Consider the following 57,671-nt stretch of genomic DNA (forward strand, 5'->3'; position numbering starts at 1 on the left):
TCAATCAGTGCCTTAGAGGCCAGCATCAAGCTGTTTAATCGTTTTAGGTGAAGTTCTGGGCAGTATTGGTGTAAAGAATGTTGTAGGATATTGGCTTCGCGCATCTTGTTGTCCAAGTGTAGTTTTTGGCGAAACCATTTGATCATGCAACAAGATGCGCTTCCACCCTAATTTGATGATTTATTTGTAAATCATCAGGGGATTCTTCAGTGCTGAGCATTAAGTAAGGTATATGAAAATTTTTCACATAATTCCTCCCAGTGTTTAGGTGAATTTTTATACTTTATGAACTCATTTTTTATGATGGAATTTTCGTTAAAAAGATATTCTTGAGTGTTTTCATTTGTGTGTGTGTGACTTACTGCTAACTTAGCAAAATCTTGAAAGTTTGCTATGGAACCTTCGTCACCTTCGAACTTTTTATAGATACCTTGGTCAATAAAGATGTGATAACAACTCGTATTTAAATAATTCATTTCAATTCTACTCTAATCTGTTGGTTGGTATTTTTTAATTAATTTTATAAATAGTATTTAATAATGTTTTTATGGTGACATCAAAATAATGAGAGTTTTATTAGAAGTTTTAGCTCTTTTCATACTCCAACCTCGCTTTTACTTAGGCATCTTTGGGCGACTTGGTAGATGATGGAGTCGACTTGTTGCTGGGTAAGATCTTGGGTTTTCAGTTTCGGGATCGTTCCGACTAATTGTTTGTGGTTAAGGATTGGGAACGGTGGTTTCGATTGACTTGTGACATACCAGCCGGGGAATACTAGGGCTGGGGTGGCAGCGACGGGGGAGCCTGTGGCTTTGGTTAACCATTGGCTTACCCATTGGGCTTGGCGCTGCGCTTGTTCGATTGGTTTGGTTTCTGTCCACGAGGGGAAGTTTAAGCGCCCGTCTTTGTAAAATACTTCATAGCCTTTTTTGCCATTGCCATTGCCATTGGTTTGGCGTAGGTCTTTATTGCGCTTATGGCGGCCTTTGGTTTCAATCGCGAATACGCCATTTTTGCCGATCACAAGGTGGTCGATATTAAAGCCGTCGGCTTGCACATCGTGAAATACTTGATAACCCAAGGCTTGTAGGCCGATTAGTTCATTGGCGGTAGCGATTTCTGCCGTATGCCCTAGGCGTAATTTGGTAAGTTTGGAAAAGTTTTTCCACGTTTTAAAGCTGCAATAGCTTAAGCCCATTAACGCTGAAATACTTAACATCCAAGGGAATTTACCTGCTGCAATATGTGCTTGAATGCTGTTAAGTGCAAAGGGGAAGCAAAAGATCATGGCTCCCATCATCATGTAACCCATTAAATCTAATTGCAGATCTTGGATTTGCTTTTGTAAGCCGTAGGCAGGAATGCGGGTTAGCTGCTCACGATCAACGGGTAGGGTTAGCGTTGCATCGCGGTAGCGAAGAAATACATGCAACACTCCTGCACCGACAAACAGGCTGGATAGAATAATTACAACGGATAATAGGTTGCTGCCGAAATCTGCCATTTACATCCTTGAAGTAAAAAGGTTTTTTATTCCATAACGCACATATAACGAATGTGCTTTATACCTTGGTGACAGAGGTGGCTGTTAAGAGGGGAGTCAGATAATTGATTGGCTGCTTCATCCCTAAATAGCGTGCTCGATATGGGTGTTCGAGTGTGGCTCTGCATTTCCCTTAGTGGTCACACTTTAACCTGCGTTATGTGGTGTAATCAATGCGTTTTATCACAAATACTTATTTTAAATAACAACTTGTGAATATTTGGGGTGATGAATTGGGGGGAGTTTTGGGGTTATGCAGGGTAAATAAAAACGGCCAATTGAATTGGCCGTTGTTATTTTCCGTTAGCAGTGGCTGCTTAACGGTAAAATGCTTCTACTGTGCCTTTGATGGTTAACAGCAGAGGTTGACCGCGACGGTCTAAAGATTTGCTTGGTACTTTAACCCAGCCTTCGCTGATGCAGTATTCTTCAACATCGAAACGTTCTTTACCGTTCACGCGGATACCCACATCGTATTGGAAGACTTCAGCCACATGGTGGCGGCTGCGCGGGTTAACCGAAAGACGATCCGGTAATGCGGGTTGTGAAGTTGTGTCAGTCATGGTCGTTATCTGTAGTGAACAAAAAGTGCGTTATTGTAGGCAATCCCGCCGCCTTGCTCAAGGACTGTTGTTGTCAGTCTGTGACGCCTAAGCCGCTATCTTGGGCGAGCGGCACTTAGTGTGTGTGGTTGCATAAGCCTGTATCGTCTTTTGTTCGCACGCGGCGCGGGGTAAACTCTGGCGGCGTTGGCTTAAGGCATCGCGCATAAGGCTTCGCGCTTAACGTTTACGACTTAGTTCGACCCGTTATTCACCCATATTAGACCCAAGGCACAATAGTTAACTTGCCATGCATGAAGATATCAGTATTCCCTTGCCATCACTTATCCATCGTATCGGCCGCGAGGCGGCAAAGCGGGCGCAGGCAATGGCGCTAAAGCACGGCTGCGAGCTTAAGCGGGTGCGCCGCTCCCGTAATTGGAGTATCACGGGGCAAGCTATCGCCATTCAAAGCTACTGCGCCGAGTTAACTGCCCAGAGTGATGCTGCCGAATTTGCCTTTCTGATCAAAAAGATCGATACCGCTTTATTACAACACGCCGATAAGCTTGAACCACTCAGCGCAAAATTGGTTCGCCTGATCAACCAAAACCCCGCCATCACCTTGGGCGAACTGATGCAGCAAACCCAATGCAGCATCAGCGAGGCGCGCCTTGCCCGCTTCGATGCCGAACTCTAGCGCTTTGCTTGTGGGAGTGAGCCGCCTTTGATTTGCATCAACACAGGCGCCTGTTAAAGCGGTCACTATATTAGCCAAATTTTATGAATGGCGGCGTAAACCATGACGGATGCTAGGCTGATCACCCTCTTAAAAATCTGTATTAGCATAGGGCTATGCCTGATTGCGCTTGGGATTTATCTGCATAACTTTAATGTGACCGTTGAAGCCATGGGCATAAAAGGCATTATTATCAGCGCCGTATGCGTTGCCGTTGGCATGGCGTTATCCCTGCCGACCAAGATGTATCTCACCTTTTTACTGGTTAAGCGCGAGGCGGATAAGCAAGGCGACGCTGAGCATTAACCCTTAGCCAAACCACAGTCAATGCCGCAATAAATCCCACTGTTCTACTTGCTGCTCACTGCATAAAACTCCCGCTGGTGTTTTTTTAACATAATTAACCCAAGACTAATGGTCGAAAAACACCGATAATTCCCCCCAGATGATAGCGCCCAAGGGCAATGCTGTGCGGTAACGGATGCGATTACCGCGTTTGAGCATATTGAGTGGAAAAATTCTAATGGAAATCAAAGTTAATTTTCTCGACAACCTGAGACTCGAAGCCAAGTTCGACGATTTTACGGTAACGGCCGATCAGCCCATTCGTTATAAGGGCGACGGCTCGGCGCCGAGTCCCTTCGACTACTTCTTAGCTTCTTCGGCGCTGTGTGCGGCCTACTTTGTGAAGGTATATTGTAAATCCCGCGATATTCCGACGGACAATATCCGCCTGTCGCAAAACAATATTGTCGACCCAGAAGATCGCTATAACCAGATTTTCCAGATCAATGTCGAATTGCCCGATGATATTTCGGATAAAGACCGCGAAGGTATTCTGCGCTCTATCGACCGCTGCACAGTGAAAAAAGTAGTGCAGACTGGCCCAGAATTTAGAATCGAAACCGTTGAAAACCTCGATGCCGATGCCAATGCCATGTTGATGGGTCATCCCGCGGGAGAGAGCAGCACCTATATTTTGGGCAAAGATTTACCGCTGGAGCAGACCATTGCCAATATGACGGCGATGCTCGCCGATTTGGGGATGAAGATTGAGATCTCCTCATGGCGCAACATTGTGCCCAATGTGTGGTCGCTGCATATCCGCGATGCCGCATCGCCCATGTGTTTTACCAATGGTAAAGGCGCAACCAAAGAGAGCGCACTGTGCTCGGCCCTCGGCGAGTTTATTGAGCGGTTAAACAATAACTTCTTCTATAACGATCAATTCTTTGGGGTTGAGATCGCCAATAGCGAGTTTGTGCATTACCCGAATGAAAAATGGTTTGCTTTAGAAGAGGACGATTCGCTGCCAGCAGGCCTGTTAGATGACTACTGCCTCGAGATTTACAATCCCGACGAGGAGCTGTGTGGCTCGCATCTTATCGACACTAACTCGGGCAATCGTGAGCGCGGTATTTGTGCGATTCCTTATACCCGTAAATCCGATGGCGAGACTGTGTACTTCCCATCAAACCTGATTGAAAACCTGTTCTTAAGTAATGGCATGAGCGCGGGTAACAACATCAAAGAAGCCGAAGTCCAGTGTCTCTCTGAAATCTTCGAGCGCGCGGTGAAACGCCAAATTATCGAGCAAGAAATCGTTCTGCCAGATGTGCCAATGTCGGTGTTAGAAAAATACCCAAGCATTCTTGCGGGCATTAAGGGCTTAGAAGAACAAGGCTTCCCTGTGGTGGTGAAAGACGCCTCATTAGGCGGCCAATTCCCAGTCATGTGCGTGACGCTGATGAACCCGAAAACCGGCGGGGTATTCGCCTCCTTCGGCGCCCATCCAAGCTTTGAAGTGGCATTGGAGCGCAGCCTGACCGAATTACTCCAAGGTCGCAGTTTTGAAGGCCTAAACGATGTGCCAAAACCGACCTTTAATAGCATGGCGGTGAGCGAGCCTGAAAACTTTGTTGAGCACTTTATCGACTCAACAGGGGTTATCTCATGGCGCTTCTTTAGCAGTAAGCATGACTATGAGTTTTGCGAATGGGATTTCTCCGGCACCAATGAAGAGGAAGCGGACCGCTTATTCGGCATTTTAGAAGACCTCGGTAAAGAGGTGTATGTTGCCGAATTTACCGAATTAGGTGCATCGGCTTGCCGTATTTTAGTGCCTGATTACTCTGAGGTTTATCCAGTAGAAGACCTGATTTGGGATAACACCAACAAGGCGCTGGATTACCGTGAAGATATTCTGAATCTGCATTCTCTAAGCACTAAGCAATTGGTTAACCTAGTCAATCGCTTAGAAGAAAGTCAGCTCGATAACTACACCGATATTCGTACCCTGATTGGTATCGTCTTCGATGAAAATACCGTCTGGGGTAAGTTGACGATTATCGAGCTTAAGATCCTGATTTATCTCGCACTCGGCGCGCATGAAGAGGCGCTGGAATTAGTCGGTGAGTTTTTGCAATTTAACGACAACACCGTGAAGCGCAATCTGTTTTACCAAGCAATGAGCGCGGTACTGGAAGTGACGCTGGATGAAGACCTTGAACTCGAAGACTTTAGCCATAACTTTACCCGCATGTTTGGCGCGGAAGTCATGGAACAAGTGGTTGGTAGCGTCACAGGTAAAATCCGCTTTAGCGGTTTAACTAAGACCAGCATGCAACTCGAAGGGATTGAGCCGCATTTACGCTTAATCGAAAGCTATAAAAAACTGCACGCCGCCCGCAAGGCCAAAGCGGCGAACTAATAGCTATAGCTAAGAAGTTGATGTGTAGAAAAAGCGAACCTAGGTTCGCTTTTTTAATGGCCGTTTGCCATGGATATACAGCCTTAAGCACTATTGGCGATAACGCGATTTTTGCCATCCCGCTTGGCTTGATAGAGCGCGGCATCGGCGCGTTTCAGGGTATCTTCATAGGATTTATCGTCTGCCTCTATGGTGGCGACGCCTATGCTGACGGTGGCAAAGAGTCCATTTACGGCGTGTTTTTGTAGTGCTTTGAAGCAGCAATCGCAGAGAAATTCTGCAAACACTATGGCTTGATCGTATTCAACGCCGGGTAGGGCGATGACAAACTCATCCCCACCAAAACGGTAGGCACTGTCGGTTTTGCGGAATTGCTGCTTGCAGGTATCGGCGACGGTCACAATGACATTGTCCCCCGCATGGTGGCCAAGCTGATCATTGATCTGTTTTAGATGATCGAGATCCAGCATTAAGATGGAGGCAGGCACATGGTAGCGACTATAGGTATCGAATAGGAGGTTTAAGTCACGCTCTAATCGGCGACGGTTAAATAGTCCTGTGAGTTGGTCTGTATCGCTTAATTGCCGTAGCTGGACTTCAAGCTGATGGCGTTTGGACATATTACTTGCAACCCAAAGGACGACAGGCTCGTTATCAACAAGAAAATCCAGCGCTTGAACGCGTCCCTCAAACCAGATGGGTTCTGATGGACCTTGATCGGATAAGCCTTTGACATCCTTATTACTGAGCTCATATTCTTCAATCTGCAATTTACGGCTGATTAATGCTTGTTCAATAATGCTGAGGTAATAATTGGCTTTTTCTTCGTTTAATACGTCACTGATATATAGGCCGACTAATCCACTACCATCATGGTAATAACGATCATCTTTACCGCCAAACACCGCAATATAACGACCACTTTGGGAAAGGATAAACGCTGGATCGGGTAGGGCGTCCAGCACTAAAGCGATTTGCTCAACATTGATCATCAAATCTACTCCCTGACACATTTTATGTGTTCATTATCCTTGCTACTGCAAATGTCATTATTGGCAGTCATTTGGTTTTGAATTTAGCTTTTTTTTGTGGATATTCAAACCTTAAACTTGGGTTCAGCATTGTTAACAATATGATGAATAGTCGACTAGCTTTATCAGTTTAGGTGGTTTTTGTGGTCAAATCCTCGATCTGCAAACAATTAGGGTTAATCCCATTTAGGTGAGAGTGTAAACTTTGGCGCATTAACATTTAAAACGAGGAAATGCCATGCACACGGCAGATGATTTTATTCAGTATTTAGCGCTTGAGCAGCATGTAGAAGGCGGATATTACCGTTCGTCTTATCGCTCCGATTCGGCCTTCGATCCGAGTCGTCAGCTGTGGAGCAGTATTTATTTCTTACTGCGAACGGGTGAAGTGTCGCATTTTCATCGACTTACGGCCGATGAGATGTGGTATTTCCATGCGGGGCAATCATTGACGATTTATATGATTTCCCCCGAAGGCGAGCTGACCACGGCGCAGTTAGGGCTTGATTTAGCTGCGGGCGAAAGACCACAGTTTTTAGTGCCTAAGGGCTGCATTTTTGGCTCGGCGATGAATCAAGATGGATTCTCGCTGGTGGGCTGTATGGTATCACCCGGTTTTACCTTTGATGACTTTGAGTTGTTTAACCAAGAAGCTTTGCTGGCGATGTATCCGCAGCATAAAGAAGTGATCTACAAGCTGAGTCGACCAGAGGCGAAATAGCGCCGTTAGATCATTGCGTTATCATGCAATAGGTTATTCGTTGACTGGATTCGATCGCCGCATGGCTTTTATCTCGACATGCGGCTTACTGAGGTTAAGTGCGAATAATGTGGGTTATCTGCACCATGGCATCACGTGCCGATTGGCTGACGCCAGCGAGTTGGAAGAAGCCGTGGATCACCCCTAAATAGCGGCGGCAATGGGCATCGACGCCTGCATCTAATAGGTTACGGAATAGCTGCTCGCCCTCATCTAACAGTGGATCGAACTCGGCGGTAATAATGTGAGTTTCGGGTAAACCTGCTAAATCCTGGCTACGCAGTGGGCTGGCTTCAACATCGGTTCTGGGATGCCAGTCGAGGTACATATCAAAGCCCGTGAGCAGCGTGTCGCGGGTGATAATGTACTTGTCGCCATTGTCGATATAACTCTGGCTCTTGGCGGTCGCATCCAACATCGGATAGATAAGCACTTGTTTTTTAGGTAACCATTCCCCCTTTGCCTTTAACCGCAGGCAAGTGACTAAGGCTAAATGGCCGCCGGCACTGTCGCCCATCAAGGTGATATTAGTGTTGTCACCGCCCCATTGCTGGCAATGTTGCTGCACGAGATTGGCCGCATTGAAGGCATCGTCATGGGCTGCTGGGTACACATGCTCAGGGGCGAGACGATAGCTAACCGCCACCACTAATGCGCCGGAATCATTGGCAATTTTACGCAGTTGCTGATTATGAGTAGCGATGCCGCCACTAACAAAACAACCACCGTGATAGTAAATAACCACGGGTAAATTGTTATCCGCCGAGGGCTTAAACAGGGTTAATTCTATACCCTCAAGGGATAAGGTTTTGACCTCAAACACAGCCTCCGGCTCGCCAGCCAATACCGTGCTGGCAATATAACCTTGGCGACGTTCCTCAAGGCTTTGCTCGCGCACCGAAGGGCAACCTGCGGCGATAAACTCGCTCACCAATTGTTTAATTCCGTCTTCTAAATAGCGTTGGCTCATGTGCAGTTTCCCTGAATATATTCGGCGAGCGTTTATCGCCCATTGTGGTCGGCAAAGTGTATCGACTCAATCTAGAAAAGGGTAGTGTGTCATGGGGGATTTGCAATTAACGCCATCTATTTCAGTTGATTAGCAGTTATTGATTAACGCTTATTGATTTGTCATTGCTGATGTATTGCGACTCCTATGTATTGAGCTTCGCCCGATGAATACGGTTGCAGGGGCAGGTTTTAGGTTTGATGAAGGATTGAGCACAATCTAAAAATGTAAGAAAATTACCGCTCGCCAGCCTTGGCGTGTTATTGCTATTTCACTTGTCTTCCAGCGGTAAGGATCGGACGTGGCCACATCAGCTAAAACCCTGCAACAACGCATGGGCATTGTCGCCCTCACTTGGCCGATTTTTATCGAAACCTTGCTGCAATCCTTACTCGGGATCAGCGATATTTTTATGCTGAGCCAGTATTCCGACAATGCCGTCGCCGCGGTGGGACTCACCACTCAATTGATGTTTTTTATGATGGTGATGTCGATGATGGTCAGCACGGGTGCCAGCATTCTGATCAGTCAAAATAATGGTGCGGGGCGAACCCAACAGGCGACTGATATTGGTGTCGCCAGCGTGGCCTTAAGTTTAGGTTTAGCAGTGGTGATGGGCGCATCGATGTTTTTCGGTGCCCACGGCATTATCGGTTTATTTGCGCTAGAGCCTAAGGTTGCGGGCTATGGTTACGATTATCTGCTGATCTGCGGCAGTTTGAGTATCGGGCTGGTGATGAACATTGCCTTTGCCGCCATCTTACGTAGTTACGGTTTTACCCGCTCGGCTATGTTGGTCACATTGAGTACGGGATTGATGAATGTGCTCGGTAACTATATTGCCCTCTATTCTCCCTTTGGTTTGCCGGTTTATGGGGTAACTGGGGTGGCGATTTCAACAGTGACCAGCCAGATGATTGGAGCCTTGATTATGCTGGCAGTGATCCGCAGTAAGCATATTCCGTTGCCAATGCAACGACTTAAGTTATTGCCGCGCAGTACCTATTGGAGCGTGATGCGCATAGGTTTGCTTAATGCAGGCGAAATGCTGTCCTACAATGTGGCGCAGATGACCATCATCTATTTTATTAGCCAGATGGGCACGCTCTCGCTGACGGCTTATACCTATGGCTTGAATATCAGCCGTTTTATTTACTGTTTTGCGGTGGCGCTAGGGCAGGCGGCGCAAATTCAAACCGGTTACTACGTCGGTAAACAATGGTTTGATGAGATCACTGTGCGGGTGCAAAAGTATTGCTTAGTAGGCTTTATCGTCTCCCTTGCCATAGTGTTAACCTTTTATTGGCAGCGTTTTACCATTGTGGGTTGGTTGAGTGAAAATCCTGAAGTGATTGAACTTACTGCACTTCTGCTATTGGGCTCTATCGCGCTGGAAACCGGCCGAGTCTTTAATCTGGTGATTATTTCGGCATTAAAAGGCGCGGGGGATGTGGCGTTTCCTGTGCGCGTGGGCCTGTTTAGCATGTGGGGCATTGGCGTACTGTTAGCTTGGTTCTTTGGGCTGCATTTAGGTTATGGCGTACTTGCCGCTTGGCTTGCCGTTGCGGCCGACGAGTGGGTGCGAGGCTTGATTATGGTACACCGTTGGCGCTCGGGTCGCTGGCAGCGTTTTACGCGTATTCCGCCAGCAACCTCAGCTTAAATCGTTCTGATAATAAAAGGTCAACCCTTATTGGTTGCCCCATTTACCCGATTTCAGCAGTTCATTTTTAAATTGTAGATACCTTGGGTGCCCTGCATCGGTTTCGATTTCCATGGTGCTGTAGGGGGCAAAAAGCGCACCGGGAATTTGGTATCCTTGCGCCAACACATCCTCTAATGAGGGCATAAAACATTCTTTAATCGGGTCAAAATGGATTTTATAACTGGCATAGCCGCGCTTAATAAATCTATCGGTTATGTTTTTGAATAGCTGTCCAAATGGGGTATCGAGTGTCTCCGGCGTGGAGTAATAAAAGCCTTGTCCGTACCAGTAGAGCAATAAGGCGGTACCCGCATCACAGAGTGGATGTTCGATAATTGCCCTCACCATATCGGGATCATGGTCATCCCAATTCAGGTTGCCCGCGACAAAATGCAATTCCTCCATACTTTGTAAGTCACTGATACAGATGATTTGTGTCGCCACTTTACCAAAGTAGACGCTGTATTCATGTAAAGCGTCATAATCGGGATCGGCGAGCAATTGGGCGAGTCGTTGTTGATTGGCAATACAACCTAATTCGGCGCATTCATAGGCGCGAATAAATTGTTCTTGGGTTAATAACTTGGCCACAGGCGTCCTTGGGAGTGTTGAAATAAGCACACTCGCCAGCTCTGCGAGAGCTGGCGAGGAATTGGAGAGTCTTAGGCGTTAAGCTTGCTGTTGCAGCAGGGTACGGCACAGCTTGATAAAGTCAGAAGAAGTCACAATCCCCAATACTTTCTTATCGTTATCGACTACGGGTAAGCAACCGAGTTTATTATCGATAAAGTATTCTACCACCACGGTTAAGGGTTCATCCGCAGTTAACTGCTGGCAGTCTTTGTCCATCACAGTCGCTATGGGGGTATAGCGTTCTTTGCGATCGAGCGCGCCTTGGCCGTATTTATTCAACATAGACAATACGCTGGCGATCATCTTTTTGTGGGTAAGAATACCGACTAATGTCCCGTCGGTTTCAGAAATCACTGGCAAATGGCGTACGCCACGGGTTTGCATTAAATGGTGAGCATCTTTAAGGCTTGCACCATCGCTGATGCAGATGACCTCAGTGCTCATAATATCGCTGACTTTCATCCTAAATTCCTTTTTTAACAATGCCCTGAATTTGGTCCTGATTAGGCCAAACGCTGAGCGATTTGCCACTGATCCGATGTTAGCAGCTTAATCATAGCTTGTGCCAGTGCTGTACAAATAAAGTACGTCATCCAGTATAAGCTTATGAATTAAAAGAAATCATAAAAGGCTGACAAAGATGTCACAAATGTGTAACAGTGATGTCTCACAATCGGGGCCTTATTAGACCTCATACCAGTGAACACCTAACAAAGGAATAATAATAATGAAGCGAACCGTGACTCGTCGTGATTTTTTAGCCATGTCAGCCAAAGGTATTGGTGCCGCAGTGATTTCCTACGGCCTAATGGGGTGTAGTGACAGTAATGATGATAACTCTGTGCCCGCACAGTTTTTACATGGGGTTGCCAGTGGTGACCCAGCGCAGGATGCGGTGATCCTTTGGACCCGCGTGACGCCGGATTCTGCTGGGGATGTAAAAGTCAGCTGGCAAGTCGCCAGTGATGCAGCATTCTCTCAATTAGTGACCACAGGGGAGATGGTCACTAATGCTAATCGTGATTACACCGTTAAAGTTGATGCCCGTGGTTTACGTGCGGGACAAACCTATTTCTACCGCTTTATGACGGCTGATAAAACCTCTGTCGTGGGCAAAACCCGCACTTTACCCGAGGGAGAGGTGAGTTCAGTCAAGTTAGCCGTGATGTCCTGCGCTAACTTTCCTGCGGGTTATTTTAACGTGTATGAATTGGCAGCGGCACAGGATGATCTCGATGCCGTGGTGCATCTTGGGGATTATATTTACGAATATGCCCGTGGTGGTTATGCCAGCGAACATGCGGCAGAGCTTGGCCGAGAAGTGTTACCCGCCAATGAGCTACTAACACTTAGCGATTATCGTACCCGTTACGCCCAATACCATACCGATGCCAGCCTGCAAAAACTGCATGCTAAAGTGCCTTTTATTACGGTATGGGACGACCACGAAGTAGCAAACGATACTTGGCGTGATGGCGCTGAGAATCATAACGAAGGTGAAGGGACTTTTGCGGCACGCAAAGAAGCGGCGTTGCAAGCTTACTTCGAGTGGCTGCCGATTCGTCCATGGCGCGAGGGCAACCATGAGGAGATTTACCGTAGCTTTAGTTACGGCAATCTGGTTGATTTGCATATGCTCGATACGCGTGTGTTAGCCCGTGATAAGCAGCTCGACTATGCCGACTATATGGATGCCAGCACGGGTACCTTCGATGGCGAGCGTTTCCGCGCTGATGTAACTTCGACCTCGCGCACTATGTTGGGTTTAACCCAGTTGCTCTGGTTACAGGGCACCTTATTGCAAGCCACGGGTACTTGGCAGGTGTTGGGTCAGCAGATCCTCATGGGCAAAATGTCTCTACCTGCCGCGATTGCCACCCAGCAAATGAGCATTCCACAATACGCCATGCTTGGTGCGCTGGCGAAGTTAGCGGCCCGCGCAGCGGCAAATGATCCAACCTTAACGGCGGCCGAATTACAGTACTTACAGGCCAATCAAGCCCTGTTAACGCCAGAGGTGATTGCCCTGCTGCAACTGCCATCTATTCCTTATAATTTGGATGCATGGGACGGTTATGCCTATGAAAGAGAAGTGATTTTAGGCACGGCTAAATCGAAAAATCACAACCTAGTGGTGATCGCGGGTGACACCCATAACGCCTGGGCGAATGAGCTTAAAGACGTCAACGGTAATAGTGTTGGGGTGGAGTTTGCCACAAGCTCAGTATCATCCCCTGGATTGGAATACTATTTAAATCTGCCTGTGGAGCAGATCCCCGCAACCGAGGCGGCAATTGTCGAGTTGGTGCCGGATCTGAAATACACCAACCTCAAAGATCGCGGTTTTATGACCTTAACCTTCACTAAGGAAGCGGTGCGTAGCGACTGGCATTATGTCAGCACGATTCTGGCGAAGGAGTTTGAAGAGTCGACCAGCCGTAGCTACAGCGCCATGACTAAGGTCGGTGAACATATTATCAACCCAGTGAGCTAACTTAAGCTCCATCCTTTGCGTTGAGCTTGTACTCGTTCCTTGTTGGCCACCTTTGGGTGGCCTTTTTTTGCGCGTTTTTGTTAGTTCTGTCCTAAAAATGCAAAATAAACCGCAGTTAATCTACAACTTATTACTATTACTGCAGCACGGTGGTTTTTTTTGGTATAAAATTCGCTCCCAAAATTCGGCGGCTGCCTACACTTGCTAGGACTCTTATAAAGAGAATGCTGTTCTCGTGTTTTGGACGCCGAACAGACCTTACTAGGTAAAAAGCTACGCTTTGCCGCCTAAAATCAATAATTAAGATGGGGATCGGTGTCATGTCAGAAAAATATTTCGTTACCGCACAGCAACTGCTCGAAGATTCATTTCTGTTAGCTTCACAGGTTTATGAGAGTGGATTCCGTCCGCAGTTTATCGTGGGTATTTGGCGTGGTGGTGCTCCAATCGGGATCGCGGTACAAGAGTTTTTCGACTTTAAGAAGGTTGAAACCGACCATATCGCTGTGCGTACCTCGTCTTACTACGGTATTGGTACCGACAAGCAAAGCAAAGAAATCAAAGTACATGGTCTGCATTACATTGTTGAAAATGCCAATGCTAGCGATAGCTTACTGATTGTGGACGATGTGTTTGACTCTGGCCGTAGCATCCACGCGCTGAAGGAAAAGTTAAGCCAACTGATGCGCTTAAATATGCCGCAGGATATTCGTATCGCTTGCCCTTATTACAAGCCAAAGAATACCGCTGTGCCTTTAAAGCCAGATTACTATATTCATGCCTCTGAAGACTGGTTAGTGTTCCCACATGAAGTGACGGGTTTAACGCCGGAAGAAATTGCCGAAGGTAAGGGCGATTTAAAAAATATTCAGCATCTTTTTAAATAAAAAGAATCTGTTAATAAAAAGCGTTAGCAGTTTTTGCTAACGCTTTTTTGCTTCTCGGTTTTGAAATAGCGCCTATTTATTGGGTCTATAAATCCATGCAGTTGGCATAGTAAGTCACAGTCGCTGGCCAGTCCGAAAACACGCCAATCACGCCCACATCTTTAGCTAATACATCGAGTAGTTCGTAGGTATCGCCCTCATTATCAATGGCATCGGTAATACTTTGATAATAAAAGCCGCCACCATTTTTTAATAAACCAGAACGTTCCAGCGACCATGTGATGATCTTAAGTCCCGAGGCTTTAGCAGCCTTAGCGTATTCCGATGGAATGATTTTTTTATCCGCATCTAAAGCGACTAAAACCCAGAGTGGTGGCGCGATAATTTCGACGCCTTGGGTCTTTAAATCCGCCATTGAGGGTGACCAAGTCGCTGAATTTTGCGGATCGAAGGCGTTGTTATAATCGTACCTGTCATCGAGAAATACTGCCTGTTTAGCAAATTCAGGCGCGTTGGCGACCCAATATTTAATGTCATCCAAAATAAAGGATTGAGGAAAGACCTGTGAGGCATCGACGCCTGCTGCGGTATATTCATCGAGCATCTTCTGGGCGTACTGCTGCTGAGTAAAACCATCGAAGGGCATAGCTACGCTCGCGGCTTTTAGCTCGGGTGTCATTTTTACACCGGCCTTTTTAAACATCTCAATGCTTTCGGCGTGGGTCATTAGGGTGCCATTGCCAGCATATAAATCCGTGCGCCACTTAGGCGTACCATTCATAAACTCCTCGACAGTGGTGGCCTTGGGATTCTCGCCCTCCATCTTACCCTTTAAGGTTTTAAACTCGGCAAGGGTGATATCACTGGTACAGCAGGTTGCTGTGGCGGCAATGCCATTGGCCGGATCGGCGGGCGTAAAAGGCACAGAGCATTTATTGGCTAGTTCGGGAATGGCCAAAATATTGGTCGTGCTGGCGAGATCGCACTGAGAGTGGCGGCAGACTAAGGCTTTATCGGCGGTAAAGGTCACATCACACTCGACGATACCCGCGCCGGAATCAATAGCCGCTTGGTAGGATTCTTTGGTGTGTTCAGGAAACTGCATCGCCGCGCCGCGATGACCGATGGAAAACTCACTGCGATAAAAATGATCAGTGGTGCATTGTTCTAAGCGGGTTTTAAGTGTGCTGTCTTGCATCTGGCGCACCAGAAACAGCGGCCGCTCACCCACTTGGGCTGCAACCATTTGAGTGGTGGGTGCTGTGGTCTCGTTATCTTTAGTATCACTGTTGCAGCCAGCAAGCAGAGCTGTTGTGGCAAATAGCATGTAGCGTGTTATTGGAGAGGTTTTCATCATCTTTCCTAGATTGAGTTTTTGTGAATGGATTCACCTCAAACTCTAAAATGGCTAGATGACTAAATATTCAGTTTTATGATCAAAACAAGAAAAGTTACCGTTTGCCCGCCGCTTTTACGCTAGCTTGATATTGAGCTTAGGACTAAGATTAGGGCGAAAAATCATCTAGCATGTCGCGTTACTTTTGGGATTATTACGGCTATTTGAAAGTGCTAAGCATGAAAATTTTCTCGCAAGCGATCTTTCTGTGCCGAAATCAAGTAAACTGCGCTCCTTTTGTTTTATGATGGCGTTTGTATCGCTTGATAAGACAAACGTGGCAAGCATCATTTAGGAAATAGAGCAGAATGAGCAAGGGTAAAAAATACGATTTTCGCGTCACTCAAGCTGAAAATGGTTGGAAGACGGAAATCACCCGTCGTATGACGTCGACTAAGACGGTTGTGTCGAAAAGCCATGATGGTTTTGCGACTGAGGCCGAGGCACAAGCTTGGGGTCAAGCCGAGCTGCAAGTGTTTTTAGGCACACTGGTTGAGCGTAATAAGCGTCGCTCAGAGAAACAAGCTAAGGCTAAATTAGCGGCTGCATTAGCAGCGGAAGCGGCAACTGACGCCGATGATTTTGATGATGAAGACGAGTTCGGCGAAGAATAAATCGCAGAAGAAATCTCGGAACAAAAGTCTCGAAGGCAAGCTGGCTTATGAGCCAATCTGCATTCAACAAAAAGCGGACCCAAGGTCCGCTTTTTGTTATGCCATCTTAAGGTATTCCCCTAAGTAGCTGTTAGGCAATGGGATTAGCCTTGAATTTTAAAGCTACCTTGCATAATCGCCCAGTGACCTGGGAAGCTGCAGAAGAATTGGTAAGCTTCAGTTGGGCTCATACCCGCAGTACTAAATTTTATCGAAGTAGATTCACCGCCACCCACTAACGCAGTGTGAGCAATAACACGGGTATCACCGGCTTTAACATAAGCTGCATCGGCACCAGCACTCATTCCATCGGTCGCAACGGCAGACATATCTGCGGCTTTAGTTAATACCCAGTTGTGGCCCATAGCGGCTTTGGGCAGGGTACCAGTGTGCGTTAGGGTCAGTGTGACTTCTTTACAGGTAGCAGGAACAGATAGCTCTTTAGTGTCAAATTGCATTGCGTCAGTCGCAGCAATCTTTAGTTCACATTCGTTAGCACTCGCTTGGCTGGCGACGAATAATCCTAGACCGAGTAGGCTTGCGCTAGTCATGTTACGGAAAGTGGTGCTTTTCGCTTTCATCTGGTACTTCCTTATTCTGAACAAGGTGGATCGAGCCGTTTGACTCGAGTATGCGCTGCTCAGCATAGGTTGAATTCATTAAATGGGAATGAATTCGGTATGTAAATTATGTATATACAACTTTTGGTTGAAAGAGATTGAGTGCGACAATTTGCCGCACTCATCAGGCATTAACGCGGCACTTCGTTGCGGTAGGGAATGGCGCGTTGTGCGCCTTCACGGGTAACCGTAATCGCCGATGCCGCATTGGCAAAGCCGACGGCGGCGGCAATCGACATACCTTCACTTAAGCCGACAACCAGTGCACCGTTGAAGGTATCACCAGCGGCGACTGTATCTATGGCTTGTACTTCAAGTGCCGGAATTAGCCCGGTAAAGCCTGCGCTACTGATAAATGCACCTTTGCTGCCTAAGGTGATCACTACCGTCGCAATCCCCTGTTGATGTAGCCATTGGGCGGCGAGTTTGGCATCTTCCTCATGCTTGACCTCTATACCCGTTAAGGCTTCGGCCTCGGTTTCATTGGGAGTAATAATGTCGACCCATTTGAGGTAGTCCAGCTCCTGAGTGGCCGCTGGCGCAGGATTAAGCACTGTGGTGATACCAAGACGTTTGGCCATTTGCAGTGCATTACTCACCGTCTCAGTGGGTGTTTCGAGTTGGATCAGTAGGTATTGTGCATTGGCAAACAGGGCGTAATGTTTTTCTAACTCGGCAGGGCTGAGGTGGGCATTAGCCCCAGCGGCAATCCCAATCGTGTTTTCGCCATTTTCAGCGATAAAAATCATCGCTGTACCTGTACTCATATTGGCAACTTGAGTGATGCCATCAGCTTGTATACCGTCCTTGAGCCAACTATTGCGCATTTCATTACCGATACCGTCTTGGCCTACATGGCAAATAAAATCCACGCGAGAATCGGGCAGACACAGGCGAGCGCAAGCGACGGCCTGATTTGCGCCCTTGCCACCATGTTCTAGCCGATAACTTCGGCTTTTTAGGGTTTGTCCGGGAGCGGGCAAATACTCAAAATTCATGACATGATCGGCGTTGGCACTGCCGATAACAAGAATATGGCTCATGGAAGGTTCACCTTAGTGTCATCTGCGGTTGAGATACGTTGGAGTGTAGGCCGCTAAGCTGTCAACTAACAAGTCAACAAAGCCTTGTCTGTCGAGTCCAAACAGTACAGTGGCATTCGCAGGTTTAGCCGTAAGCTGATAGCGGTCGACTACCGTCATCCCCAGCGTTAATTCGCTCTGGGTTTCAATCTCTACTCGACAGTCTTGGGCATCAAACAATTCAGGTTTGAGTAGCCAAGCAATAGTGCAGGGATCGTGCAGCGGCGCACCCACAAATCCCCATTTGGGATCCCTATGATAAATCATAAAGAAATCGAGTAACTCGGCGACACATTTAGCCACAGGGTTGGGAATAGCACGAATACGTTCGATATCTTCATCCATGATCTGTGCCTGATGTGTTACATCGAGGCCGCACATGGTAATAGGGATACCGGATTTAAACACGATATCGGCGGCTTCTGGGTCGACAAAAATATTAAACTCGGCGGCAGGCGTCCAATTGCCGACACCCGCTGCACCGCCCATCAATACAATGCGTTCGATCTTGGCGTGTAATTCGGCGTGGCTTGCAAGTAATAGCGCGATATTGGTAAGTGGCCCTGTGGGAACCAGTGTCACGGGCTTATCACTTTGACGCAGCTGCTGCGCCATCAACTCAACGGCATTGATGCTTTGTGGCGTAAAGCTGGGTTCTGGTAATACTGGGCCGTCGAGTCCGGTTTCGCCGTGGACATTATCGGCAATGATTAACTCACGGCTTAAGGGTTTAACCGCACCGCCCGCGACCGGAATATCACTGCGATTTAATAAGGTTAAGATCCGCAGGGCGTTATTAAGTGTTTTATCGGGGGTTTGGTTACCCGCGCTGGTGGTGACGGCGAGTGGAACGAGCTCTGGATGGGCGAGGGCTAAAATGAGCGCAATGGCGTCATCATGGCCAGGATCGCAATCCAGAATAATAGGACGAGTCATACTGTTACTCCTTTAAACAGCGCAATGGAGGCTTAGAATAGCACGCTAAAACTTGAAGACAGTGAGTCTCATTGTGTCTTTACAATAAACTGTGAGCATTTTCTGATTTCTCTTCATAAGCTGCTACAATAGCGCCCGCTTTAGGCACAATAAAGATAGATATTCAATGCCTTAAATATCATGGAATGATAAGGACGTTCTGGCGTGTTGGTGAATCCTAGTCAATTAACCTCGAGTACCTCCACTCGTTTTTTGGGGTGGTTAGAAATACTCTTAATCTGTATCCCTCTGCTGCTTTTTAGTTTTGCCGCCTTATTTCTGTGGGAAGGCGTGCAAAAGTGGTCGTTGGCCAATCAACTTGTAGAACGTGGTGCTGTCGCCATTGGCCGAGTGATTGACACTGAGTATCGGAGTGAACGAGGTTCGAACGGCATCTCTCGCCAAAGATTGGTGTGTTTGGTGGAGTATCACACCGCCGAGGGCGAGGAAATTCGTCAGTGGGATCTCGATGGTGTGGATTGCCGTGCAACTTATCAATTAGTCTCGCCGCAGGATGATACGCTGGGGGCATTCGTGCCCAACTATGCGCAAAGTGCTGTGAGCTACTTGCCTGATGCACCAACACGGGCGAGCGCCAATCTTGAATTAACCCGCGATCGCGCCAAACTGGACGTTGGCTTTGGTGTCGCAGGCTTATTATTTGGCTTGTTTGTCGGTTATTTCTGTTTGAACTTATTCAGAACTCGTTGGGCCGAGTGTCGTTATGTGCCAATGCTCAAGCGTTTAGGACAGCAGCAGGATTACGCTGGGATTATCAATCTGCTTGAAACCTACAGGTGCCACCCCGCCGCGAATATTCTGGTATGGGAAGCAGCCGATCATATCGGCCATTGCAGTGAGTTATACCCGCGTTTTGTTGCCTTATTTGCCCAAATGCAATCTGTGCCAAGCAAAAAACAGTTAGAACCGATAGATGAATCCATTGTGATGATTAGCTTTTATCGCTTGAGTTCCTTAGGGTTTCACGACTTGGCGCTAGCTATGTTAGCCCGTAGCAATCAAGCTTTGTCGGCAAGAACCTTGGCAACCTTTGTACTGATAACTCGCACTTATCAGCTCCCTTTGGCACTGACATTATCGGCAGAAAAGCTCAAGGCATTGGAGGCACTTTGTTATGCCAAAGAGCTCAGTTTTGGTTTGGAGGATGAAAAACAATGCTGTGTCGACGTTGCTGCCCGCATCGAATATTTACTTTGGTTAGTTAGATGGGTACTCGATAATACGCATGGTGCGCCGGAGCAAATGGTTAGCCCCGTGCAAGCGCGGATCTTGGCGGCGTTTGGCCAGACAATGGCGCTGCAAACACTCAGCCTCGATAGCGCGCAGGTGATTGATAAAAATACACAAGTATTATTATCTCGGTTAGATACGAGTCATGGTTTTCAGTGCGCATTGAGGCCGATAATCGAGTCATTATCGGATAACGTAGCGCAACATATTCAACAACTCACGTTTTCAGCAACGACAAGGAAATAAGTTATGCAGTCTTATTCAATTCCTCGCCCTTTGGCATTGGTAGCAGCCTTAATCGCCCTACAATTAACGGCTTGTAGTCAGCCGAAACCCGTAACCGTATTCGAAAATGATAAGGAAGCCTTATTGCAGTTTGATAACGGCAAACTGCTCCAATTTAAGGAAAATCCGAGTCCACAGTACCGCCATATTCCCTGTGATTTACCCGCTGTCGAGACTGTGGTCACCAATAGTTCGGCCTTTGCGGCGTTAACACAATCCGGTGAGGTGATCACTTGGGGTGATAGCTATGCTGGTGGCGATAGCCGCGAGGTGACTGAGCAGCTTAAGCAAGTTAAGCAAATCGTCTCGATTAAAGATGGGTTTGCCGCGTTACGTCAAGATGGCACTGTGGTGTTCTGGGGCAATGTGGGTAAATATCGCCTCGACAAAGCCCTACAAAACCGCATGACTAATATTACTAAATTATTCGCCAACCAAGAGGCCATTGCCGCGCTAGATGCCACAGGCAAGGTACACACTTGGGGTTATGGCCCTTACGGTGGCAATAGCTTGCATGTGCAGGATCAATTAGTTGATGTCATTGATATCTTTGCTAAGGGACGCAGTTTTGTCGCCCTCAAAAAACAGGGCAGTGCAGTGATTTGGGGCCAGATTGAAGAGTCGACCAATATGAAAAAGTTGCTCCCTCAGCTTACGGATGTGGCGAAGATCGAATATTTTCAACACACCTATGCCGCCTTGAAAAAGGACGGCTCAGTAGTGAGTTGGGGCTGGCGCAGTGATACTTATCCTATCCGCAGTGCCTTAAAAGACGTGGCGAGTATGACGGCAAACAATTGCGCATTTGCGGTGTTAAGTCCTACGGGGGATGCGCATTTTTGGGGCGATGGGATTAACTGTGGCGTCGATTGGATTAAAAAAACCGACATTACAGGCGTGAAGGAGATTATCAGTATCGGCTCAGGCTTTTTATTACTGCGGGATAAGGCGGTGCCGCAAATTATGGCCGACGACACTGACTACGCGTATATGTTTGGGTTTCACTATGCCCAAGAGATTCTTGATAAATATTGGCAGGAAGGCAGTGTTATTACGCAAGGACCATCCTCCTTTGTGTTTACGCGTCCCGATGGCAAAGTGGTGCCCGTTGGATATCGAGCCAACCGTGATAATGTGGAAAAGTTAATGGCACGTATTCCGCGTCTCACGTGGTTAGATGGCGCAAATGACGGTTATGTTGGCATTAGCGAAAAGGGGGAGCTGGTCTCTTGGTCGATGAATTTGCCCATGTTCGACAAGTCGCCTGTGCAACCTGCTGACTCGTTAGTGATTAAGCCGCTGGATTTAAGCCCGGTTGCCCAATGCGAAACCCCTGAGCAGCGTCAGGCGATTTTAAGTAAAGACAGACCCCAACCTGCGGCAAAAAACTGGGATGGCGTTTTCTAACTCATCTGAGCTTTCTCGCCAATCTGAGATTAATGGACTTTCATCCGTATAGACGTCTATAATGCGCGCGCTTAGGTCTTTAATATTCTGAGCCTTGTTGGGCGTTAACAGGTTTGACGCCCTTTGAACCTAATTTTGAGTCAACCTTCTGTGGTGCTTGCGATGATGAAGTCGCGAGATAATCGGGAAGCCAGTGAAATTCTGGCACTGCCCCCGCAACGGTAAAAGGTGAGAGACGACCGCATTTGACAGGCGTTCACGATGAGCCCTGTAATCGAGTGTGTAAAGGTCAGTTTCGCGTTCATCTCAAGTTGAGATGGATATAGCCTAAGTCCGGAGACCGGCCCTAAAGGTGTTTTTGAGATTTCGGTGGGCAGATCTCAAAATGCGATAGTGACTATCAGTGTTTTCTACTGAATCAACGGTATCGTGGCGCTAATGCCCCGTTTTCCTTGTAGGAGTTAAAGGTAAAATGGGAACACATCCAACCAAAATTGCGCTGCTGATTGGCAGCCTTTGCAGTGTATCAATGATCGCGCCCGCTGTGGCTGCCGATGAAACTCATGCCGCCAACGTCGATGAGCATATCGTGGTGATTGGCCGTGCTGATAAGACCCCGTTAAATATTGCCGCTAATGTGAATGTGATTGATGCTGCGGCGATTGAAATGAGTGGCGCGACTAATTTGACTGACGTCTTACGTGGTCAGAGCGGTATTCAAATTTCGGATAACAATATTGGTACTAGCTTTGCGATGCGCGGTTTTAGCGCCAGCGCTGCGGTAAACAACACCTTGATTTTGCTCGATGGTCGCCGCCTAAATAACATCGATATTGCTGCGCCTAGCCTGAATGCAATTCCCTTAAATCAGGTTGAACGCATCGAGATTTTATCCGGCAGTGCGGGCGTGCTCTATGGCGATCAAGCCGTGGGTGGCGTGATCAATATTGTGACTAAATCGCCTGAGAATACCGGCGGCAGCGTGCAATTATCCGGCGGTAGCTTTAATACCTATGAAGGTCGCGGCGATGTGTCTGGCGCGATCAACAAGGATTGGCGCTATTTCTTGACCGGAAGCTACAACCAAGGTGACAACTATCGTCAGCATAACGCCAATGAAACGGGTTCTATCCTTGGCCGCATTCAATATAAAACGGCGACTGATTCGTTCTTTGTCGAAACCAGCTATTACGATGATGACCGCGAAAATCCGGGCTCGTTGACCGTAAATCAGTTCAAAGAAGACCCACGCCAGTCTTCCAATAAAAGCGAATATGTCCATGAGATGACCACTGCGGCGCGTACGGGCTATCAGCATCAGCTTAACCAAAACTGGGCATTAGCGGCGGATCTAGATTACAGCGATACCTTAGTGACCTCATTAAACTGGGGGGCGGGTAGCCAAAATACTCGCTCACTGCTGATGTTTAGCCCTAAGGCGCTCGCCAATTACAGCACCCGTCAAGGCGAGCTAAACCTAGTGACAGGTTTGGATATCAGCCGCGGTAAGGCCGAGTTTGACTCTATGGCGCGCAGCAATGTGCAGGAAATGCAAAGTGCTTACCTGCAAGCCACTGTGCCATTAAGCCACACCTTAAGCTATGTAGTGGGCGGCCGTTATGCGCGGGTGACCGACGATCTGGTCGATGGCAATGTGTATCCAAACGGCATCGATTTAGATGAAGATGCGACCGCATTCGAGTTCGGTTTAAATTACCGTCCGAGCGCCGAGCACAGATTCTATCTACGTGGCGATGAAAACTTCCGCTTTGCTAAGGTCGATGAGCAAGCTTACACCCCGAAAGATGTCTATGGCTTAAAGCCACAGACAGGCCGTTCCTATGAGGCGGGTTGGGATTGGACTGTGGCTAGCCAAAGCCTACGCGTCAGCCTATATCGCCTCGATTTAGAAGATGAAATTGTCTTCGACCCGAGTGCGGAAAAACCTGTTGGTGGCAGCTTCCAAGGCGCCAACGTCAATGCCGATGCTTCACGCCGCTATGGCGCGAGTGCCGATTGGGATTGGCAGGTCACTCAAGCCCTCACCTTAGGCTTGGAATATAACTATATTGATGCCGAATTTACCGATGGGGTGAATGATGGCAAGCAATTGTCTTGGGTTGCGGAGCATACGGGGCGCGGTTATGTCAGCATGGATTTTGCCGAGCATTTCCAAGTATTTGCTGAGGCAATTTACACGGGCGATCGTTTTATTGAAGGCGATAACGGCAACGAAGGCGATAAATTATCTAGCTATGTTTTAGGTAATCTAGCCCTTAACTATACCCGTGATGCTTGGTTAGCGAGCCTGCGTATCGATAACCTGTTTGATAAAGAGTATGTTAGCTCGGGTTACTACGGTGGCATTTGGGGTGATAGCTATTACTCAGGCCGAGGCCGTGATATTCGCTTGACTGTCGGCTACCGCTTCTAAGCCGAATCCTGATAATTAAGTGATTTAGCGCATTTTAAAGCCAGACGTTGTCTGGCTTTGTTATTTCTGCTGTTGGGTGCAGAGAAAAATCATTTTTACGGGTGTAATATAGGCTAAGTCGTTGCTTATACTGTAAAGCACATCATCTTTAGGGTTAACGCAATTATTCTACGACTTAGTGCTGAAATTCTTTGTAGTTTGGGTATGATGTGAGCGGTATTCGAATCATCTTATAGCTAATTAACAGGTGTAAAGTGTCCTATGACAGATCTTGAGCAACAGGTTTTTACTCAAGTGAGAGCCATCATAGCGAATGAAGAGCAAGTCATTGGCCGCCGTGGGATCTTAATTCCACTGAAAAAGGCCATTCTTGCCGAAGGCGATATTCGTAATGTGATCGATATTATTTCGAGTGATCCCGCGTTAGCGGCCCATATGTTGATGCGCAGTAATTCGGCGCAAGCTTCTGGTGTGGTTAGCCCTAAGTCTCGCTCTTTAAAAGATGCCTTAATTCGTTTGGGCCAAGTTAATATTTACCGTTACGCCTTTACATTTTATTTGAAAGAACGCCTCGATGAATTGCCTCAACCCTATAAGAAGTTGGTTCAAGGTTATTGGAAACTCACGGAAAATATAGCAACTGATGCGGTTGACAGCTTAGTTGATATGCCGGATGTCGATATCGACCCCGATGAGGTGCAAACCTTGGCGCTGTTTAGTGTGTTCGGCCAGATTATTGCCTTAACCGCATTTGCTTATTTGAATGCCAGCTCTGAGCAACCTTTCCCGCTAAGTGTGATTAAGTCTTTGATCGATAATCAGCAACAAACCTTAACCATCGAAGCCTTTGAAGCCTTAGATCTTGACCAAGATCTGCGTCAAGAGTTTATGATCGCCCACAATCTGCGCCAGACCCGTAATCAAAATTCCCCCGGGTTAATTCTGCGCCGAGTATTGTCAATGCGTGGTTTATTGCTTAACCCGCTCTAAGCACCGCCCATAAAAACAAAGCCTGCGATTGCAGGCTTTTTTGTTAAACATTTCAAAGCTTAATTGGATTTTTGCTGGCGGGCTAAGCCTTCGCTTGCCACCAATTGCAGCCAGTTTTGCACTAAGGCCGAGTTCGCACTGTGGCGTCGATAGGCACCAAATAGTGGGCGTTTTAAGCCTTCTTGCCCCAGTTTGACGGTGGCGAGACTTAAACCATGCCCTTCATTAATCGACCAATTGGGCAGGGCGGCGATACCGTCCTTACAGGCGATGCGCTGCAATAACATCATGGTCAAATCACAGGTTTTTTGCTCGCCGGCTTCTATGCCCGCGGGTTCCAAAAAGTGACGGTAAATATCTAAACGCGCCAGTGGCACCGGATAACTGATTATCGGTAAACGCGACAATTGCTTGGGCGTAACATAGGCTTCTTTCGCTAGGGGATGATCCTTGGCAACCACTAACTTCACTTCAAAATCAAACAAATGCTGATAGGCGAGCGAGTGTCCCGGTACGGGATCTGAGGTCAGCACTATATCGAGTTCGCCCATCTCTAAGGCATTGAGCGAGTCGAATAGATGACGGCTCGACAGATCTAACTCGGCTTGGGGATGATCTTGCCTAAATTGTTCCATCACTGGCATTAACCAGCGAAAACAGCTGTGGCATTCAATGCCAACTCTGAGCTGATTGGTTTCAGTTTCCAGCCCATTTTTGAGATCGGTTTCCGTCTCTAACACCTTAGGCAGGATCTCTTCGGCGAGGTGCAGCAGGCGTGCACCTTCCTGAGTAAAGGAGAGCGGTTTGCTTTTACGCACAAAAATGGGCGAGTTAATTCGTTGCTCTAACTCCTTAATTTGATGGGAGAGAGCCGATTGAGTGACAAAACGTTTTTTGGCTGCGCCCGCCAAGCTGCCACTTTCCTTCAGTGCCATTAAGGTTCGCAGATGTCTTAGTTCGATCATGATCACTCCAAGTGAATTTCGCTCATGTTGTGCTTGAAATCAATTCGGTTGCTGGCATAGAGACTATCACAATAAACTTCTAGACGTCCAGACGCCCATTGTGATTTATCTAGGCTTAAATGCGAAAAGTTGCCAAGAAAACACCATCTACTGGGTGCAAGTGCCGAATATGGCTTATCTCAAATAAAGGAAGATATGGTATGCAATTAAACAGTCTTGGTTTTCCCCGTATCGGGCGTCGTCGTGAATTAAAGTTTGCCCTTGAAAAATACTGGCGTGGTGAGAGCACTCAAGCTGAACTGCATGAGGTGGCTAGGGAGTTACGCCGCACTCATTGGCAATGGCAAGTGGCCGCAGGGATAGAGCAAGTACCTGTAGGGGATTTTGCCTTTTACGATCAAGTGTTAACCCTGAGTGCGACCTTAAACGCTATCCCCGATCGCCACCGTGGCGAGGGTGCTATCGATCTTGATACCTTATTCCGCGTTGCCCGTGGTCGTGCACCAAGTGGCACCGATGCGCCAGCCTCGGAAATGACTAAGTATTTCAACACTAACTATCACTACTTAGTGCCAGAGCTTAAGCAAGACCAAGTGTTCTCTATCGCCTATGAGCAGTTATTTGATGAAGTGGCCGAGGCGCAGGCGCTGGGTTATCAAGCCAAGCCTGTGTTGTTAGGCCCTGTGAGTTACTTGTATCTGGCCAAAACTGTAGGTCAGGATTTCGATAAGCTGAGTTTATTGCCCAATCTAGTAAAGGCTTATGCCGACATTCTTGCGCGTTTTGCTGCGCAGGGCGTAACTTGGGTGCAACTTGAAGAACCGATTCTGGCACTCGAATTAGCCGCCGATTGGCAAGCAGCGATTAGCCAAGCTTATCAAGCGCTTAAAACGGCTCAAGTGAAGATTTTACTCACCAGTTACTATGGCAGCATTAGCCATCATCAGGCATTGGTTTCCGCGCTGCCGGTGGCGGGGGTGCACCTAGATTTAGTGACTGCCCCTGAACAATTGGCCTTGTTTGCTAATGCATTAAGACCAGATCAAATTCTGTCGGCGGGTGTAGTTAATGGCCGTAACGTGTGGGCGGCGGAGGTTGACCTGATTGTTGAGCGTATCGGCGGTGTTGCCCGAGACTTAGGAGCGCGCCTATGGATTGGCACTTCGTGTTCACTGCTGCACAGCCCTGTGGATTTAGAGGTAGAGACAACGCTCACGCCGACGCTGCGTCAGCAGCTTGCGTTTGCCAAGCAAAAGCTGTTGGAACTGGCAAATGTGCGCCAATTGTTGCAGGCCCCTGAGTCTGTCGCGGCCAAAGAGATAGTTAACTCCTGCGTGGCTCGCCGTGAGGCTAAGGCACAGGCGGCGGATGCTAAAGTGATCGCCCGTGTCGCTGCGCTGACCCCAGCCGACTATGAACGGGTGAGTGAATTTACTGAGCGCCAAGTGGTGCAGCAGCGTAAGTATCGTTTGCCATTGTTGCCAACGACTACGATTGGCTCATTCCCACAAACACCGGCAATCCGCGGACTACGTAGCCGCTGGCGCAAGGGTGAGCTAAGCGATGCCCAATATACTGAGCAGTTGCAGCAAGTGACCCGCGATACCATCGACCGCCAGCTTAAACTCGGTATCGATGTGCTGGTACACGGTGAGGCCGAGCGTAACGACATGGTGGAATACTTCGGTGAGCAGCTCGAAGGCGTGGGCTTTACCAAAAATGGTTGGGTACAGAGTTATGGTTCTCGCTGCGTTAAGCCGCCATTGATTTATGGTGATGTGAGTCGCCCGAAAGCCATGACGGTTGATTGGGCCGAATTTGCCCAAAGCCTGACGGACAAACCGGTCAAAGGCATGCTAACGGGCCCGGTGACGATTCTACATTGGTCGTTTGCCCGTGAAGATATCAGCCGCGATACCATTGCCACCCAATTGGCGCTGGCAATTCGTGATGAAGTGGTGGATTTACAAAATGCAGGTATTGGCATTATTCAAATTGATGAGCCAGCCTTCCGCGAAGGTTTGCCATTAAAGCAAAGCCAGTGGCAGGCTTACTTAGATTGGGCGGTGAATGCCTTTAAACTGAGTGCGGCGGGTGTGATTGATGAAACCCAAATCCATACCCATATGTGTTACAGCGAGTTTAACGATACGATTGCCGCGATTGCCGCCATGGATGCGGACGTGATCACCATAGAGACTTCGCGCTCACGCATGGAACTGCTCAACGCCTTTGAAGATTTTGAATATCCAAATGAAATTGGCCCTGGCGTTTACGATATCCACTCGCCAAATACGCCAAGTGTTGAGGCTATGGTACACCTTATCGAAAAAGCGGCGCAAAAAGTGCCAGTGCGCCAACTCTGGGTTAACCCCGACTGCGGCCTTAAGACCCGCACGTGGGCTGAGGTAGAACCCGCGCTGAAAAACATGGTCGATGCAACCCGCGAACTGCGTCGCCGCCTTGGCTAAGAGCTTGTGATATCTGAGCAATAAATGCCACAACTGCTTTACGTAAACAACAGGGATACCTAAGGTATCCCTGTTTTGCTATTGGTTGTTTATACAGACCGTTGCTTATAAAAATCAGCGTTTCACGCCATGACCCTTTAGTTTGAGGTATGCAGATAATCTCAAGTAACACGGATTTATATGGTTCAAAGTGTTATCCGTATATTTAAAGGTCTAGGGCGCAAACTTCTACACAGATATTTGCAAATCTTTACCTGATATCGACACTTCCTTCGTCTACTGCGCTTAGCTAACTCTATATACTGACAGCACTATTTTTCTTCCCGCAAGATACACGCTTGCGCCCATTGGCATTGATGGACACCTAGATTCAGATGAAAAAATCCTCAAAGCGTAAATTGATATTGATCCTAAGCGGCCTCATCCTCCTTGGGGGCGGTGCTTATTTTCTGCTACATAAACCCGAGGCGGCCCCAAGCTATGTGACGGAGCCCGTTAGACGCGGTGATATTGAAAACTCGGTGCTCGCCAACGGCATGTTGCAGGCCTCCAAGCTGGTGAGTGTGGGCGCGCAAGTCTCGGGGCAAATTCTGAGTTTGCCTGTGGAGCTAGGCCAAGAGGTGAAAAAAGGCGATCTTATCGCGCAAATCGACAGTCTTGCCCAGCAAAACAACCTGCAAAATGCGCTGGCATCCCTTAAAAACATCAATGCCCAGTATCGTGCTAAGCAGGCGCAAATACGTCAGGCAAAACTCGAATATACCCGTCAGCAGGAAATGCTCGCCGATAAGGCCAGCTCCCGCGCAGACTTTGAAGCCGCCGAAGCCACTTTGACAGTTTATCAGGCCGAGCTTGAGCAGTTAGAAGCGCAAAAACAACAGGCTGAAATTAATGTCGACAGTGCCAGAATCGATTTAGGTTATACCAAGATCACTGCGCCTATGGATGGCACAGTCGTTTACTCTGCGGTCGAAGTGGGTCAAACCGTTAACGCCAATCAAACCACACCAACCATAGTCGAGATGGCGCAGCTCGATACCATGACGGTCAAGGCGCAGATCTCCGAAGCCGATATCGTCAATGTGCGCCCAGGACAGCCAGTGTATTTCACTATTCTTGGTAGACCTAACCATCCCTATCGCGGCACTTTAAGGGCGATTGAGCCTGGCCCGACGTCAATGGATGGTGACGATAGCAATATGAGCTCGAGCGATTCAGACGCCATTTATTACCATGGCCTGTTCGATGTCGAAAACCCCGACCGTACCCTACGCATTGGGATGACGGCGCAGATTTCGATTGTGCTTGCCAAGTCTGATGATGCGCTGTTAATACCATCGCAAGTGCTGAGGGTAAAACCAAGGGATAAAGCGGCTCCGCCAGCGGAAGGCAAGTCCCGTGGGCCGCAATATCAAGTGCCTGTATTGGTGAATAATCAAGTGCAATATGTGGATGTAACTGTTGGTATTAATAACAAAATCAATGCCGAAATCCTGTCTGGCCTGAACGAAGGCGACCAAGTGGTGCTCGGAATGCCCGCCGACGGCTCGACCATGAAGTTCCGTGGCCCACCAATGAGGTTTTAAGCGTGACTAAGCCATTACTGGAAGTGTCAGCTTGCTACCGCAGTTTTCAGGCGGGTGAGCAACAACTGACTGTACTCAAAGATGTTAATCTTTCCATCGCCCGTGGTGAGATGGTGGCGATCGTCGGTGCCTCGGGTTCGGGTAAGTCGACACTTATGAATATCTTGGGCTGTTTAGATAAACCCTCAAAGGGCTCGTACTTTATCGATGGCCAAGATACCTCGCAGATGGATGTGGATGAACTCGCAAAGCTGAGACGTGAGCATTTTGGCTTTATTTTTCAGCGATATCATTTGCTTGGCGATCTTAATGCCGTCGGTAACGTCGAAGTGCCCGCCGTCTACGCGGGTAAAGATCGTCTTGAACGTAGACAGCGCGCTGAGCACTTATTGTCGCGCTTGGGTTTAGGTGAGCGTCTCGACCATAAGCCGAATCAGCTCAGCGGCGGCCAGCAGCAGAGGGTGAGTGTGGCGCGGGCGCTGATGAATGGCGGTGATGTGATCCTTGCCGACGAACCAACGGGCGCACTAGATAGTCACAGCGGCGAAGAAATGATGCGGTTATTACAGGAACTGCACCGCGAAGGCCACACCATTATCATCGTGACCCACGATATGCATGTGGCGCAGCATGCCGACCGTATTATTGAGATTAAGGACGGGGTGATTATCAGCGATGAGCCTAATCCCGCCTCAAACGTTGCGGCTGCGCCTAAGACTGAAGTGATCCCCGCCAAGACGAAGGTGCGCGCCCGCGTGGCGGCATGGGACAGATATGCCGAAGCCCTGAAAATGGCGCTGCTGGCGATGTCGACCCATAGATTGCGCACCTTTTTAACGATGCTCGGCATTATTATCGGTATCGCTTCAGTCGTGTCTGTGGTGGCGCTGGGTGAAGGTTCGCAGCGGGAAATCTTAAAGAGCATTAGTTCAATGGGCACCAATACCATCGACATTCGCCCCGGCTCAGGCTTTGGCGATAGGCGCTCGGCAAAGGTACGAACTTTGACTGCAAGCGATGCTAATGCACTGAAAAACTTACCCTATGTCGATAGCGTCACCCCGAGCATTGGTTCGAGTGCGACGGTGCGTTATGGCAATAAGGCGGTGACGGCGACTGTGAATGGCGTGGGGCCAGAGTTCTTCCGGGTTAGAGGCTATGAACTGGCCCAAGGGCAGTTTTGGGACGATGACAGTGTCGATGCCTTAGCGCAGGATGCGGTGATCGACGAGAACACCCGTAAACAGCTGTTCCCTAATAGTAGCGGCGTCATGGGTTCTGCCATCGGGGAAGTCATCTTCCTCGGGGATTTGCCGGTGCGGATTATTGGTGTCACTCAGCCTAAGGAAAGCGCCTTTGGTAATAGTGATGCTCTCAATGTGTGGGTGCCTTACACCACGGTATCAGGCCGGATGGTGGGCAAGAAATACTTAGATGGGATTACCGTGCGGCTCGATGAATCCGTACCGAGCAATGCGGCGGAGCAGGGGATTATTAGCCTGCTGAAGATGCGCCACGGTACACAGGATTTCTTCACCATTAACACGGATACCATTCGCCAGAATATCGAGAAAACCACCGCGACCATGACGCTATTAATCTCGGCCATTGCGGTGATTTCCCTCGTAGTGGGCGGCATAGGGGTGATGAATATCATGCTAGTGTCGGTGACCGAGCGCACCCGCGAGATTGGCGTGCGCATGGCGGTTGGGGCGCGCCAGAGTGATATTCTGCGGCAGTTTTTAATTGAGGCCGTGTTGGTTTGTCTGTGCGGCGGCGCGCTTGGGGTGGCCTTGGCCTATTTGATTGGCGTGGTGTTTGCCCAAGCGGGAGGCAGTTTCCAGATGATTTATTCGACGACTTCTATTGTTGCCGCCTTCGCCTGCTCCACCTTAATCGGGGTGTTGTTTGGCTTCCTCCCCGCTCGCAATGCGGCGCGTTTAGATCCTGTTGATGCCCTAGCGAGAGAGTAACTGAATGAATAATCGAGTTTTAACGCATCAAAATGAATTAAGCCGCCGTGTCGGTTCAACGCTCAAGCTCAGCGTGATTGCTATCAGCATTGCGCTGCTCTCAGGTTGTGGCGCGCTGATGCGCTCCGACTTTGAGCCGCCAGCATTACAAGTGCCAGAGCAGTGGCAGCACACCCAAGTGAATGGTCAAGTGAGCCTCGACCCTTGGTGGCAGAAGTTTAATCAACCCGAATTAAATCAGCTGATTAGCCAAGTGCTTAGCAGCAATAATGACCTGACGCTCGCCACCTTAACCTTGCAAAAGGCGCGTTTACAGGCGGGGTTAGCGCGGGATGATTTGTATCCACAGCTCAGCTCCAATAATACCGCGTCTGTGAATAAACCGCTGGAGGGCGGCAGTTCGAGCAAGACATTTCAGGCTAACCTGTCGGTAAGCTATGAGGTAGATCTCTGGGGTAAAGTGTCGGCCAATATCGACCAAGCCCAATGGACGGCGCTGGCAAGTCTCGAAGATAGGGAGAGCACGGCGCAGAGTCTAGTCGCGACGACGGCATCCCTCTATTGGCAGATTGGCTATCTGCATCAGCGGATTGAACTAAGCAATAAGAGTATTGAACATAGTCGACAAACACTGGCATTAACCCAGCGCCAATATGCCTCGGGCGCCGTGACTGAGCTGAATGTGCTCGAATCCCAACGCAGTTTAGCGGGGCAAGAGGCTTCCCACAGTCAATTGCTGCAACAGTTAGCTGAAGCCGAAAATGCCCTAGCGATCTTACTCAATCGCGCCCCGGGGCAAGTGGCGGTTGAGATCAAGCAATTGCCGGACGGTGCGGTGCCTGAGGTTGGCGTCGGCATTCCCGCCGAATTGGTCGGCCGTCGTCCCGATGTGAAGGCGGCTTTGTATCAATTGCGCTCGGCGCTGGCCAGTAAGGATGCGACCTATGCCAGTTACTTCCCAAGCTTGAGTTTGACTGGCAGCGTGGGTGAGTCGACCTCTGAGCTAAAAGAGCTGTTGCGCAATCCCGTGGGGAGTTTAGGTGCGGGTTTAGTGCTGCCCTTTTTGCAATGGAATCAAATACAAATCAACAATGATCTTGCAGATATCGACTACCAAACGGCGATTGTGAATTACCGTAAAACCCTCTACAGCGCTTTTGAAGATGTGGATAACGCTATCTCGGCCAAGCAGCAATACGCCTACCAAGGTGAAAAGCTTGAACTGCAATTTAGCGCCGCCGCTCAGGCCGAAGCCATTTATGAGAGCCAATATCGCCATGGCGCTATTGGCATTCAAAATTGGATTGATGCGCAGGAGAATCGCCGCAGCGCCGAGGCCGCATTGCTGGAGAATCGCTATAACCAATTAACGGCTCAAGCGACGCTTTATCAAGCCTTAGGTGGGAGTGATATAGCGCCGCCGTTAGCGGATAACTAATTGAATCATCGATAAATAAAAACCGCGATGCCTAAGGCTTTCGCGGTTTTTTATTATCTCGTTTTTCTCTTAATGTGAGTCAGATTAGCTGCGCAGAATATGCAGTGGCAGGCTTAACATATCATCGCCCGTGCCCGCTAAGTGCCAGATAATCCCAACGAGGGCGGCAACGGTTACTAAGTACCAAATGGTTGAGAATATCTGCCCATATCTGTCCAGCGGCAACAGGTGGCTTTGATGACGAGTACGCCATTCAAATACAATTTCTAAGCTGCCGATAAGTAGCAAGAAACCGAGCAAGGCTAAGCCTAAGGTGTAGCTGATATACACCCCAAAGGCGGCGCCGATGACGCAGGCAATTAACCCCATAATGCTGTTCATCGAGAAGCTAATGCTTTTTAAAATATGGCCACCATCGAGGGGTAAAATTGGCAATAAATTAAACAGGTTAAGTAGCGCGTTAAAAGCTGCTAGCCCTGCGAAAAAGATATTGTCCGTCATGTGGTAAGCGATAAGCGAGCCTACCGACATCAACAGGCCGAAGGTTGGCCCCATAATCGAGATGACCACATCCTGCCAGCGGGTGTTAATTTTTTCATCGCTGAGGGCGAGTCCCCCCATAAAGGGGATGAGGTAAATTCCTTTGGTTTTCATCCCAAAATACTTCATCGCGCGAATATGGCCGTACTCGTGGAATACCAAACAGGCGATAAGCGCCAAGGCAAATTGGAAGGAAAACAGCCAAGAATAGGCCGCCACACTCGCGCCTGCGAGCACCACTTTAATTACTTTGGCACTCTTGAGCAGCTTAAAGCCGAGGGAGGCTAAGCCGACAAAACTGATTTTTTGTGGATTAGTCACGGGGATTTCAGGGGTTTGACGCTCGATATCTTTCTCGGTGCGAGTGCCTTGGGCTATCACTTCCTCATCGACCAACAGGCGGTAATCGAATCGAAACGGCTGCCAAACCACGTCGGTCTCGAGACGTACCAAGATTTTGTGTTCTAAAACCTGTGTTTCGCCGGTATCGCTGGCCAATTGGCTCTGGTGCTGGGTGAGTTCAAATTCATGGACTTTGAGGCCGCCATTTTCGACCGATGCGGCTTTTTGTGAGACTAAGGTATTGTCCCAAAAGAGTTGTTGCCAACCTGCGAGTGAGCCTTCCAAACGCAGCAATTTGCCTAAGCAGTCAATCTTAAGTAGTTCCAATTTAGGGTCCGTTTGTATGTGTATCCGAATGATGCCCAGCGATAATTTGGCATATAAATATCAATCGCTTTGGGCAAAACGGCCTGAGCCGTGTATGACAAATTATGCCTGTGAAATGTGACTGAGGATATTAGCTTTTAGGATCATCTTAATTTTTATTGTGATCGCTCGCGATTTCTTTGAGCTGGGTTAGTCATCTAAGCTGCGAACGATTTCCATCCCTTGGGCCAAGGTGGTGAAGGCTAACTTAGCAACGCAGCACTGGCCTATGGCATTGGCGTGCTTTTGTACCCATTTGATAAAGTCGGTAAGCGGCAATTTTTGCTCTTGTTTGAGGAGCTTAGGTAGCTCGCCTATGGGATCTTCATGAATGGTGCTTGGAGTGGCGCGGATCAGATATTGATTACCGAGACTGTCGAGTAACAGATCCGTGTCGACAAATTGATGCTGATACAGGCAGGCAAGTTCTAACCAATCCCGTTGATGGGCGAGGTAGAGTAGTTCGTCATTTTGAGTGAGTTTGACTACCGCAGGCCATTCAATGTCTGCCATTTTCACTTGAGTCATGCGCAATCCCGTAGGCTTTTTATGTGCTTAGCCTTTTAGCCGACAGAGTCTGTGCTAAAGGGCTGTATTGAGGTCAGTATGCCACCGACCTAGGCGAAGATGAAAGGCGTTGGGGGATTTTCTCTGGCAAGTCGCCTAAATGGGGGAGCATGGCGGGCAGCAAAGCATTCAGGCTAAGCATTCGCGCTAAGAGTTCACTCAATGGAATGAACCCTTAGCGGGTGTTGATGATTGCCCTGTTAATGGCTTGCCGCTTGCGCCTTAGGTTTAGCGTTGTAATCGAAGTTAATCTCTTGATTCAGATTGGTGATTGAGCAGGTACCGTGTTCGCGGGTGGTTCTGTGATTGGCTTGACCAATATGGAACTTGGCATTGAGGAATACGTGCTTAATCACATCGATACGATACTTGTCGTAATAGGTTTCGACTTCTTGCTTGAGGCTATCGAACTCTAATTCTTCGCGGGAACGTTCGCCTAAGATGCGATTCTTCTCATCGAGCATCATCTTGATCTGTTCGATCATGATAGGGTCGCTCTGCCATTCGGATTTCGGCGGCAGTTTTTTCAGGCGAGCCTCGATATCCAGCGTCGCGACCACCATTGCATGCACGCTCTCCTCAAGCTGCTTGAGATTCTGTTTGAGTTCGCCCTGTTCCATGGCGCAATACACTTCGGTTTTGGTGCCCGCAGTTGCGCCTATCACGACGGCGGTGAGGCCCTTTTCGGCATGCGCGACACCACCGACTAAGTCACCACGGCGGCCGCTTTGATCGCTGACGGTGAGCGTGCCTGCGGTTTTGGTATTGCTGTGCAGTAATTGCTTAGTGATCAGAATATTACCCTTGGCAGTCAATTGGGAATATTGCACGAACTGGGCGCTAATTTGCCCCTGGGCCGTGATATTGGTGGAGAACTCATTGACTCTAACTTGGCGACCGATAACGCCCTTGCTCACCGTAATATCGCCCTCGGCCTCGAGAGTTGCCGAATCGACAAAGCCCATCACGGTAATATCGCCTGAGCTTTTAACCATCATGCCTTCGTGCACATCGCCTGTGATTAAAATACTGCCTTTAAAGTTGATATGGCCGGTACTGATATCTACATCTTTAAGCTGCAACACATCGTCGACATTCATACCAGTACGGGTTTCAACGGGTTGGCCTGCCACTGTGGCGATGAGTTTATTGGGATCTTTCGGGTGGAAGTCGGTACCCGTACCCGGTTGTAATACCAGATCTTTCCCCGGTTTTTGCTTAAGGACTTCGCCTTTAATGTTGTAGCCGGGAGACCCTTCGGTCGCGGGATGCTTAATCATTAGCAGATCGTTGGGCTTGACCATGATCATCGCCCCGAGATTACGCATATCCACAGTGCCGTCTTCTCGCTCCTGCGGCTGCAATAGGCGTTCACGGGCTAGGGAAACCTTACGCTCCAGCACCGCATTTTGACCATTGATCGCGGCCTTACCTTGAGCGATTTCACTCTGGCAGCTTTCACCCGGTTTTAACTTGGTCATTTTTTGCAGCAAGGTTTGGATTTTAAGCTTACTTAAGCCCATGCAAACATTGTCTTTTTTAAGCTGCGTGAGGATTTCGGGTAAATCGACGGCTTTACCTCCCCAAGGGGCGGTTAAGATCATGGTGGCTTGCATTTTATCTTGGCTGAGCTCGATTTTTACGCTGCCATCGCGGCGCTCTGCTAGTACGGCAAATAGTTCGTATTTACCATCTTCTTGATGGCATAGGGAATTGGTTTGCGCGATAACTTTATCTATCGCAGGCTCGAGGGGGAATAGGGTGGCGAACTCTGGCACGGACAATAAACGCATCACATCATCACGGGTAATGGGACCGTGTTCATTCGGAATCAAGCGTAATTCCGCCTTGGTTTTATCGCTGCTTAGCTCAAGAAGTTCAGGGGCCAACATAGAGCACTTCCTATCCATTTGTTTTATTTTTGTTTTAGTAACCAACCTGAGTATAACAGTAGAAACTTTGCTCAAAGAAGCCTTTTCGGTACGAAAAGGTGTAAATGTTGGCGTTTTGTTGCTTATAGTCTATGTGTTGATTTTTAAATAGATTTTTATCTGAGCTATAGGCGGTAACTTAGTGTTATCTTTGGTTTTTTGCCGGTGCGCCAGCATGAGCCTAAAACTGCGCAATGTATGCACGTAACAAAAAATTAAACTTTACAATGCTGCCCCGTATGTTAGGGACAACACCACAGGGGTAAAACCCTCGATAATTTAGCGCTTACTGCATTTGATAGCGTTCACAAAACCATTAAAATCTTACCTAGATAGCCGCTAGTGTTCGGCTTGGGAGCGCGACTTTATTGTGGTGTTCTTAAGGGGATAGGGTTTCTATCCAGATGGGGCGGCGCGTTAAAATCTTCGAGTAATCTAACTTAGAGGTAAAGTGGGCAAGGTGCTTTGCTTCAATTTGTGGGGTTAGGATTAAATCGCAGGGTTAGGATTCAAAACTCTATGGTGTAACATTTGACTCCCCCTTTTTTATTCTTGTGTTACACCCCCATGAGTCAGTTCAAATAGGGGGGCTTTATTGCTTGGCCATGTCGGCTTTTCTATGGGAGATTCAAAAGTGGTCAGCCAAACTTCAAGCTCACCGGAGCCTGCCAAACATCCCATATAGGAGAAACACATACCGCTATCTATCATGTTATTGGCAAATTGAATTGCCTCTTCAAGCGAGCCTTCTTCCTTGTTATGGCTGAAGGTTTCGTCGTCCCACACCCAGTTAATAGGTGATCCATCTTCATCACAAGCAAGGTATCTTACGTTCTCATAACCTTCGCTAGCTGCTGTTAATGAATCCAGAAAGGATTCTCTGATTTCTGAGAATCTATTTTTAAATTCTTCAATGCCGATATTTTTACTAATAATGTACTTCATACTTGCTCTAGAGGTTAACGCCGCATTCAGCGGCTTGTCCGCTGCAATGCTTTGTTAAACGTTTTTACCTTCAAGCTCAGCAATAAGTGATTTAGTATTTTTCTCATACTCTTCGAAATCTCTGACTTTCTTATGCATTCTCATCGTTTGAGCACAAGTCATAAAAATTAGCATTGAAACTGCAAGAGCAGTTATCTGAGCTCCAGTTCTTCCAACAATACCACCAAGGCCATCCCAACTTGTTAATTCGCCCATAAAAGGGAAGATGGCACCATAAATGGTTCCAATTGCACCATACATAGCAACTTTAATTAGCGATATGAGAAACAACTGGTTCAATTCGGTCTTATCAGAGTGGTATTTGGAAACTTCTGACAACTCCTTTTTTAATCCATCTAGCTGTAACCGTCGCGCAGCTTCCTTTTTCTCTATTTTTGCTTTCTTACTCCGCTCCAGCCGCGCATCTAGCCACCTTTGAAGCTTGGGGGTAAAGAGATTCGCAACGATAGCTAGAGGAATTGCTAGTGCAATACTGACCCATAAATCAATACTCAAAATATCCTCCTTGGTTCGTGACACTTAACATTTTATTCATGCGCATGCGCGTTTACCTCGTTGGATCAGTGAAAACGCGCACAGTTAACTATCTGTATGAAAAGAACTTATCAGCTTTCTGCCGCTTTTCATATAAGTAATCTATCTGGAAAAACGCGCATGCGCGTTTTCCAAACCTATTAACTAAAAGCCAGCTACTATAGTCAATTGATTTTATAGCGTTTTATTTGTTAAAAATGGAGTTAATGCGCACTGATATTGTCTTCAAATCATTCAAAAATACCTAAATTTAAATATGACCGTATACCCATACATTGTTAGTCGATTTATCGCAGGGCCAAACATAGGCAAATAGATGAGAATTTATATCGCAACAGGAGTGAGAATTTTCGATTGAGCTAACGAGCCGAAGCACGGAATGGAGCATTAGCTTTTTAGTCAGATGAAAAGTTCAATGGTAATAAATGCTTTTTAAGAGATGGCTGCGTTAACTTGTTTGTTGGGGTATTTTTGATTTCAAAATGGGCGTATTTGATAGGGACGGCGTTATCTTCGTCATTCTTAACGAGCCTTTATTCCTTGGTGCATCCTAGAGTCAAATTAAGGATGCCCCACTCACAATCGAGTGGGGCGAAAGATTAGGCCTGTTGGAAGGAATAGAGTTTGTATTTGTTATTCTCCGCTGGCACGGTTAATTGACCAAACTCGGCGGCGATGGTATCCGAATAGGGCAGGTGGCGGTTAGCGACGATTTGCCAAATCCCTTTAGATTGTAATTGCTTGGCACTATCGGCGACAAAGCGTTGGGCAATGCTGGTCGTGCTGGCAAGGCCATCGTGGAAGGGAGGATTGGAGATAATACCGTCGAATTTTCCACTGGTTTGCGCCAATCCATCGGAGGGATAGACCTTGGCCGTCATGCCGTTTGCCGCCAGCGTAAGTTCGCAGGAGGCCAGCGCCATGGCATTGATATCAATACATTCTAGCGACAATGTCGGTTGTGCCTTTAACAGCGCAGCGGCAATCACACCGGCGCCGCAGCCAAAATCCAGTACTCGCCCAGAGAGCGTTGGCAGATGCGACAGCAATAGCTCTGTGCCTTGGTCTAAATGCTTTTCGCTGAACACACCGACTAAGTTGCAGATGGTGATATTGCCCTGCGGGGTGGCGAGTTGATACTGGCTAGTCCAATCGCTGAGTTTAATCTCGGGCGCAGTATCGATTAGGCTGCTGCCAAAGAGCAGGCAATGGCGCGCGTTATCGAGTTTTACGCCAGTGGCAAAGTATTTCGGCAGCAGTTTGACTAAGGATTTAACCCCGCCTTTGTTCTCACCCACGACTAAGAGTTGACCATCTGCCACTAAATGCTGAGCGGCCAGATTAAACAAGTAGGGCGCTAACGGCTTAGCCTTAGGAAAGTACACAACCACAGTGTCGTACTTATCCTGGTGGGGCAGTTGATGGCCAAAATAGCAGCGCAGTTTGGCATTAGCCTGCGGCGCTAAATGCAGGTAATGGTGATAATCCAAGGCGAGGGCATCGACGGACTGGGCGACATCGAGCAGTGCTTTGGGCAATGAGTCTGCCTCATGGTTTAGCACTAAGACTCTATGTTGGCTCAGGGTTTCCTGATTGCGGATAATGACTTGCGATGGATTCGTTAACACTGCATGGCTACCGTAAAAAATAAGTGCGGGCATTATACCCCTTATTCAGCTACGAGCCAGCCTGCATGCCGCCGACTTAAGGGGGGCAGCAAAACAGCGCTCACTCAAACGGTGCGGAATGAAAGCCAATAAAAAAGGCAACAGTGTTAACACGGTTGCCTTTCATCTATTAGCTAATCGCAGCAAATTAGCCCTGAGACTGCACTGGTGCTAGTTCTGGTGCTGGAGCTGGAGTCGATACCTGTGCGGTGGCTTTTGGCTTTTTAGGCTTAGGTAACAGGCTAAAAATCTTATTGGCGATATCTGTGTTGTCTTGATGACCGTTAAACAACTCAGAGGCTGGGCCTGCGGCAAAGACTTGCACGTCAGTCCCCGTGTGGCCGCCGGTTGTCCAACCCGTATCGGTACGTTTATCTATCACATGGCGAATCGCAACGGCCATGGTTTCTAAGCCCTGCATTCTGGCAACATTTAACTTAGTTACTTCTTCTTCGGTCAATTCAAAGCCTAGCCCGCGGGATAGGTCTGCTTGCCAAGTGTCACCGCCAAGGGCGGCTTGGGCTAAGGTATCTGAGCTTGCCGAGATATTACGTAGGATCTCTGGATTCCAGTTGTAGTTGCCATCGGCGCCAATCGATAACCCGCCAGTATTATGGTCGGCGGTGATCACCATTAAGGTATCTGGGTTTTGGCGTACGAATTGTTCGACGACTTCAATTGCATTAGCAAATTCATCCATTTCGCCCATGGCGGCGGCGATATCATTGTTGTGTCCTGCCCAGTCGATAAGGCTACCCTCGACCAGCAGCACAAAGCCTTGCTCATTTTGCGACAGTAAACTGAGGGCTTTTTGAGTTAAGGTGCTGAGTTTTTTAGCATCTTTTTCATCAATCGCCCAAGGCAGTTGCACTTCGGCAAATAGACCCAAGACTTTAGGCTGGGTAATGCTGGCCAGATCGTCAAAGCGGGTAATGTGTTGATAACCCTTGGCGGTGAACTGGGCTAACAGCTCTGGAGGAAAGTACTTTTGCCCGCCACCTAAAAACACATCGGCGTTGGTTTCGAGATAACTTAATGCCAGTGCGTCGCAGTTTTTACGGCTCTCGTTATGGGATAAAAAAGCCGCTGGCGTGGCATGGTTGATTTGCGACGTGACCGCCACACCCGTGCTCAAGCCTAAGGTTTTGGCCTTTTCAAAAATGGTAGGCAGTGGCTGTTTTTGCGTATCGACCGAAATGGCGCCGTTATAGGATTTGACTCCTGTCGCAAGGGCAGTCGCTGCGGCGGCCGAGTCGGTGACATAACCACTGACGCTGGCGGGATAAGTGCTCGCCATGCCAACCAATAAACGGTCGAAGACGGTTTGTTCGACTTCTTCGGTATCTGGATTGTCCTTGTAATAACGATAGGCACTGGTATAGGAAGGCCCCATGCCGTCGCCAATCATGATCACAATATTTTTCGGGCGTGAGGGGGCTTTTACTGGGCCAGTCTCATTCGCTCCTGCTTCGACTGCCAGTGCGGAGGTGGAGAGCCATAAACTCATACCAAGCAATAACAGTGGCGCTTTGGTGAAACTCATATCAGATCCCTAGAAGTCGTAGGCGCTCTGTGGGCGCCTTCAATGAATAATATTATCTTGTAGGTGTACAAGCTTACTGGGCAAGACGGGCTTCGATGGCATCGAACAGCATGCCAGTAATGTCCACATCGAATGCCGCTTGGATTTCACGGATACAGGTTGGGCTAGTGACGTTAATCTCGGTCAGCTTGTCACCAATCACATCCAGACCCACAAAAATCAGGCCGCGTTTTTTCAGCTCAGGGCCAATGGCGCGGGCGATTTTCCAATCAGAGTCCGATAACGGCTGAGCAACACCGCTGCCGCCTGCAGCCAAGTTACCGCGGGTTTCGCCTTTTTTCGGAATACGCGCTAAGGCGTAGGGCACGGGCTCACCGTCGACCACCAGAATGCGCTTATCTCCCTTGGTGATTTCAGGAATAAAGGCCTGCGCCATGGCGTATTGGTTGCCATATTGGGTTAAGGTTTCGATGATCACCCCAAGGTTAGGGTCGTCCTGCTTCACGCGGAAAATCGAGGTGCCGCCCATGCCGTCTAATGGCTTGAGGATAATGTCGCCCTTGGCTTGGTGGAACGCGCGGATGCGGTTGGCATCGCGGGTCACTATGGTCTCTGGCGTAAATTCGCTAAACCATGCGGTGAATAGTTTCTCGTTGGCATCGCGCAAGCTTTGCGGTTTATTCACAATCAGCACGCCTTGCTCCTCAGCGCGCTCTAGCATGTAAGTGGCGTAGATAAATTCGGTATCGAACGGCGGGTCTTTACGCATTAACACCACGTTCAGCTCGCTCAGCGGCGTGTCTTGAGCCTCGCCCAGTTCAAACCATTTATTAGCATCATTGATGACCATTAATGGACGCATATTGCCCATGGCAACACCGTTGACCATGGCGAGGTCGGCCATTTCCATATAAAACAGTTGGTAACCCCTTTCCTGCGCCGCCATTAGCATGGCAAAACTGGAGTCTTTCTTAATGTTGATCTCACTGATGGGGTCCATCACTATGCCGAGTTTTATCATTAATCTGTTCCTTATTGATTGCCGTTGAGGCCAAAAGCATTTATGGATTAGCCAGTAATCGATTCGCCAGCCAGTGTTACCCGCTGGCGTTTAACCATTTTAGATTTAACCTAAGTCACCGAATCTAAGTTGCAGCGCGGTAATCGCCGTGAGTGAGGCGGTTTCGGTGCGCAGCACTCGGGGGCCGAGTAACACATCGGTAAACTGGTAGGTTTCCGTCATGGCGATTTCTTCCGCCGATAATCCCCCTTCGGGGCCGATCAGCAGGCGTACACGGGTATGGGATAAGTCTAAGCCATTGATACCGTGCGCCGCCCTTGGGTGCAAGTTGAGTTTGAGTGCGCTGGTCGGTTCGCTGCACCATTCCTGTAATTCCATGGCGGGGCGAACGATGGGCACTTGGCTACGGCCAGATTGCTCACAGGCGCTGATCACAATCTTTTGCCACTGCTGGATTTTCTTTTCAAGACGCTCACCAGTGAGCTTGACGCCGCAGCGGTCAGAAAACAGTGGCGTAATGGTATTCACCCCTAGCTCAACGGATTTTTGAATGGTGAACTCCATCCGATCGCCACGGGAAATCACTTGGCCTAAATGCAGGTTGAGGGGCGATTCCGATGGATTAGCCTCACTGGAGAGCACTTTTACCGTGACCGATTTTTTTCCCGCATCGACAATTTCGGCAAGATAATCATGACCATCGCCATTAAACAGGCTAATGTGTTCGCCACTGCCCATACGCAACACTTTGCCAATATGGGCTGCGCCATCCTCATCTAAATTCAGCTGTTGATTTACGGCTAATGGTTGAGGTTGATAAATTCTTGGAACTCTCATTGTCGACCTTATTCGGCTAATTGTTGGCGCAGTGGCGGCGCATTGCAGGCATTCTGCACAAAGGGATTATGATTACCTTGGATCTGCGCTATGGCGTTATCGCGTTTGCATTCAATAGTATCAACTGGATAGCTTTTATCCCATGCTTTGAACAATTTTAATTGCTGCGAGGCGATTTTAAGGCCGTAGGTTTGCTGCATATACAGGTAAGTACGGGCAATCTTGCCACGCGCATTGACGGGCGGCTGTGCTTGGCGATTCTTAAAGTCGATGACCATAGTGCATTGACCATATTGGTCGGCCTTACCGTTCCATTGGCTAAAACGGAAGTTGCTGCGATCGCCGTTCACTTCACCAATCGCGGGCACCAGATTGTGCATGTCCGCTTCCATTTTATTGAATTCTTTGCTGTTATCGGCGCAGTTTTTACGGCCGCCCTTTTGCCAGCATTGTAATTGGTGACCAAATTCCCATGCTGGAACTATATGTTCCCACTCGATGCGGTTGGCGCGGGTCTCTTGTTTACGCACTTGATAGCCGCAGCTGTTGAGATCTGGCTTCCAGGATTTGCCCTTTATTTGGATATCACAGCCACAATAAAAACTGACCGCGGGCAGGGAGCCTTGGCGACTGCCTTGATATAAAGATTGGGACAAGACCTTGGCTTGGCTAAAACTATTGGGGTGTGAAGGAGAGGCGTGGACTGAGGCCGAAACCGCCAGCCAACTGAATAGGCACAGCAAGGCTTGCCGAGACCTTAAGGCTATCTTGACGTTGTTCAATATTTATCCCAAAAAGTAATCTGTACTACGCGAGCCTGTGGCTCGTCTCTTATGCCTGAATGGTAAGGGAAATACCGCGCCTTATGCAAATCGCTCGTACTTTTGGCCAAGGATTTGGTGTATTGCGGATTATTCGGCGGCTTCGGTAAAGGTGAGGTGGGTATGGCAGCGTTTGCATAGATAACGGGTTTCACCACGCAACACTTTATTATGGCGACGGATGCTCAGCCGAACCGGACCGCAGGCGCAGCGGTACTCAAAGTCTTTCCCTTTAACCGACTGAGTATCGAAACTGTGGGTGGTATTGGGGCTCACCTTAAATAGCTTGAGCATGATGGATTGCCACTCGCGGCCATGGGGCTTGGTTTTGCCAAAGAGTTGGAAACAGAGCAAATGGCTTATTTCGTGGGGCACCACTTCGGCTAAAAAGGCTTCGCTGTTTTCCCTGAGTAATACGGGATTAAAGCGCAGGCGATTCTGTTGCAAATGGGCCGTGCCCGCACTCCGTCCCCGCAGGGTAAATTGAGTTAGCGGCCGCGCAAATGGGCGCTTAAAGTAGATTTCCGCCTGCTGATAACAGTCTTCAATGCGTACCAAGATTTGTTGCTGCAGGGGTGTCAGCGGCCTTGGCTGGCGTAGTGGCGTGGTCGAGTTAGCCGCCGTTGCTGAGGTGATACTCGCGGATGAGATGGCTTTACGGCGCAGGCTACTGAGTAGGGATCTCGGGTTAAACATAGACTTAGACGTTAACTCTTATTTTGCAAAGCATCAATTAAACAACTCATCTAGCTATCGCAAGACATCTATTACGATTCGCTGAGTTCAAAACTCTCATGCTCAGAGCCCTCATTCAAGGCGAGTTGCAAGCGTTCGCATCATAACGAACGCTTGCTGACAATGCCAGTATTGCGGCTGTTACAGGCTCGCTGCGGCCTGCATCACCATAGTACGCACTTGCTCGACGATGGCTTGTTCGGTGGCATTGTCGTAGCCCTTCACCCTTGGAGTGTGGATATGGCCGACCTTGGCAGGGCTGTTGAACTTTTGCTGTAACACAATGGCGCGATAAGAAATCTCGTTTGAGAGATACCCGCCGCCAGAGCCTTCGACCGAGGTTTCATTTTGCAGCTCGCTTAGGGAGCTGGCATTAAATTCGCCGCGCGCTAGGGTGGTCACTGTATGGTTGTCGTTGACTTTCCATTGGCCGTCTTTGACCTGCATGGCGGCGACGGGCAGTGAAAACTCAACAAACTCTGGGCCGATAAAGTCTTTACCGTTGAGTTTGGGGGCAACAGGTGCGGTTTTGCTCGCGCCTGTGTACAGATTTTGGTTATCCGGCGCGGCGGCGCTACGGTTACGGCCGGGGAAGCGTTCAATATCAAAGTCGCTGCGCCCCATGCTGACGGTAAAGACAAACTGGGTTTTAGGGTCGCGATAAATGGGACTGAGTAAGGATTCGATAATACCGTGGTCGAAATCCTCGAAGCGTACTGGGATCATGGCGGTTTCGATTTGGGCCTTTTTGCCATTGATATCAAATTTAAAACCATCGAGGGCGAGGGCGACTAAGCCCGAAGGATTGCTCTGACTGATGTCTTTGTCGAGGAAGAAGGGGTCGAATCCCGTCAGGAAGATTTTTATCTGCACATCATCATCGTATTGGATATCACTGAAGCCTCGCGATGCCTTTTCAACCGCGCTGGCTAAAATCTGTTGCTGCCAATCAGCCATTTTAAAGTTAGCACTGTTGTTTTTAAGGCTATTTAACATTGACAGTCGCGCCCAATACAGGGATCTGTCATCAAAGTGTCCAGACTGCACATCACGCACGGCCTGTTGCCATAATCTATGCCCTTGGCGGGCGGCAAGTTGGGTAGCGTCGCGTTCATTTTTCTGTGCGGATAATTGATTCGCTAAGCCTTCATCCAATGCTTGATAACGGTTTACCACTTCAGCCATGACTTTTTCAGCGGTAGGAATGCGAGACACTTCCACATCGCCGAGGAGTTGTACGGCACCAGCGGTTTGCGCCACTGTGCTAGCGAGGATAAAAGCGAGGCAGGGCTTTAACATTGGCGTTTCCTTTTTATTTTAATCACTTATTTTGCTGGAAATAGACGATGTTTCTAGGGCGTTCAGGCTTACTTCATCTTAGAAATAATGAAACTTATGCCAAAAAGCCACAATGATTGTTTTGAGTATAAGAGTTTACCTATAGTGATTCGAGGATCTTATTCCTATTTTGCATATCAGATCGATACTGACGAGTTGCTATGATTTTGGACTGGCGTTTAGTTGGGATAGCTAATAGTTAAATCTTGTAAAGCTTGTGCCTGATTGTTGCCACAATTGGTCAGCAGTTTGCTAGGGAATGAGAGGGCAGAGAATGATAAGCTTAGCACTTAATTTGTATGGATATATTGCATTAAGCAAGGGGACGTTATGCGTGTATTAGCCTTATCGGCTGTGTTTTTGGTGGCATCGATTATCGGAATGCCTGCGGTAGCAAAGGAATGGCAAGAAAACAAAAGTTGGAATGCTCACTTTACTGAACATAAATCACAGGGCGTAGTTGTGCTCTGGAATGAGAATAAGCAGCAAGGATTTACCAATAATCTTAAACGGGCGAACCAAGCATTTTTACCCGCATCTACCTTTAAAATTCCCAATAGCTTGATCGCCCTCGATTTGGGCGTGGTTAAGGATGAACACCAAGTCTTTAAGTGGGATGGACAGACGCGCGATATCGCCACTTGGAATCGCGATCATAATCTAATCACCGCGATGAAATATTCAGTTGTGCCTGTTTATCAAGAATTTGCCCGCCAAATTGGCGAGGCACGTATGAGCAAGATGCTACATGCTTTCGATTATGGTAATGAGGACATTTCGGGCAATGTAGACAGTTTCTGGCTCGATGGTGGTATTCGAATTTCGGCCACTGAGCAAATCAGCTTTTTAAGAAAGCTGTATCACAATAAGTTACACGTATCGGAGCGCAGCCAGCGTATTGTCAAACAAGCCATGCTGACCGAAGCCAATGGCGACTATATTATTCGGGCTAAAACGGGATACTCGACTAGAATCGAACCTAAGATTGGCTGGTGGGTCGGTTGGGTTGAACTTGATGATAATGTGTGGTTTTTTGCGATGAATATGGATATGCCCACATCGGATGGTTTAGGGCTGCGCCAAGCCATCACAAAAGAAGTGCTCAAACAGGAGAAAATTATTCCCTAGAAGTGGTTAGCGCGTATTTGTGTGAAATAGCCGTCATATAAGCTGTAAAGATATATGGACAAAATGCTGATGCGCTTATACCCGATGGCTCATACTTAATCGATCAGGCCTAATCGACTTAAGCTCCGCGCGTTAACTTTTAGCCTGAGCATTAGCATCACATTCCTAAACGTAAAAAGCCTAGCCAATTCGCTAGGCTTTTTTGTTATCTCAATGGCATGGTCACTCAACGTAGGGATGTGGATCAAGGAGTGGCGATATAGATAAAGAAGAATACCTCAGCGATAAAGTGCTTAGCCCATCAAGGATTGCAGGCTTTCTTGGCTGCTAAAGCGTTTGACGAAAAAGTCCAAGAAAGCGCTGATATTGGTGGCTAATTGTCTGCGGCTCGAATACACCCCGTAGACCTTAAAGGGTTCGATTGGCCATTCTTGTAGTATGGGAACCAGTTGACCATTCGCCAATTCCGTCTTGCAGGCGGAGTTTGATAGCATTGCAATGCCAAAGTCATCGAGGGCTAACTGCTTAACCATAATGGGGCTATTGACCCTGACTTTACGCTGAAAGTTTACCATGGTTTTGCGAGCCCCTTTGCCTAAGGGCCATATGGGTGCTGAGCGGGATGTCCCTAGCAGAATACCACTATGATCGCTCAGCTCTTTAGGTGTTGCGGGGGTGCCGCGTGCTTTTAAATAGCCAGGGCTTGCTACCAGAATTGGTTGACGCTCGAACAGTAATCTTGCAACAAGATCAGAGGATTGCAGTGGCCCATATTTGATAGCTATGTCATATCCTTCACCCACCAAACCGATATCGTTGTCGGTAAACTGGACATCTAATTCCACATTGGGATATAAACGCATGAATCCGCTACAGAGGTTAGCAATTAATTCTTGGCTAAAAGAGACCGGAATGGCTATCCGTAATGATCCTGATACATCATCATGGGTACTCTCGATAACAGCCTTGGCCGCTTCCACCTCATTGCGAATGGAATCACAGTGTTGATAAAAGAGTGCCCCGACTTGGGTAAGACTCAGGTTACGGGTGTCGCGTTGTAACAATCGCACGCCTAGTTGTTCTTCAAGCTGCGCGATTTTGCGACTTATGGTGGATTTTGGGTGGCCGGTTTCACGTGCAGCTTGGGAGAATCCCTTTGCTCTCACTACGGCTGCAAATAGCATCATACCGTTTAAATCTGGCATGTTTTTCCCACTGTCTCATATTTGGAACATAGCGTCTTATGCAGTTTAATGGCATTTGGCGGGATAACAAAGTTATATTTATTGGCTAAAAATTTTCAGAGGCTAAAGCAGAGGATCTTTTGATGACCAGCAATAATCAGCCCAAACACATGACTCAAGCCCAAACGCCCGATCCGCTTTTTTTACAGGCCGAGCATTTGGCAAAGGATTTTTCTCTGTTTCCTAAACACAGTAAACAGAGCTTATCAGAAGAAATTAAAGGTCTTTTAAATGAAGATGCCATTCAGGCAAATTTAAAAGACTTGGCATCGTTAGATGTTGACGGTTACGTCGCAAAAGTGATCCAACCGACCCAAGACAAAGGTCGTCCTGGTGCTAAACGTATCATTGCGGACCTAAAGGGGCGCTTGATTACCGAAACTCACTTGGGCTCTTTCTATAGCGCTGAGGTCGAGCTGAATTTCGGTTCACGCACTCGTCGTATCGGCTTTATTGCCCAAGAGCGCACAACCGCTAACGGTGCGTGGATGCCTGAGCATCACTATGCGGCTTGCAAAGCGATTCGTCATTTTGCCGAATTGTCTATGCCTATCGTCTATTTAATCGATACCCCTGGGGCCGATGCAGGCGAAGTGGCCAACAGCCAAAACCAAGCACATTCTATTTCTAAGGCGATTGCCGAAAGTGCCAACGTTGACGTGCCTACCGTGGGTATCGTTATCGGTGCGGGTTACTCTGGTGGCGCGATTCCATTAGCAGCGGCAAACATCCTGTTATCGCTGCGCGATGGTATTTTCAACACGATCCAGCCACAAGGTCTGCAAAGTATCGCCCGTAAGTACAACTTATCTTGGCAAGAATGTGCGAAATCAGTGGGTGTATCACCAGAAGAGCTTTATACCTCAGGTTGTATCGACGGAATCATCGATTTCTCACCAGGGGATCGTGACGAGCGTCAACACAATTTACGCCGCGCGATCATCAGTAGTATCGAGGCGGTTGAGCGTGCAGCGGTAAACTTTGTGCGCGAATCAAAAGATTTACGCGAGCATTATGATCGCAGTTTAGCGCGTTTCCTTAATCCATCTAAAAACTTGATGGCATTAGAGTTAAACGCTGAATTGGCTGTGGCAACGAGCCCAACCAACCACCACAACTTGTTTGGTAGCGCTTACCGTTACCTGCGTTATTTAACGCTGCGTAGCCGTATTCATTCAATCTCTCAGGAGCAATACGGACGTTTGTCACGTGTAAGCGTGCCTGAAGGTGATTTGTTAGCACGTATCCAGCAAGAGCAAGACCGTGTATTCCAAGCTTGGCTATCTAGCCCCGATAAGCTGGTTTACGATGAAGATCTCAACAAGTTATGGGCGAACTTTATTGCTAAGCGCGATGAAATTTCAACCGAACGTAATATGCTGACACGTTTTATTTTGGGTGAACCAAAAGAAAACTATAAAAAAGCTCGTAAGGCACTGTTATTTAACATTGGTTGGTCTTTATATCACCGTTGGAAGAGCAACGCGGCAAACAACTTTAAGGGCTTAATTCAGCATCTTGAAAATCTGCCTAAGTCTGTAACTCAAGCAAAATGGCCTGAGCTTAATCAATTGACTGTGCTCGATGTCGTTGTAAACGATGAGCTGCGTGAAGACTTTATTTGGCAATGCCATAACATCCTGATTTTTAACTCACTGTACGACAACGTTGTGGGTAGCTTAGCGTCTATCGCGAAAGAAGCCATGATGTCTAAGAGTCTGTCACGCAACTCTGTGAACAATCTACTGCACAAGTCGATTGACCATGCGCTGTCAACTCAGGATACCGCAAACGACAAGGCTAAATTCTACAAGTGGCTTAAGTACTTTATGAGCCAATCTAACCGTGCCGATCTCTTGGTGCGTGTAGAGCAGTGGAAGAGTGTGGGCTTCCCACAACTTAACGACAGTTTATTCGTTATCCTGACTTACTTCTTCGAACGTTTATTGCCTGAATACTTCGACAGTGAAAGCGACCACAGCAAATACACTGGTGCGATTAACCCTGTGCGTATCGGTCGTCGTAAGGACTTCTGGAACCGCTTGACCATGGGTTATCAGGACTTACTGATCCAAAAAGTATTACGTGACGAAAAACGTACCGGCAAGATGACGTGGGAAAATGTGATTAAGCAATTTTTCACTAATTTCGACGAAATCAATGGCGACAAAATGTCGGCTAACTTGCTCAACTTCCCTGGTTTCCGTTTATCGATTGAAGATGCGTTAGATAAAGGTATTCGTCCTTGCGGTCTGATCACTGGTATTGCTGACTTTAAAGAAAAGGGACAAAAAGTCCGTGTGGGTCTGGCGGTATCTAACACCGCATTCCAAGCGGGTGCCTTCGATATGGCGAGTGCCGAGAAATTCTCTGCGCTGCTGATCGAATGTGCTAAGCGTAAATTGCCAGTTGTTTGTTTTATCAGCTCTGGCGGTATGCAGACTAAAGAAGGTGCTGCGGCTCTGTTCTCAATGGCTGTTGTGAACGACCGTATCACACGCTTTATCCGTGATAACGAATTGCCAGTATTGATGTTTGGTTTTGGTGACTGTACCGGTGGTGCGCAAGCGAGTTTCGTGACTCACCCATTAGTGCAAACCTACTATCTGTCTGGTACTAACATGCCATTCGCGGGTCAAATGGTGGTTCCTGCTTACTTACCTTCAACGTCGACTCTGTCGAACTATCTGTCGAAAGTACCAGGTGCAATGGCTGGCTTAGTCCACAACCCATTCAGCGAAACCTTAGATAACCAATTGGCGAGCATCGATCCACTGATGCCAATGCCAACGGCGAAGATTAATGACGTAATCATCAATGCTCTATCGACTCTGGTGGTTGAAGCGCCTGTTGAAGAAGAAGTGATTGTTCAGAATGATCCACGTAAGTTAATGAAACCAATTAACAAAGTCTTGGTTCATGCCCGTGGTTGTACTGCTGTTAAGTTGATCCGTAAGGCCCACGATAACGATATCAACGTGGTATTAGTGGCGTCAGATCCTGACATGACTGCCGTACCTGCGGATATGCTGAAAGATTCTGACAAGTTAGTCTGTTTAGGGGGTAACACCTCTGACGAAAGTTACCTGAATGCTTACTCAGTGTTGAAAGTTGCCGAATACGAGCAAGTTGATGCACTGCACCCAGGTATCGGCTTCCTGTCTGAAAGTCCACAATTTGCGGCATTGTGTGTGAATAATGGGGTTAACTTTGTGGGTCCTAGCGTGCATTCAATGACGACTATGGGTAACAAGTCGAACGCGATTAAGACTTCACAAAGCCAAAACGTACCAGTGGTACCAGGTTCACACGGTATTCTGACTAACGCTGAGCAAGCGGTAAACGTGGCCAATGAAATTGGTTACCCAGTGCTGCTCAAAGCGGTACAAGGCGGCGGTGGTAAAGGTATTCAGGTCGTTAAACGTCCTGAGGATATGATTGGTTTATTCCAAAAAACCGCTACTGAAGCGGCAGCTGCCTTCGGTAACGGCGACCTGTACTTAGAGAAATATGTTACGTCACTACGTCATATCGAAGTGCAATTACTGCGCGACCAATTTGGTCACGCTAAAGTATTGGGTTTACGTGACTGTTCAGTACAACGTAACAACCAGAAAGTGGTTGAAGAGTCTGGCTCAACCATGTTGCCAGATGAACTGAAAAAACAAGTGCTGGATTACACCCGTGCCTTAGGTGATGCGACCGATTACATGGGCGCAGGTACTGTAGAGTTCATCTACAACTTAGACGCAAATGAAGTGTACTTCATGGAGATGAACACTCGTCTGCAGGTTGAGCATCCAGTAACTGAAGCGACTTCTGGTATTGATATCGTGAGCGCGCAGTTTGATATTGCTGCGGGTCGTTCAATCGAGCATTTAGAGCCGAAAGAAATCGGTTATGCGATGGAAGTGCGTGTAACGGCTGAGAAAGCCGCACTCGACAGCCACGGCATCCTGCAACTGGTTCCAAACCCTGGCAAGATCACCGAATGTGTATTCCCTGATCATCCAGATGTAGAAATCATCTCGATTGCTGCACCAGGCAAAGAAGTTTCGCCTTATTACGATAGCCTAATCGCCCAGGTGATTATGCGCGGTGAAAACCGTGAAGACGTTATTGCGAAGCTACATGCTTACCTCGACAGCGTAGTGCTCAAAGGTATCGCGACTAACATTCCATTGCTGAAGTTAATCCTAAGCGATGGCACCTTCAAAGAAGGCGTATACGACACTAACTATCTGCCACGCTTTATGGCTGAGCTAGATATTCCAGCACTGATTGCTGAAATGGAAGCCGCTGCCGAAACCGTTGGGGTGGATACTGAGTCGCTGCGTGTGGGTGAAAGTAACGAGCTTAAAGTATTAGCCCAAGGCGCAGGTATCTTCTATACCTCTCCAGCGCCAGGCGAACCTGATTTCGTTAAAGAAGGTGATATTGTAACCGTTGAGCAAACCCTTGCCTTGACTGAAGCAATGAAGATGTTCTCGCAGGTTAACTTGGCTGGCTTTAACCGCCAAGGCGCCGTGCTCTATCCTGAGGATAAGAAGTACCGCATCGAGCGTATTCTGAACAGCAATGGTCAGCAAGTATCGCAAGGTGACCTACTCTTTGTTGTGTCACCAGTTGAAGATTAATCTTGTAAAAATAGATTAAGTAAACGAAATACCCGTCAATTTGGCGGGTATTTTTTTATCGGTAACAAGATTACGTTTCTCAGGTTCGGTGCATTTTTCTGCTTAGGATGAGCGAATTGGTATTATCTTAATATCATGTATACACTTTTTATCTACGTCAGCGAATTACGAATGTATTTGAGAAGCGACATGGGTTGTCGATTTTGGTTTTTACTCTTCTGTTTATGCTCACCCTTAACTGTGAGTGCAGAGCGTTTGGCTTCGCGCTATCTCAAAACCGCTGATGACGGTGCTAGCAGTAGGCAGTTAGTCCGTTACTGTGTTGATCCCGACTGGTTGCCCTATGAAGCGATACGAGAGGGAAAACATGTAGGGGTCTCATCGGACTATATTCGTTACATTGAGTCCCATTCTCTCCTTAAATTCATTCTTGTTCCCACAACATCTTGGTCTGAAACCCTTAATTTTTTACAAACTGGGCGCTGTGATTTAACTCCAATGTTGAATAAAACCGCTACCCGAGAGCAATTTTTACATTTTAGCCATGTGTATTTTCACTCGCCAAATGTGTTGGTTTCGCTAAAAGAACAGCCATTTTTACAAGGATTTGAAAACATAGGCTCACGAACATTAGCCGTGCCTAAAGGTTATCGTCTCGCTGAGTATATTCAGCAATATTACCCTAGAGTCAAAATCATCGAAGTGGCCAGTGAACCAGCGGGACTCGAGGCTGTGCTCGATAAGCGCGCTGATTTATTTGTTGGGTCAATGTTTTCGGTGAATGCTTATATTCAGCAGACAGGTTTTAACCATCTTAAAATTGCGGGGTGGGGCGGGCCAGAAGATGAACTACGCATGGGAGTGAGTTTAGGCCATGAAGCACTGCTGCCGATACTTAATCAAGTGCTTGATGATGTTGATGAGCTTGAGCGAATTAGGATTTACCAGAAGTGGAACAACATTACTGTTATCGATGAGACTAACTATTGGCTTATCTATCAAGTTATTGCAGGTACTCTGCTGGTGATATTCATACTTGCGACTCGGACTTATTTTATCAGTCGCTATAATCGACGCTTAACCGATAAAAATACACAGCTTGAAGCCCTACGTCGGCAATTAGAACAAACCAATACTGAACTCGAGTTTTTATCTACCCATGATCCGCTCACCAAACTCTATAATCGCCATTACTTTAACCGCCAGTTTGTGCATGAGCATCGTTCTGAGACCGCAACAGAAAGTAGCATCTGCCTTGTCATGTTAGATATCGATTTCTTTAAAGAGATTAATGACACCTTAGGTCATACTGTCGGAGATAATATTTTGATGGAGCTGTCTACTGTGTTGCAGCATTGTGTGCATGAATCAGATGTTGTTGCCCGTTGGGGAGGTGAAGAGTTCGTGATCCTTTGCCATCAGACTTCAATTACTTTAGTTAACTCATTGTGCCAGCGGATTGCTGCGGCGATTAAGGATTATCGCTTTAGTGGTGATGTGCGGCTCACCTGTAGTTTTGGGATTGCCAAATTAGCGAGTAATGAACCAATGCAGTCCTGCTTTGAACGAGCAGATAAAGCACTGTATCAAGCGAAAGCCTTGGGCAGAAATCAGATTTGTATTGATGAATCCAATGCTTAGTTTGCGAAATTAGATGCATTGCTAAGCCCATTGCTACTTTACTCGATCAATTTCACATTTATGCTAATCAACTTTTAGGTTAAACCGAGTTTTAACCTGAGTTGAAGTTTGTATTGAGGTTGCATTGGGCTGGTCTTTTGCTATTTGTGAGTCCTTAAAGTATGAGAAATCTGCAATATCGGTAAAAAAACGCTTATTTTTAGGCTTTTTACTAATTGTTTGAAAACTGAGCTAAATTTTTTTATTTAATTGTTTTAATGCATTTTTCTTATTTTTTTTTAATTTTTTCCGCGACTTTATCGTGAAAAATTGCAAGAGCCATTTGCGCATAGCGGGGTTCCAATTTACAATATGCGCCTAAAATAATCTGATGTGCGGTGTGTCGGTGGTTTGTCGCATACTCCGTCTACTTCTTAAACTAATCATTAAAGTTGAATCATGACCGAATTATCCAAATACAGAAACATTGGTATCTTCGCTCACGTTGACGCGGGTAAAACCACGACCACCGAGCGTATTCTTAAGCTAACCGGTAAAATCCATAAAATCGGTGAAGTTCACGATGGTGAATCAACAACTGACTTCATGGTTCAGGAAGCTGAGCGCGGTATTACCATTCAGTCAGCGGCAGTAAGCTGCTTCTGGAAAGATCACCGTTTCAACGTTATTGACACCCCTGGGCACGTTGACTTCACTGTTGAAGTTTACCGTTCTCTGAAGGTTCTTGACGGCGGTATCGCTGTATTCTGTGGTTCTGGTGGTGTTGAGCCTCAATCAGAAACGAACTGGCGCTATGCGAACGAATCTGAAGTTGCTCGTATCATCTTCGTAAACAAGTTAGACCGTATGGGTGCTGACTTCTTACGTGTTGTTAAGCAAACTAAAGACGTTTTAGCTGCTAACCCACTGGTTATGGTTCTGCCAATCGGTATTGAAGATGAGTTCTGTGGTGTTGTTGACCTGCTAACTCGTAAAGCCTACGTATGGGACGATTCTGGTATTCCAGAAAACTTCGAAGTTAAAGATGTTCCAGCGGACATGGTTGACTTAGTTGAAGAATACCGTGAAATGCTGATCGAAACTGCTGTTGAGCAAGATGACGATCTGCTAGAAGCTTACATGGAAGGCGAAGAGCCATCTGTTGAAGACCTGAAACGTTGTATCCGTAAGGGTACTCGTACTATGGCATTCTTCCCAACATTCTGTGGTTCTGCCTTCAAAAACAAAGGTATGCAACTGGTTCTGGATGCTGTTGTTGATTATCTGCCAGCGCCAGATGAAGTTGATCCACAACCTTTAACTGACGAAGAAGGTAACGAAACTGGCGAATACGCTATCGTTTCTGCTGATGAGTCATTAAAAGCATTAGCGTTCAAGATCATGGATGACCGTTTCGGTGCCCTGACTTTCGTACGTATTTATGCTGGCCGTCTGAAGAAAGGCGATACCATTCTTAACAGTGCAACTGGTAAGACTGAGCGTATCGGCCGTATGTGCGAAATGTATGCTAACGATCGTATCGAAATTGAATCAGCTGAAGCTGGTGACATTATCGCAATCGTGGGTATGAAGAACGTACAAACTGGTCACACACTGTGTGATGTTAAGCACCCATGTACTCTGGAAGCCATGGTGTTCCCAGAGCCAGTTATCTCTATCGCAGTAGCGCCAAAAGATAAAGGCGGCAGCGAGAAGATGGCTATCGCTATCGGTAAGATGATCGCAGAAGATCCATCATTCCGCGTAGAAACTGATGAAGATTCAGGTGAAACCATCCTTAAAGGTATGGGTGAACTGCACTTAGATATTAAAGTGGACATCCTGAAGCGTACTTATGGTGTTGAGCTGATCGTAGGTGAGCCACAAGTGGCCTACCGTGAAACCATTACTCAAATGGTTGAAGACCAATACACCCACAAGAAACAATCTGGTGGTTCTGGTCAATTCGGTAAGATCGAATACATCATTCGCCCAGGTGAGCCAAACTCTGGCTTCGTGTTCAAGTCTTCAGTTGTTGGTGGTAACGTTCCTAAGGAATACTGGCCAGCAGTTGAAAAAGGCTTCGCGAGCATGATGAACACCGGTACTATCGCTGGCTTCCCAGTGTTAGACGTTGAGTTTGAACTGACTGACGGTGCTTACCACGCAGTTGACTCTTCAGCTATCGCGTTCGAAATCGCTGCTAAAGCGGCATT

General features: G+C 47.7%; 44 protein-coding genes and 1 riboswitch (1 of these 45 running past the window's edge). Of the genes, 20 read left to right on the top strand and 24 right to left on the bottom strand.

The features are described from left to right. Positions 1 to 595: 595 nt before the first annotated feature. Together AEA42_RS22715 and AEA42_RS14990 are read right to left on the bottom strand one after the other, a co-directional pair. Positions 596 to 1,504 carry a nuclease-related domain-containing protein gene (locus tag AEA42_RS22715; protein WP_055648138.1) on the bottom strand — a complete coding sequence of 303 codons (909 nt, stop codon included), beginning with the start codon at positions 1,502 to 1,504 and terminating at the stop codon, positions 596 to 598. Between the two features lie 356 nt (positions 1,505 to 1,860). Further along, positions 1,861 to 2,106, bottom strand: coding sequence for a DUF3297 family protein (locus AEA42_RS14990; RefSeq protein WP_011624059.1), 246 nt, complete (start codon positions 2,104 to 2,106; stop codon positions 1,861 to 1,863). A gap of 289 nt (positions 2,107 to 2,395) precedes the next feature. On the opposite strand from AEA42_RS14990, the gene AEA42_RS14995 reads away from it, so the two are divergent. The 3 genes from AEA42_RS14995 to AEA42_RS15005 all read left to right on the top strand — a co-directional run bounded on the left by AEA42_RS14995 (position 2,396) and on the right by AEA42_RS15005 (position 5,534). Beyond that, positions 2,396 to 2,785, top strand: a complete 390-nt coding sequence (locus AEA42_RS14995; protein ID WP_047538769.1) for a ribosome recycling factor family protein — start codon at positions 2,396 to 2,398, stop codon at positions 2,783 to 2,785. Positions 2,786 to 2,887: 102 nt separating this feature from the next. Further along, positions 2,888 to 3,130 (top strand): hypothetical protein, encoded by a 243-nt coding sequence (locus AEA42_RS15000; protein ID WP_055648139.1) that lies wholly within the window; start codon positions 2,888 to 2,890, stop codon positions 3,128 to 3,130. A 217-nt stretch (positions 3,131 to 3,347) separates the two neighbouring features. Further along, positions 3,348 to 5,534, top strand: coding sequence for an OsmC domain/YcaO domain-containing protein (locus AEA42_RS15005; RefSeq protein WP_055648140.1), 2,187 nt, complete (start codon positions 3,348 to 3,350; stop codon positions 5,532 to 5,534). Positions 5,535 to 5,617: 83 nt separating this feature from the next. Here the strand turns inward: AEA42_RS15005 and AEA42_RS15010 are convergent, their stop codons facing one another. Then, entirely contained in the window at positions 5,618 to 6,526 is a 909-nt protein-coding gene (locus AEA42_RS15010) for a GGDEF domain-containing protein (protein ID WP_037430746.1), read from the bottom strand. A gap of 277 nt (positions 6,527 to 6,803) precedes the next feature. On the opposite strand from AEA42_RS15010, the gene AEA42_RS15015 reads away from it, so the two are divergent. Continuing rightward, the gene (locus AEA42_RS15015; RefSeq protein ID WP_037430745.1) at positions 6,804 to 7,286 is read left to right on the top strand and encodes a cupin domain-containing protein; all 483 of its coding nucleotides are present in this window, start codon (positions 6,804 to 6,806) and stop codon (positions 7,284 to 7,286) included. Positions 7,287 to 7,380: 94 nt separating this feature from the next. Here the strand turns inward: AEA42_RS15015 and AEA42_RS15020 are convergent, their stop codons facing one another. Continuing rightward, positions 7,381 to 8,295: an alpha/beta hydrolase gene (locus AEA42_RS15020; protein ID WP_037430742.1), complete on the bottom strand. Its 915-nt coding sequence runs from the start codon at positions 8,293 to 8,295 to the stop codon at positions 7,381 to 7,383. A 340-nt stretch (positions 8,296 to 8,635) separates the two neighbouring features. Between AEA42_RS15020 and AEA42_RS15025 the strand changes: the two genes are divergently transcribed. Beyond that, positions 8,636 to 9,997, top strand: coding sequence for an MATE family efflux transporter (locus tag AEA42_RS15025; protein ID WP_055648141.1), 1,362 nt, complete (start codon positions 8,636 to 8,638; stop codon positions 9,995 to 9,997). Positions 9,998 to 10,024: 27 nt separating this feature from the next. Here AEA42_RS15025 and AEA42_RS15030 read toward each other — a convergent pair whose 3' ends face one another. After that, positions 10,025 to 10,630, bottom strand: a complete 606-nt coding sequence (locus tag AEA42_RS15030; protein WP_055648142.1) for a DUF4274 domain-containing protein — start codon at positions 10,628 to 10,630, stop codon at positions 10,025 to 10,027. 78 nt (positions 10,631 to 10,708) lie between these two features. Further along, positions 10,709 to 11,134, bottom strand: coding sequence for a CBS domain-containing protein (locus AEA42_RS15035; RefSeq protein WP_037414382.1), 426 nt, complete (start codon positions 11,132 to 11,134; stop codon positions 10,709 to 10,711). Between the two features lie 265 nt (positions 11,135 to 11,399). On the opposite strand from AEA42_RS15035, the gene AEA42_RS15040 reads away from it, so the two are divergent. Then, positions 11,400 to 13,166, top strand: coding sequence for an alkaline phosphatase D family protein (locus AEA42_RS15040; RefSeq protein WP_055648143.1), 1,767 nt, complete (start codon positions 11,400 to 11,402; stop codon positions 13,164 to 13,166). A 320-nt stretch (positions 13,167 to 13,486) separates the two neighbouring features. Continuing rightward, positions 13,487 to 14,053 carry a phosphoribosyltransferase family protein gene (locus AEA42_RS15045; protein WP_011624046.1) on the top strand — a complete coding sequence of 189 codons (567 nt, stop codon included), beginning with the start codon at positions 13,487 to 13,489 and terminating at the stop codon, positions 14,051 to 14,053. Between the two features lie 85 nt (positions 14,054 to 14,138). Here AEA42_RS15045 and AEA42_RS15050 read toward each other — a convergent pair whose 3' ends face one another. Then, a complete protein-coding gene (locus tag AEA42_RS15050; protein WP_055648144.1) occupies positions 14,139 to 15,407 on the bottom strand; it encodes a glycerophosphodiester phosphodiesterase family protein in 1,269 nt (422 codons plus the stop codon). A 350-nt stretch (positions 15,408 to 15,757) separates the two neighbouring features. Here AEA42_RS15050 and AEA42_RS15055 point away from each other — a divergent pair, with 350 nt between their 5' ends. Beyond that, positions 15,758 to 16,063 carry a DUF3622 domain-containing protein gene (locus AEA42_RS15055; RefSeq protein ID WP_037414426.1) on the top strand — a complete coding sequence of 102 codons (306 nt, stop codon included), beginning with the start codon at positions 15,758 to 15,760 and terminating at the stop codon, positions 16,061 to 16,063. A gap of 143 nt (positions 16,064 to 16,206) precedes the next feature. On the opposite strand, the gene azu is transcribed toward AEA42_RS15055, so the two are convergent. The 3 genes from azu to rihA all read right to left on the bottom strand — a co-directional run bounded on the left by azu (position 16,207) and on the right by rihA (position 18,740). Further along, the gene (azu, locus tag AEA42_RS15060) at positions 16,207 to 16,683 is read right to left on the bottom strand and encodes an azurin (RefSeq protein WP_055648145.1); all 477 of its coding nucleotides are present in this window, start codon (positions 16,681 to 16,683) and stop codon (positions 16,207 to 16,209) included. A gap of 170 nt (positions 16,684 to 16,853) precedes the next feature. Continuing rightward, positions 16,854 to 17,765 (bottom strand): ribokinase, encoded by a 912-nt coding sequence (gene rbsK / locus AEA42_RS15065; RefSeq protein WP_055648146.1) that lies wholly within the window; start codon positions 17,763 to 17,765, stop codon positions 16,854 to 16,856. An 18-nt stretch (positions 17,766 to 17,783) separates the two neighbouring features. Continuing rightward, positions 17,784 to 18,740, bottom strand: a complete 957-nt coding sequence (gene rihA / locus AEA42_RS15070; protein WP_037414420.1) for a pyrimidine-specific ribonucleoside hydrolase RihA — start codon at positions 18,738 to 18,740, stop codon at positions 17,784 to 17,786. 204 nt (positions 18,741 to 18,944) lie between these two features. On the opposite strand from rihA, the gene AEA42_RS15075 reads away from it, so the two are divergent. The 4 genes from AEA42_RS15075 to AEA42_RS15090 all read left to right on the top strand — a co-directional run bounded on the left by AEA42_RS15075 (position 18,945) and on the right by AEA42_RS15090 (position 25,146). Then, positions 18,945 to 20,276 (top strand): DUF3592 domain-containing protein, encoded by a 1,332-nt coding sequence (locus AEA42_RS15075; RefSeq protein WP_055648147.1) that lies wholly within the window; start codon positions 18,945 to 18,947, stop codon positions 20,274 to 20,276. Between the two features lie 3 nt (positions 20,277 to 20,279). Continuing rightward, positions 20,280 to 21,722 (top strand): hypothetical protein, encoded by a 1,443-nt coding sequence (locus AEA42_RS15080; RefSeq protein WP_055648148.1) that lies wholly within the window; start codon positions 20,280 to 20,282, stop codon positions 21,720 to 21,722. A 134-nt stretch (positions 21,723 to 21,856) separates the two neighbouring features. After that, a riboswitch (cobalamin riboswitch) is annotated at positions 21,857 to 22,086 on the top strand. Positions 22,087 to 22,194: 108 nt separating this feature from the next. Then, positions 22,195 to 24,156: a TonB-dependent receptor gene (locus tag AEA42_RS15085; protein ID WP_055648149.1), complete on the top strand. Its 1,962-nt coding sequence runs from the start codon at positions 22,195 to 22,197 to the stop codon at positions 24,154 to 24,156. Between the two features lie 261 nt (positions 24,157 to 24,417). Further along, positions 24,418 to 25,146, top strand: a complete 729-nt coding sequence (locus AEA42_RS15090; protein WP_055648150.1) for an HDOD domain-containing protein — start codon at positions 24,418 to 24,420, stop codon at positions 25,144 to 25,146. 59 nt (positions 25,147 to 25,205) lie between these two features. On the opposite strand, the gene AEA42_RS15095 is transcribed toward AEA42_RS15090, so the two are convergent. Beyond that, positions 25,206 to 26,111 carry a LysR family transcriptional regulator gene (locus AEA42_RS15095; RefSeq protein WP_055648151.1) on the bottom strand — a complete coding sequence of 302 codons (906 nt, stop codon included), beginning with the start codon at positions 26,109 to 26,111 and terminating at the stop codon, positions 25,206 to 25,208. A 200-nt stretch (positions 26,112 to 26,311) separates the two neighbouring features. On the opposite strand from AEA42_RS15095, the gene metE reads away from it, so the two are divergent. The 4 genes from metE to AEA42_RS15115 all read left to right on the top strand — a co-directional run bounded on the left by metE (position 26,312) and on the right by AEA42_RS15115 (position 33,579). Then, positions 26,312 to 28,582 carry a 5-methyltetrahydropteroyltriglutamate--homocysteine S-methyltransferase gene (metE, locus tag AEA42_RS15100; protein WP_055648152.1) on the top strand — a complete coding sequence of 757 codons (2,271 nt, stop codon included), beginning with the start codon at positions 26,312 to 26,314 and terminating at the stop codon, positions 28,580 to 28,582. Between the two features lie 374 nt (positions 28,583 to 28,956). Beyond that, positions 28,957 to 30,168: an efflux RND transporter periplasmic adaptor subunit gene (locus AEA42_RS15105; RefSeq protein WP_037428922.1), complete on the top strand. Its 1,212-nt coding sequence runs from the start codon at positions 28,957 to 28,959 to the stop codon at positions 30,166 to 30,168. 2 nt (positions 30,169 to 30,170) lie between these two features. Beyond that, positions 30,171 to 32,141, top strand: a complete 1,971-nt coding sequence (locus AEA42_RS15110; RefSeq protein ID WP_055648153.1) for a MacB family efflux pump subunit — start codon at positions 30,171 to 30,173, stop codon at positions 32,139 to 32,141. A gap of 4 nt (positions 32,142 to 32,145) precedes the next feature. Next, positions 32,146 to 33,579 carry an efflux transporter outer membrane subunit gene (locus tag AEA42_RS15115; RefSeq protein WP_055648154.1) on the top strand — a complete coding sequence of 478 codons (1,434 nt, stop codon included), beginning with the start codon at positions 32,146 to 32,148 and terminating at the stop codon, positions 33,577 to 33,579. Positions 33,580 to 33,663: 84 nt separating this feature from the next. Here AEA42_RS15115 and AEA42_RS15120 read toward each other — a convergent pair whose 3' ends face one another. The 12 genes from AEA42_RS15120 to AEA42_RS15175 all read right to left on the bottom strand — a co-directional run bounded on the left by AEA42_RS15120 (position 33,664) and on the right by AEA42_RS15175 (position 46,787). Next, positions 33,664 to 34,788, bottom strand: a complete 1,125-nt coding sequence (locus AEA42_RS15120) for a site-2 protease family protein (protein ID WP_055648155.1) — start codon at positions 34,786 to 34,788, stop codon at positions 33,664 to 33,666. Between the two features lie 189 nt (positions 34,789 to 34,977). Beyond that, positions 34,978 to 35,355, bottom strand: coding sequence for a DUF4144 domain-containing protein (locus tag AEA42_RS15125; protein WP_011718244.1), 378 nt, complete (start codon positions 35,353 to 35,355; stop codon positions 34,978 to 34,980). Between the two features lie 239 nt (positions 35,356 to 35,594). Then, positions 35,595 to 37,286: a FapA family protein gene (locus tag AEA42_RS15130; protein WP_055648156.1), complete on the bottom strand. Its 1,692-nt coding sequence runs from the start codon at positions 37,284 to 37,286 to the stop codon at positions 35,595 to 35,597. A gap of 585 nt (positions 37,287 to 37,871) precedes the next feature. Further along, positions 37,872 to 38,270: a hypothetical protein gene (locus AEA42_RS15135; RefSeq protein WP_055648157.1), complete on the bottom strand. Its 399-nt coding sequence runs from the start codon at positions 38,268 to 38,270 to the stop codon at positions 37,872 to 37,874. Between the two features lie 54 nt (positions 38,271 to 38,324). After that, positions 38,325 to 38,825, bottom strand: coding sequence for a hypothetical protein (locus tag AEA42_RS15140; RefSeq protein ID WP_055648158.1), 501 nt, complete (start codon positions 38,823 to 38,825; stop codon positions 38,325 to 38,327). A 638-nt stretch (positions 38,826 to 39,463) separates the two neighbouring features. Continuing rightward, positions 39,464 to 40,492 (bottom strand): methyltransferase, encoded by a 1,029-nt coding sequence (locus AEA42_RS15145; RefSeq protein ID WP_055648174.1) that lies wholly within the window; start codon positions 40,490 to 40,492, stop codon positions 39,464 to 39,466. Positions 40,493 to 40,679: 187 nt separating this feature from the next. Next, positions 40,680 to 42,074, bottom strand: coding sequence for an alkaline phosphatase (locus tag AEA42_RS15150; RefSeq protein ID WP_055648159.1), 1,395 nt, complete (start codon positions 42,072 to 42,074; stop codon positions 40,680 to 40,682). 73 nt (positions 42,075 to 42,147) lie between these two features. Further along, positions 42,148 to 43,095, bottom strand: a complete 948-nt coding sequence (gshB, locus tag AEA42_RS15155; RefSeq protein ID WP_055648160.1) for a glutathione synthase — start codon at positions 43,093 to 43,095, stop codon at positions 42,148 to 42,150. A 105-nt stretch (positions 43,096 to 43,200) separates the two neighbouring features. Next, the gene (rsmE, locus tag AEA42_RS15160; protein WP_055648161.1) at positions 43,201 to 43,932 is read right to left on the bottom strand and encodes a 16S rRNA (uracil(1498)-N(3))-methyltransferase; all 732 of its coding nucleotides are present in this window, start codon (positions 43,930 to 43,932) and stop codon (positions 43,201 to 43,203) included. 8 nt (positions 43,933 to 43,940) lie between these two features. After that, positions 43,941 to 44,717 carry an endonuclease EndA gene (gene endA, locus AEA42_RS15165; protein WP_156312349.1) on the bottom strand — a complete coding sequence of 259 codons (777 nt, stop codon included), beginning with the start codon at positions 44,715 to 44,717 and terminating at the stop codon, positions 43,941 to 43,943. A 126-nt stretch (positions 44,718 to 44,843) separates the two neighbouring features. After that, positions 44,844 to 45,449 carry a SprT family zinc-dependent metalloprotease gene (locus AEA42_RS15170; protein WP_055648163.1) on the bottom strand — a complete coding sequence of 202 codons (606 nt, stop codon included), beginning with the start codon at positions 45,447 to 45,449 and terminating at the stop codon, positions 44,844 to 44,846. Between the two features lie 180 nt (positions 45,450 to 45,629). Next, on the bottom strand, positions 45,630 to 46,787 hold the full coding sequence (locus tag AEA42_RS15175; protein WP_055648164.1) for a hypothetical protein: 1,158 nt from the start codon (positions 46,785 to 46,787) through the stop codon (positions 45,630 to 45,632). Positions 46,788 to 47,156: 369 nt separating this feature from the next. Between AEA42_RS15175 and AEA42_RS15180 the strand changes: the two genes are divergently transcribed. After that, entirely contained in the window at positions 47,157 to 47,954 is a 798-nt protein-coding gene (locus AEA42_RS15180; protein ID WP_015059991.1) for an OXA-48 family carbapenem-hydrolyzing class D beta-lactamase OXA-48, read from the top strand. 293 nt (positions 47,955 to 48,247) lie between these two features. Here AEA42_RS15180 and AEA42_RS15185 read toward each other — a convergent pair whose 3' ends face one another. Further along, the gene (locus AEA42_RS15185; RefSeq protein ID WP_015586033.1) at positions 48,248 to 49,159 is read right to left on the bottom strand and encodes a LysR family transcriptional regulator; all 912 of its coding nucleotides are present in this window, start codon (positions 49,157 to 49,159) and stop codon (positions 48,248 to 48,250) included. 122 nt (positions 49,160 to 49,281) lie between these two features. Between AEA42_RS15185 and AEA42_RS15190 the strand changes: the two genes are divergently transcribed. The 3 genes from AEA42_RS15190 to fusA all read left to right on the top strand — a co-directional run. Next, positions 49,282 to 53,835: a biotin carboxylase N-terminal domain-containing protein gene (locus AEA42_RS15190; protein ID WP_055648165.1), complete on the top strand. Its 4,554-nt coding sequence runs from the start codon at positions 49,282 to 49,284 to the stop codon at positions 53,833 to 53,835. Between the two features lie 189 nt (positions 53,836 to 54,024). Next, positions 54,025 to 55,476 (top strand): diguanylate cyclase, encoded by a 1,452-nt coding sequence (locus AEA42_RS15195; RefSeq protein ID WP_082389662.1) that lies wholly within the window; start codon positions 54,025 to 54,027, stop codon positions 55,474 to 55,476. A gap of 438 nt (positions 55,477 to 55,914) precedes the next feature. Next, positions 55,915 to 57,671 carry the 5' portion of an elongation factor G gene (gene fusA / locus AEA42_RS15200; protein ID WP_055648166.1) on the top strand. Its footprint extends 337 nt past the window's final position, so the window shows 1,757 of its 2,094 coding nt (coding positions 1–1,757); its start codon is at positions 55,915 to 55,917; the stop codon falls past the right edge of the window.

This window comes from Shewanella sp. Sh95, assembly GCF_001308045.1.
Classification (GTDB): Bacteria; Pseudomonadota; Gammaproteobacteria; order Enterobacterales; family Shewanellaceae; genus Shewanella; species Shewanella xiamenensis.

Excerpts from the sequence above, each read along its gene's own strand:
- AEA42_RS22715 (WP_055648138.1), bottom strand. The coding sequence starts at position 1,504 with ATGGCAGATTTCGGCAGCAACCTATTATCCGTTGTAATTATTCTATCC.
- AEA42_RS14990 (WP_011624059.1), bottom strand. The coding sequence starts at position 2,106 with ATGACTGACACAACTTCACAACCCGCATTACCGGATCGTCTTTCGGTT.
- AEA42_RS14995 (WP_047538769.1), top strand. The coding sequence starts at position 2,396 with ATGCATGAAGATATCAGTATTCCCTTGCCATCACTTATCCATCGTATC.
- AEA42_RS15000 (WP_055648139.1), top strand. The coding sequence starts at position 2,888 with ATGACGGATGCTAGGCTGATCACCCTCTTAAAAATCTGTATTAGCATA.
- AEA42_RS15005 (WP_055648140.1), top strand. The coding sequence starts at position 3,348 with ATGGAAATCAAAGTTAATTTTCTCGACAACCTGAGACTCGAAGCCAAG.
- AEA42_RS15010 (WP_037430746.1), bottom strand. The coding sequence starts at position 6,526 with ATGATCAATGTTGAGCAAATCGCTTTAGTGCTGGACGCCCTACCCGAT.
- AEA42_RS15015 (WP_037430745.1), top strand. The coding sequence starts at position 6,804 with ATGCACACGGCAGATGATTTTATTCAGTATTTAGCGCTTGAGCAGCAT.
- AEA42_RS15020 (WP_037430742.1), bottom strand. The coding sequence starts at position 8,295 with ATGAGCCAACGCTATTTAGAAGACGGAATTAAACAATTGGTGAGCGAG.
- AEA42_RS15035 (WP_037414382.1), bottom strand. The coding sequence starts at position 11,134 with ATGAAAGTCAGCGATATTATGAGCACTGAGGTCATCTGCATCAGCGAT.
- AEA42_RS15040 (WP_055648143.1), top strand. The coding sequence starts at position 11,400 with ATGAAGCGAACCGTGACTCGTCGTGATTTTTTAGCCATGTCAGCCAAA.
- AEA42_RS15045 (WP_011624046.1), top strand. The coding sequence starts at position 13,487 with ATGTCAGAAAAATATTTCGTTACCGCACAGCAACTGCTCGAAGATTCA.
- AEA42_RS15050 (WP_055648144.1), bottom strand. The coding sequence starts at position 15,407 with ATGAAAACCTCTCCAATAACACGCTACATGCTATTTGCCACAACAGCT.
- AEA42_RS15055 (WP_037414426.1), top strand. The coding sequence starts at position 15,758 with ATGAGCAAGGGTAAAAAATACGATTTTCGCGTCACTCAAGCTGAAAAT.
- azu (WP_055648145.1), bottom strand. The coding sequence starts at position 16,683 with ATGAAAGCGAAAAGCACCACTTTCCGTAACATGACTAGCGCAAGCCTA.
- rbsK (WP_055648146.1), bottom strand. The coding sequence starts at position 17,765 with ATGAGCCATATTCTTGTTATCGGCAGTGCCAACGCCGATCATGTCATG.
- rihA (WP_037414420.1), bottom strand. The coding sequence starts at position 18,740 with ATGACTCGTCCTATTATTCTGGATTGCGATCCTGGCCATGATGACGCC.
- AEA42_RS15080 (WP_055648148.1), top strand. The coding sequence starts at position 20,280 with ATGCAGTCTTATTCAATTCCTCGCCCTTTGGCATTGGTAGCAGCCTTA.
- AEA42_RS15085 (WP_055648149.1), top strand. The coding sequence starts at position 22,195 with ATGGGAACACATCCAACCAAAATTGCGCTGCTGATTGGCAGCCTTTGC.
- AEA42_RS15090 (WP_055648150.1), top strand. The coding sequence starts at position 24,418 with ATGACAGATCTTGAGCAACAGGTTTTTACTCAAGTGAGAGCCATCATA.
- AEA42_RS15095 (WP_055648151.1), bottom strand. The coding sequence starts at position 26,111 with ATGATCGAACTAAGACATCTGCGAACCTTAATGGCACTGAAGGAAAGT.
- metE (WP_055648152.1), top strand. The coding sequence starts at position 26,312 with ATGCAATTAAACAGTCTTGGTTTTCCCCGTATCGGGCGTCGTCGTGAA.
- AEA42_RS15105 (WP_037428922.1), top strand. The coding sequence starts at position 28,957 with ATGAAAAAATCCTCAAAGCGTAAATTGATATTGATCCTAAGCGGCCTC.
- AEA42_RS15115 (WP_055648154.1), top strand. The coding sequence starts at position 32,146 with ATGAATAATCGAGTTTTAACGCATCAAAATGAATTAAGCCGCCGTGTC.
- AEA42_RS15125 (WP_011718244.1), bottom strand. The coding sequence starts at position 35,355 with ATGACTCAAGTGAAAATGGCAGACATTGAATGGCCTGCGGTAGTCAAA.
- AEA42_RS15130 (WP_055648156.1), bottom strand. The coding sequence starts at position 37,286 with ATGTTGGCCCCTGAACTTCTTGAGCTAAGCAGCGATAAAACCAAGGCG.
- AEA42_RS15135 (WP_055648157.1), bottom strand. The coding sequence starts at position 38,270 with ATGAAGTACATTATTAGTAAAAATATCGGCATTGAAGAATTTAAAAAT.
- AEA42_RS15150 (WP_055648159.1), bottom strand. The coding sequence starts at position 42,074 with ATGAGTTTCACCAAAGCGCCACTGTTATTGCTTGGTATGAGTTTATGG.
- gshB (WP_055648160.1), bottom strand. The coding sequence starts at position 43,095 with ATGATAAAACTCGGCATAGTGATGGACCCCATCAGTGAGATCAACATT.
- rsmE (WP_055648161.1), bottom strand. The coding sequence starts at position 43,932 with ATGAGAGTTCCAAGAATTTATCAACCTCAACCATTAGCCGTAAATCAA.
- AEA42_RS15170 (WP_055648163.1), bottom strand. The coding sequence starts at position 45,449 with ATGTTTAACCCGAGATCCCTACTCAGTAGCCTGCGCCGTAAAGCCATC.
- AEA42_RS15175 (WP_055648164.1), bottom strand. The coding sequence starts at position 46,787 with ATGTTAAAGCCCTGCCTCGCTTTTATCCTCGCTAGCACAGTGGCGCAA.
- AEA42_RS15180 (WP_015059991.1), top strand. The coding sequence starts at position 47,157 with ATGCGTGTATTAGCCTTATCGGCTGTGTTTTTGGTGGCATCGATTATC.
- AEA42_RS15185 (WP_015586033.1), bottom strand. The coding sequence starts at position 49,159 with ATGCCAGATTTAAACGGTATGATGCTATTTGCAGCCGTAGTGAGAGCA.
- AEA42_RS15190 (WP_055648165.1), top strand. The coding sequence starts at position 49,282 with ATGACCAGCAATAATCAGCCCAAACACATGACTCAAGCCCAAACGCCC.
- AEA42_RS15195 (WP_082389662.1), top strand. The coding sequence starts at position 54,025 with ATGGGTTGTCGATTTTGGTTTTTACTCTTCTGTTTATGCTCACCCTTA.